Origin of the sequence: Rothia sp. HMSC064F07 (assembly GCF_001837265.1) — a bacterium.
Lineage (GTDB): Bacteria > Actinomycetota > Actinomycetes > Actinomycetales > Micrococcaceae > Rothia > Rothia mucilaginosa.
In genome coordinates this window covers 1-57,671 of record NZ_KV831918.1, presented here as the reverse complement: position 1 = coordinate 57,671, position 57,671 = coordinate 1, and the positions used below count along the sequence as shown (strand labels likewise).

Sequence of the window (57,671 nt, the reverse complement as noted above, 5' to 3'; positions counted from 1 at the left end):
CATCACGGGAGCCTTCGCAGCAATAGCGCCAGCACGCAGGTAGTCACCGTAGGAGAAACCGCCAGGAATAATGACGGCATCAACGTTCTTCAAATCAGCGTCGTCGTGCCACAGCTCAACGACGGTACCGCCAGCCAGACGGACAGCACGCGCAGCGTCACGGTCATCCAGGGTGCCGGGGAAAGTCACCACGCCAACGCGTGCATCAGCGAAAGCGGGGTTCGGGGAGTAAGTAGAAAAGTCGCCAACCAGGGGGACTTCAGTAGGTGCGAGGGACTCTGCCATAGGTATTAGTCCTCCAGAACCGAAACGTTCACAACGTCTTCGATGACAGGGTTCGACAGCAGCTCTTCAGCAGCCTTGCGGGCAGCTGCGAGGTGCTCCTCAGTAGCCTCACCCTCGACGGTCAGCTCGAAGCGCTTACCCTGGCGAACATCCACGAAGGAATCAACGCCGATACGGGGCAGCTCGTGAGAAATAGCCTTACCCTGCGGGTCAAGAATTTCGGGCTTGAGCATAACATCAACAACAATACGGGCCATGTGTGGGCACTCCTTGGGTGCGTGGGTTCTGTATGAGCCGTATCTCATCTTACCGTACTAACGACCGTAACGGGGGTATGCGTTCGGTTGGTGGATACTCTAAGAGGCTCGAATCACGTCTTTTACGCCTCGAGGGGCGGAAGATAGCGCTCGCACACCGCAAGCAGGCGCTCACGTAGCCCAATGGAACGCTCCGACAGCTCACGCTGAATGCGTACGTATTCAGCCTTGCCCTCGGTCGTCTCCACTGGAATCGGCTCGTACCCCCAGTCGCGAATATCGTAGGGGGCGGCGCGCATGTCCAGCTCGCGCGCATCCCACGCCAGGTCGAAACAATCCATGACCAGGGTTGAATCAACCAGAGGTAGCAGCTTGTACGCCCACTTGTACACGTCCATATTCGCGTGCAGGCACGCGGGCTGCTCCAGCACACGCTGCGTCTCGCGGGTCGGCTGCAGTTCGTTCATCGGTGCCGCCTGCGGCATGAAGAAACGGAACGCATCAAAGTGCGAGCAGCGGATGCGGTGCTCCTCCACCACGCGGTCCGTACCCTCCGCGCCCAGGCGCAGTTCCAGGTAGTCGTGGCGGATGTTGTTCTCCACTGACTTGTACGCCATCGCCCACTCGTGCATGCCGAAGCAACCGAACTGCCCCTTCTTCGCGGCGGTGTTGCGCAGGATCTCGTGGGTGAAGGCGAGGGCGGTAGCGCGGCGCTCCACAAAATCGGTGACGTCCACCGTGACGGCGGAGGCTGCATCCGCCTGGGCACGCGCCACCTGCGGGGTGCAGCCAGCGTCAAGGAGCTCCTGCTCGGTTGCATGCCGGTAGAAACGCCAGGAGGTGCGCTCGGGCGCATCCAGCAGAATGATGCCGGCGCCGGGGTGCCAGCGCTTGAACTGGCCGGGCTTGAGCGTGTAGTAGGTGAAGAGGAAATCTTCCACGGGGTGCACTTCGTGGCGGGCGCGACGCTGCGCAAACGGGTCGGCGTAGCGGCCGGCACGCGCCTCATGTGCTGCCTCTGCGGCACGCCATTGACGGGCATCCATCACCTGGGAAAACACAACACTACTCATGCTTCTAGCCTAAACGATGCCGCGACAAGGTAGGGCAGAAAGTAAAACTACTTTATTCAGTGAAGGTGTCAACAAGACCGTGTTCATCCTCGAGTTCCCAGAGCTCTTTGAGAGCTTGCTCCTTCTGAGCAACGGTCTTCTTGAGAAGTCCCTTACGGAAAGCATCGGCATCCTCGGTGCGGATACGGAAGTGGCTACCCACCTTATGCGCCGGGAGGTCACCAGAGCGAATAGCCTTCATGAGCGTGGGGCGGGAAATACCGATACGCTGCGCCGCAACGGTCGTCGTCAAATCTTGGGGGACAGGCTGAACATCAATACTCTGCCCGTTAGCCAAGGCATGGAAGACGTGCTGAATGACCTGGTTAAGGGCGTCGCCAAGCTGCTGGCTTTCTCGACCCGAAACGGTCAGCTCAATGGTGGTTTCTTCAGAATTCTTGAGAATCTCCCGCGCCTCTGCGCGAGCCTGATTGAGGGTATCTTCCTCCAGGGGGTTGGTTAGGGTGGTGGTCATTATCTTCTCCTTGGTGCTGTTGCCGGCAGAGTCAACGTCCGAAGATGCCACGTCGGTGGGGTGCATATCATTCGGTTGGAGGCTCATTGTGGTTGATACAACCCTACCCCTATCTGAAATAACTGTAAAGCGTTTCAGTTATTTCACCTATACACAGACAAAAGGGAGGGGCGGTGCCGGATCAAACCAGCACCGCCCCTCCCGAAGCGTACAGCCCACAAACGAGCTAAACCCTAGCGGCCAGTACCACCGTAAACAGTAGCCTCACCCTCAGCGTCCAGACCGAACGCAGTGTGCACCGCGCGAACAGCCTCATCCAGCTTGCTCAGCTCAGTAATCACCGAAATACGGATCTCAGACGTTGAAATCATGTCAATGTTCACGCCAGCAGCAGACAGAGCCTCAAAGAAAGTGAACGAAACACCCGTGTTAGTCTTCATGCCCGCGCCAACCAGCGACAGCTTACCAACCGACTCGTTGTAAATAACCTCCTGGAAACCCAACTCAGCCTGCGCAGCCTCCAGCGCCTTCAGCGCGGTGGGGCCCTGCTCCTGATCCAGGGTGAAGGAAATATCGGTCACGCCGGGGCGGTCGGTGGGAACGTTCTGAACGATCATGTCCAGGTTCACCTTCGCCTCGTTAATCAGGCCGAACACCTTAGCGGCCGAACCGGGAACGTCCGGAACGCCAACAACGGTAATCTTTGCGCGGGTGCGATCGTGCGCGACACCGGAAATCAGGGGCTGCTCCAAGGGAATCTCCTTCAGATGAATGGGGGTCAGTTCCGCGGACTCCTCCGGAACCACGATAGTGCCTTCAAGGTCCGAGAACGAAGAACGCACGTGAAGCTTCAAGTTAAAACGACGAGCATACTCGACGCTACGCAGGTGCAGAATCTTTGCACCGTTCGCCGCCATCTCCAGCATTTCCTCGCTGGTGATGGTATCCAGCTTGTGCGCGGTCGGCACGATGCGCGGGTCGGCGGTGAACACGCCGTCCACGTCCGAGTAAATCTCGCACACATCGGCGTTCAGCGCGGCGGCCAGCGCAACGGCGGTCGTATCGGAACCGCCGCGGCCCAGGGTCGTAATGTCGCCACTCTGACGGTTCATGCCCTGGAAACCGGCCACAATCGCGATATTTCCGGCCTCGACGGACTCACGGATGCGATCGGGGCGAACCTCCACGAGGCGCGCCGAACCGTGCACGCCGTCGGTAATCATGCCAGCCTGCGAACCGGTGAAGGACTGCGCCTTAGCGCCCAGGTCGTTAATGGCCATCGACAGGACGGCGGTCGAAATGCGTTCACCGGCGGTCAGCAGCATGTCCAGCTCACGCGAGGGAACGACATTGCTGGTGACCTCTGCGGCAAGGTCGAGCAACTCATCGGTGGTGTCGCCCATAGCGGACACCACGACGACCACATCGTTACCTGCCTTCTGAGTGTCCACGACGCGGCGGGCTACGCGCTTGACACCCTCCGCATCCGCTACGGAGGAACCGCCGAACTTTTGGACGATCAGGCTCATAGAATTCTCCAGGTCAGTTACTTGTGTGCCACCGGCAGACGCCGGCTCCTCATTTATAGTAGACGGCGTTCAGTGCAAGCGGCGAACTGTGCACCCGTATGTATTGCTCCGTGAAATATTACGTAGTGTTACACGGTGGCGATGCAGGGTATGGAGGCGAAGGCGCGGAGGCGGGTACAGCACGCCCGTGGAGGCTAGTTTTTAAGTCCACGGGTTCACGTACGTGACACCCGGCAGCGGCGGAACATCCGGCTTCGGGGTGCGCAACGGGGCGTTCTGAATAGTGCGGATCTTCTCCTCATAGTCCGGGGTGCGGAACACTTCCGGAGCATCCTCCGCCTGCTCAGCTACGGGTGCCTCAGTGGGGTCGGAAGCGGGTTCGGAGGCGGCGCTCGCCGGGGCCTCCTCGCCGGAGTCTTCGCCCAGGTCGGGGGTTGCTTCTGCCAATTCAGGTGTAGAGCCTGCACCAGAATCGGTGGGGGAGCCCTCAGCACCGGATTCCTTGTTGCCGGATTCCTCAGCCTCCTGCAGGACCCGCTCGATCAGCTGCTCATCCACCGTGCCCTGCACACCCTCAGCGGCGGGCGCCTCCGTGCGGGAAACGGCAGAATCCTCAGAGTCCAAGTCATCAAACATGCTCGAATTCCAGCGGCGACGACTCTGCTTCGCCTCCTGAGCCTGAACCTGAGCCGCCTGCTCACGCTCCTGCTCCTCCTCACGGGTCACGCGCTCAAAATCCTCGGCGGCAGTATGCGCCGCCGCGGTGCCCTCGCTAATGACGCGGCGACCCTCCAACGCGCGGCCCAGGGTAATCTCGTCCGCGTACTCCAGATCGCCACCGACCGGAAGACCCGACGCCAGGCGCGACAGACGCACACCCAGCGGCACGAGCATACGCGAGAGGTAGGTTGCGGTAGCCTCACCCTCAAGATTCGGGTCCATCGCCAGAATAATCTCCTGGATACGCTCATCCGCCAGGCGGGACACCAGCTCACGAATACGCAGCTGCTCCGGGCCCACACCCGCCAGCGGGTTAATGGCGCCGCCGAGCACATGGTAGCGGCCGGTAAAGGAACGGGTACGCTCAATCGCCACCACGTCCTTCGACTCTTCGACCACACACAGCACGGACGGGTCGCGGCGCTCATCACGGCAGATCGTGCACAGCTTCGTCTCGGAGACGTTACCGCACTCCTCACAGAAGCTGACGCTTGTCTTCACCGTGGAAATGGCGTTGGCTAGGCGCGCCATATCGGCAGCATCCGCATTCAGAATGTGAAAAGCGATGCGCTGAGCCGACTTGGGGCCCACACCCGGCAAGCGGCCGAGCTCGTCAATGAGGTTTTGAACTGCTCCCTCGTACATGGCTTCTCCTTCAGATGCGGTGCGTTGTGCTGGTGCGCTGTTCTTGGGCGACGTTATGAGTATGCACCCAACCCCTGACAGTTTAGGGGCGTTTCGCGTAGCGAGTATGCGGCTGGAATGAGTGCGCCCGCCATCGGTGCGATGGCGGGCGCGGCACCTACAACCCTGGATTAGGGCTGGTGCAGGGGGCGTTCGTCAATGACGGTGCCACCGATAACTTTTTCGATAGCGCGCAGACCGATAAAGGTGCTGTTTTCGACCTTCTCATCATCCTCAGAGACGTAGTCCTCATCGGATGCGGCGCGAGCCGGTGCCGCCGGTGCGCTGGGAGTCGGCGCGCTAGGAGTCGGTGTGGCAGGTGCGTTAGAAGCCTGCGCTGCGGGCTTCTCATCGCTTGCCGGAGCGTTATCAGCCGCAGCCGCCTGCGGTGCCTCTGCCAACGGACCCGCTGCCGCGAGAGGTCCCGCCGGCGCAACCGGAGCAGTGAGCGGACCAGCAGGCTCAACCGGAGCAGCGAGCGGGCCAGCCGGTGCTACAGGCTCAGCGGGCATTGCGGGTGCAGCGGGGATTGCGGGTGCAGTCGGCATTGCGGCCGCAGCAGGTGCCTCAACCGGTTCAGCGTAGGCAGGCTCATCCTCAAAAGGGGGCTCCTCCTCATACGGAGGTTCCTCCGCGTGAGGAGGCTCCTGCGCGAACTGGGAATCTGGGGCATGCTGGGGTTCCTGTGCTTGCTGGGGTTCAGTAGCGCTCTCCTGCTGCGGAACTCCACTACCGGAGGCGGCAAAGGAATCACGCTCACCAAAACCACCCGCCGGAGCAACCGGAACCTGCTGAGCTGCCGGAACTTGTTGACCCGTCGGAACCTGCGGAGCAACCGGGGGCTCAGGGGCAAGCGGACCCGCCGGTGCCTGCGGCGCAACCGGTACAGCCGGGGCAGCCTGCTGAGGTGCCTCCTCGGGGGCACTCTGCGGAATCGGGGCAACCTCCCACGCACCCAGGGGCGCATCCACGCTCGTAGACTCGGGGGTGTTCGCGCCGGTCAGCGGCTGACCATGGCGACGCCACGCATCCTCACCGCCGCGCGGACCATCAGCCAGAGGCGCCGGCTGAGCGGGCTGCGGGGGAGTCTGCTGAACGGGCTGCTGAGACGCCTGCGGGGCAACAGCCGCCGGAACTGCAGGCTGCGCTGCGGGCTGAGCAGCAGGCTGAGCTGCGGGCTTGACCTGCTCACCGGGCTTCGCCACCTGAGCGTGAATAGTCACCTGACGGCGCAGGAACTCACTCACGCGGGCGGTCAGCTCGGGCACAAAACCCTTGACCGCGCGCAGAGTCGCAATGTCGGCGCTCACGTACAGGGTTGCGCCGTCCATGCGGGCGGGGCGAACCTTCATCAGCTGCTCCGCCGCACCGGGAACGCTCATTCGGTTAAGGATGGCACGCCAATTACCCTGAACCGCAGCCAGCGGATCGTTCGGGTCAAGCTTCAGAGGCGCGGAGGGGGTACCCGCCGCAGCTGCTGCAGCAGAAGCCGGAGCATGAGGTGCCGCCGGGGTGTTACCCGCCAGGGGAGCACCAGCCGCAGACTCCTGCGCGGTCGGTGCCAGAGGTGCAACACTAAGGGGCGCACCCGCCAGCGGGGGAGCACCCGCGCTGGCATGCTGAGAACTGCCCTGCTGAGAGCCGCTCTGCTGAGGGGCTGACTGCGGGGCAGTCGCCTCCTGAACAGGGGCGCTAGGAGTCTGCGCATTAGGCACCTGGGTCTTAGGCGCCTGAGTCTTAGGAGTCAGGCCAGCCGCCGCCATACCCGCCGCACGAGCAGCAGACATGCCACCCTGCGCCGGACCAGAACCAGCAGGAGCCGAACCAGTAGCACCAGAAGCCATGCGACGCTCCAAAACCTGCAGGCGAGAAGCCAACGCCGTAACCTCAGCGCCACCGGCAGAACCCTCCACAGCAGGCAGAAGCAGACGAGCACACAGCAACTCCAGCTGAAGCTGCGGATTCGCCGCACCCGTCATACCATTCAGAGTCTCATTCGCCGTACCCGCAGCAACCGTCAGCTCACGCTCACCCAAAGCCTGAGCCTGCTGAGCCAAACGCTCCAACTGATCCTGCGGAACACCCTGCAAAATCTGGCCGGCAGCCTGCGGAACAGCCTTCACCACGATCAAATCACGCAGACGCTCCAGCAGATCCTCCACAAAACGGCGAGGATCCTGACCGGTCGCCACCACACGAGACACCGCACCAAAGAGAGTCGGCGCATCCTTCGCGCCCAACGCCTCAATGACCTCATCCAGAAGCTGCGCGTGGGTATAACCCAGCAGCGCCACCGCACGGTCATACTCAATACCGTTCTGCGACGACGCACCAGCCATCAGCTGATCAAGAATCGACAGCGAATCACGCACCGAACCGCCGCCAGCACGAATCACCAGCTGCAACACACCCGGCTCAACCGGCACCTGTTCCTGATCGCACAGACCCTGTAGGAACGGCAGAAGAACCTCCGGCGGAACCAGACGGAACGGGTAATGGTGAGTACGCGAACGAATCGTACCCAGCACCTTATTCGGCTCAGTCGTCGCGAAGATAAACTTCACGTGCTCCGGCGGTTCCTCCACAATCTTCAGCAGCGCATTGAAACCCTCACGGGTCACCATATGCGCCTCATCAATAATGAAAATCTTGTAACGGTCACGCACCGGCGCCAAAGTAGCGCGCTCACGCAAATCACGGGCATGATCCACACCGCCGTGGCTCGCCGCATCCATCTCAATCACGTCAAGAGAACCGCCACCATCACGTGACAGCTCACGGCACGAATCGCACACACCACACGGAGTAGGAGTCGGACCCTGCGCACAGTTCAAGCAGCGCGCCAAAATACGCGCCGACGTGGTCTTACCGCAACCACGCGGGCCCGAGAACAGATACGCGTGATTCACACGATTCTTCTCAAGAGCGACCATAAGAGGTTCGGTCACGTGCTCCTGCCCAATAACCTCAGCAAAGGTCTCGGGGCGATAACGACGATAAAGGGCAGTGCTCACAGCAACCTCTTCAACTCGGGGTGCGGATAGGACAATCCCTACCATTTTAGACGCTTTACCCTCGGTCCGAGCGGCTGACAGTCACCGGCGAACACGCCACCGCACCACCGCCACCATGACACCTACCATGGATGCTTGCCCGGGTGGCAAGTACGCCCACAGAAATACCGCGGACGCACCGAATTCCCAAGAACCCAAAAATCCGGTACACTGGTTCTTGCCTCTTACGTGGCGTTATCTTGGAAAACTCCCCCAGGACCGGAAGGTAGCAAGGGTATTCGAGCTATGACGGGTGCGTAGGAGGTCTTTTTTTACCCAAAATCGGCTACCTGATACTCGTGCACCCGTCATATGCACTGCGTGCCCGCTCCGCTGGCGCTCCGCGGCTTCGGATCCGGATTTGATTCTTCGCGCGCTCAGAATCCGGATCCTCAGCGGTTGCGTAGGAGGTTTTTCATGCCCAAAAACAGGGGCACAAGCATCCACAAATGTGCTTTCTGTTACTTTTCCCATTCGGGGCTTGCGTGCTTCGCAAAAGCGTAGTAAAGTTTTATTTGTTGCCTACGCAATGCGTAGAAAACATAGCTGGAGGATTCGCCTAGCGGCCTATGGCGCACGCCTGGAACGCGTGTTGGGTTAACAGCCCTCGGGGGTTCAAATCCCCCATCCTCCGCAACCGATCCCCGGTCTTAGATTCTAAGACCGGGGATTTTTTATGCCCCTTGGTACTATTTCTTCAGAACCCCACGGTTACACGTGCCGCCGAGGCGCCCCATACCTGCAGAAAGCACCACCATGATCTTCAAAAAAGTAGGCGACAGCCGCCCCTACCCCCAACACGGCATGACCCATGCCGACTGGGGAGGAATCCCGCCGCAGCAGGTACGCCTCGACACCCTCATCACCACCCAAAAAACCCTCAACCTCGAGACCCTACTCGCCGAAGACTCCACCTTCTACGGTGACCTCTTCCCGCACGTGGTCAAATGGGGCGGCGAACTCTACCTCGAAGACGGCGTGCACCGCGCGCTACGTAACGCCCTGCATCGCCGCGCCGTCATGTACGCGCGCGTACTGGACCTGGACTCCATCTCACCGGCGCTACTGCCCGGCGCGTAAAAACCCACCCGAATACAGAAAAAGCCGCGGACCGATGCGAAGAAGCATCAGGTCCGCGGCATTTTTGTGACGTATAACTGAGCTACGTTCCGCGGTTCAGGTTCCACGGTTCAGAGGTGCCACGCTTAGGATGCGACCTTCAGGCCCGCCTCCTGCACCGGGGATTGCTCCGGCAGGGACTCCTCGGAATCCAGGCGAACCGGGTTGCCCTCGGCGTCAAAACGCGCGCCCAGGCCCATCTGAATAAAACGGATAGTATTCAGAATCTGACGCTCGCGGGTCTCCTCATCCGGTGCATCCTCGGCGCGACCGGCGCTTGAGGAGAGGGAACCGTGTACGAGCATCGCCAGTTCGCGAATGTCGTTCTTCGGAATGTAGTTCTCGGCAATGGCGGCAGAAAGAATATGAGCCAGCACCATCTGTAGCTCGTGAACGTGCTTGCCGAGCTTCGCGTAGGACTCGGGGGAGAGCATGGAGCGCATCGCAGGGCCCGGAGGCAGGTGACGGCGCGCCAGGTCGTTGATCTGCAAGCGAATGTAGACCGCGAGCTGGTCAATCGGGTTTTCGATGCCCTCCAGGCCGACGCGCAACTCGTTGAGGAAGCGTTCGGTCTCGTCCAGGGCGTAGGCGACCAGTAGTTCGCCCATGTCGGCAAAGTAGTTGTAGACCGCGGTGCGACCGATGCCGGCGTTCTTGGCGACGTCGGTCATGGTCAGGCCGGAGAGGCCGCGGTTGTAGAGGATCTCGCCGAAGGAGTTGAGGATGGCGCGCTTGGTGTTTTCGCGCTGGGCGGCGTTGGTTGCTGCAGAAATACGAGGCATAGTGACACTCTACCCTAATACGTCAGCAAATGACGAATTTATCGAATGTGTCACCAAGAAATTTGCCCAATCCATGCAAATTTTCACAAATATGACAGAACGACCGGCACTATAAGAAGCCCAAACGCGTAGCAGTCGCCAAATCAGCACCCACCAACAAGGCAATCGGATACCCCGTATGGCCACGCCCAGGAGTCACCTGCAAAAGAGTTCGCGCACCCAACCCCTCATAGAACGCGCTACCCTCCTGCGCCGCAATCCGCGCCGACCAGCTACCCTCAGAACTCGTCGCCATCCGCCGACGACCCGACGGCGAACGCCCATCCAGCACACCCACATGCCAGCTCATCAACAGATGCGCATGCGAAGAAGGATTCAGCGCAGCCCGCTCACGCACCCGAGCCGGCACACCGTCGGCACCGCCGCCACCGATGAAGGTCGCGCCGCCTCCACGAATCCACTCAATATCGTGTGACAGCAGCTCGTAGCTGAGGAACTCGGCGCCACCCGAATAGCCCGCAAGCCAGATACGGCTCGTATCCACCCCGTACGCCAGGGCAATCTCCTCAATGAGGGCGCGAACCATCCTACCGTTTGAGCGGGCGCGAACCCACCAGTTGTAGGTCAGCGGAGGCGCATAAGAATCACCATCGGTCAGGCGCGGCTCCCGCAGACTACCCGGCGACAGCACCGGCACCGACAGCATATTGAACTCAGCCGCCACCTGCGCCAGCTCGGCACGCAGGGGGGAAGTTCGGCGCAACAGGCGGCTACCGGCACGCGAGAGATGATCACCATCAAAATAGAACAGCACACCGGGCGCAGACTCAGAATCGGTCAGAAGATACAGGTTATCGACCCGATAGTAGATATTGCGCCCGCGATGCGTAAACGATCGGTAACCGAGCAGCTCAGACGAAGCCAGAAGCACTGGCTCTAGCAGGGAAGCTCCGGTGCGCACGGCCTGCGCCGCATAGGTGAACAGCGGATGCAGACGCGGAATATGCGCGCTCAGCCGCCGCTGGTTACGGTGCCGCCGCCTCCGCACCTGCTGTGAAGAACCCCGTACCGACCGCCGAAGCGAGGCGCGTAGCGCACGCCCCGCCCCCAGCAGGGATACCACCTGCTCAGTGCGGTGAATTCCGTGGCCCAGATTCTTCATACATTTATTGTAAATGTGCGGTCAGGAAGGCTGGCGGGGTGGTCATGAGCGTCCACACTCTTGAACGAAGCCCGTAAACCTGCCGCCGCCACGGCATATAGGTACTATTAGATAGGCTCGGGTGGCAGACGAGCCGGTGAGTAGCGCCCTGCATAGTGCACTCACCCACCACACGTGAGGGCTCGTACCTTGCGTGAAGAAACACATCGCATGAAGAAAGACTTGGGGAAAGTAATGGCTAAACCCGTTAGCGAATCTAAGGCTCAGACGAGCACCGTCAAGGTGCCCTGGGCTGGTCGCCGCGGCTACTTTGATCTGCTGCTGGGCGCATCCTGCGTCATCCTGATCATTTCGAATATTGGTGCAACTAAGGGCGTGGAGTTCGGTCCGCTGCCCTTCGAACTGCCCCTCATTGGTAACACCATCGTCACCGACGGTGGTTTCTTCCTTTTCCCTCTCGCCTACGTTATTGGCGACCTTCTTTCTGAGGTGTACGGCTTCAAGCGTGCCCGCCGCGCGATTGTGTCGTCCTTCGCCGCGGCTGCTTTTGCCGCCCTGTGCTTCCTGCTGATCGTGCACCTGCCCGCTGCGAGCTTCTACACCGGCCAGGAGGCGTTCGCGCAGGTTCTCGGCCCGGTCTGGCAGATTTTTGCGGGTTCCCTGCTCGGTTACCTCTTCGGTCAGACCCTGAACGCATGGGTCATGGTGGCAATGAAGAAGGCAAGCAAGGGCCGTTTCCTGTGGCTGCGCATGATCGTCTCCACCCTGGTCGGTGAGCTGCTCGATACCGTCATCTTCTGCTCCATTGCGGCACCGGTGCTCGGCATCGACACCATGGAAGCATTCATCAACTACGTACTGATCGGCTATATCTACAAGTGCCTGGTCGAGGTGATCCTCATGCCGATCAGCTACCCGATCATCGGTTGGTTCAAGCGTCACGAACTCGAGTACGTGGCATAAGCTAACCTCCTGACAGCTGATGTGCAGAGCCGCCCGGCCTAATGACCGGGCGGCATTGCCATTTCAGCTTTATCCAATACACAGCATGTCTAAGAAAGAGATACGTTATGTCTAAACTGCAGGGGAACACCCCCGAGCAGTCGGAGAAGAACGACTCGTTGAATCGTTCCCTCTCCCACGGCCAGTTGACCATGATTGCGATGGGCTTGGCGCTGGGTACGGGCCTGTTCCTGGGCTCCTCCTCCGCCATTAAAATTGCGGGCCCCGGCGCAATCCTCTCTTACGCTATTGGTTCGATGATTGCGGCAACCATTGCTGCGTGTGCGGGCGAAATGTCCGTGCGTCACCCCGTCCAGGGCGGTTTCGGCACCATTGCGAGCCGATACCTGAACCCCTTTAGCGGCTATCTGACTCGCTGGGCGTATTGGGCATGCACCGTGCCGCTGGCTGGTGCTGAGCTGGTGGCGGTTGGCCACTACATGGCGTACTGGTTCCCGGATGTTCCCCTGGCTGTGTTTGTTGCTCTCTTCGGCGCGATTATTCTGGTGCTGAACCTGGTGAGCGTGAAGTCCTTCGGTGCCCTGGAGTTCATGCTCTCTTCGATTAAGGTTTCTGCCGTCATCGTGTTCATGGTGATTGGTCTACTGCTGGTGTTCGTGGGTCTGCCCGGTCACGCCGCGGCGGGTACCGCAAACCTCGTGAACGACGGTGGCTTCCTGCCCAACGGCCCGGCATCCATCTGGATTTCGATGGCTGTTGTCATGTTCTCCTTCGGCGGTGTGGAAATGATTTCCCTCTCCGCAGCGGAGGCGAAGGACCCGGCACGCTCGGTGGCAACCAGCGTGAAGGCAATGATTTGGCGCCTGTCCACCTTCTACGTGGTGTCCATGGCAATTATTCTGTGCCTGGTGCCCTGGCAGACCGCCGCACAGAACTCGGAGCTGACCGAGTCGCCGTTCGTGCTGGTCTTCTCCGAGCTGGGTATCCCCTTCGCGGCGGACATCATGAACTTTGTGGTGCTCGTTGCTGCGCTCTCTGGCGCTAACGCCTCCCTGTACGCGGCAACCCGCCTGCTGCATGCCCTGGGCTCCGACCGTATGGCTCCCGCAGTGGCTGCCCGCACCTCCTCGCGCGGCGTACCGGTCGTGGCTCTGCTCATCTCCTTCACCGGCGTTGTCGTGGCAACCGTGATGGCTGTTGCCAAGATTGGCGACATCTTTGCCCTGCTCATGGCACTGGTGACCCTGTGCATCCTGATCGTGTGGATCATGATTCTGCTGACCTACCAGGCGTACAAGAAGGACCAGAAGGACGCCTCCTCCTTCACCGTGCTGGGTGGCCGCGTCACCGCAGGTCTGGCTCTGGCGGGTGTTCTGGCGACCCTGGCGGCAATGTTCATGCTGCCCGGCTCGGGTGTCCAGGAATCCATCATGGTCGGTATCGTCTTCTTCGTGCTGATTTCTATTGGCTACGCCATCTCGTCGAAGGTTCAGGGCGGTTATGAGCGCCCCGACCTGGACGCTATGCACGCCGACGAGAACACCAGCGCGGCACAGCACTAAATAGCGTGAAAGCCTCGCGAGGCTAAAACATAAAAGGCACCGGATGGGTGAGCACCCCCGTTCGGTGCCTTTTCGCTTCTGTGTTCTAGACGGCGCCGTTCTGAGCGATGTGAGTGTGCCCGTAGAATAGTTAACTATTCGTACCCGTCAACGAGGCTAGAAGCCGCAGAAGCCGGGTGCGAGCACACATTGCACATCACGCCCCTAAGGCGTACTGACGGAAGGCACCTTCGTGTCCCACAACGACGATACCCGCAGCCACGCTGCAGCGGGGACCGCCGGATCGCGCACCCTGAAGCGTTCTCTGTCCCACGGACAGATGACCATGATTGTGATGGGTTCCGCGCTCGGTACGGGCCTCTTCTTGGGTTCGGGCACCGCCATTGCGATGGCTGGTCCCGCGGTCATTCTCACCTACGCTATTGGTTCTGCGCTCGCTTCGGTGATTGGCGCGGCAACCGGTGAAATGGCGGTTCGCTACCCTGTCCGTGGCGGTTTCGGTACTATTGCTACCCGCTACCTGGGCCCCTTCGCGGGCTTTTTGACTCGCATCGCATATTGGACGGCGACCGTTCTGATTGCTGGCGTTGAGCTGGTGTCGGTGGCGACTTACCTGAATTATTGGTGGCCGCAGCTTCCGCTGTGGGCGGGTATTGCCGCGTTTGGTGTGGCGCTGATTGTGCTGAACCTGACCAGCGTGAAGTCTTTCGGCATGCTGGAGTTCTTCCTGTCTTCGATTAAGGTCATTTCGATTATTGCCTTCCTGCTGGTGGGCCTGTGCCTGATTTTCTTCGGCCTGCCCGGTCACGCTGCGGTGGGTACCGCGAACCTCTTCAACGACGGCGGTTTCATGCCGAACGGCCTCCAGTCGGTGTGGCTGTCGCTGGCTGTGGTGATGTTCTCCTTCGGTGGTATTGAGATGATCTCGATCTCTGCTGCGGAGGCGAAGGACCCCTCCCGTTCGGTGCGTTCCTCGGCGAAGGCGATGATGGTTCGTTTGGCGACCTTCTACGTGCTGGCGGTCCTGATTGTTGTGGCTGTTATTCCATGGCGTTCGGCATCGGGTCTGGGCGACGCTGTGGAGGCATCCCCGTTCGTTCTGGTCTTTGAACAGCTTGGTGTTCACGGTGTGGCACACTTCGTGAACTTTGTGGTGCTGATTGCGGCACTGTCGAGTGCGAACGCGAACTTGTACGCGGGCGCGCGTCTGCTGCACTCGTTGGCGGCTGACGGTATGGCGCCTCGCCAGCTGGCTCAGGTGAACCGTGCCGGCGTTCCGGCTCGTGCGGTGTGGCTGTCGACCAGCGGCATGGTCATTGCTATTCTGCTGGCGCTGTACAGCCCGAAGGAAGCGTTCCTCTCCATGATTTTTGTGATTATGGTGTGCGCGCTGACCGTGTGGGTTCTGATTCTGTTTGCTTACATCGTGTACAAGCGTGTTGAGCCTGCAACCAATGGTTTCCGCCTGTGGGGTGGCCAGTTCACCGCGGCGGTTGGCGTTCTGCTGCTCTTCGCGGTGTGGGTTGCGCTCTTCATGGTGCGCGGTTCCATGGTTCCGGCAATTGTGGGTGTGGGCTACTTTGTGGTGCTGAGCCTGCTGTACTTTGCTCGTATCCGCCACACTCACGTGATTGATGAGCAGACCTTCGTGGAGGCTCAGCAGGCAACTGCCGAGTATGACGCCATGAAGTACGACGCTGATCATGCCCTGGAGACTGCGGCTAAGCTGGGCCGCTAGAAGCTGGGCTACTAGATTCTGTGGTTCTGGGCTCTGGGGATTTTGTTCCCTGAGACCTTGAGCGGGGTAGCCCGCGGCTATTGTGGGTAATAAACGAAAAATACGGAAAATTTCTGGAATTCCTCGTAATAAAACCGTAAAAATGCAGTTGGCCCTCAGAGTGGGGTATATCATAGACAGTGAACCGTATGATCTTGTATGCGTTCAAATGTCTGTGTGTTGGATGAGGCTCGAAAGCATCGTAGCTTTCGAGCCTCATCGCTTTAACTACCAAATATATTTCTAGCACCCGAATCATCATCAGCTGATTCATTTGCTGTACCTTGCGGATTCGTACGAATAGCCGCCTCACAGTGGTGGGGCGAGTAGAGTTAAAACCATGCAAAGCCACGAAAAGAACCGCGAAAACACCCCCGAAAAGACCCCCGCCTCTGAGGCCGGTACCACCGACGAACTGCTGGTGCACGTACCCGCACGCTGGGGCGATATGGACGCCTACGGTCACGTCAACAACGTTGCTATCCTCTCGGTCATGGAAGAAGCCCGTGTGGCGCTCTTCGGCCCGCCTCCGTCGTCTGGTGAGAAGCCTGCCGTGGCACCGCAGCCTCCGATTCCGCTTTTCGACCTGGTTGCCGAGGGCGTGCAGGCGCTTATTGCCGAGCACGGCATCCGCTACCTGGCTCAGCTGCCCTACACCGGTGAGCCCGTGCCGGTGCGCCTGAGCGTGGAGAAGGTCAGCGCCGCATCCGTGCGGATTGGCTACTCGATTCTCTCCCCGGTGGACGGCCGCGAATGTGTGCGTGCCTTCACCGTGCTGGCGTTCTGGGATTCCGTGGCGGGGCGTTTGACCCGTCTGAGCCCCGAGCAGCGTGAGCTGTTGAGCTCCTACTTGCCGCAGAAGTAGAGGCGCTCCGCTGTAATAAAACGGCATTGAACGGGGATAAGCGTATGCTTTAAATACCTTCTGCAAAGGGTGCAAAAGGTTCATTCCTGGGAGAGATAACGATGTCGTTCCACCACACTCAGGCAGACCCCACCGGTTGGGGTCGCCGCACGATGCGCGCCACCGGATGCGCCGCCGCCCTGCTCCTCGCTCTGACCGGCTGCTTCGGCGGTTCTCAGAGCGAAAACTCCTCGTCGACCCCCAGCGCCTCCAGTACGGCTAACCACTCGAAGTACCCGCTTCCTTCCTCCACCGCGTCCCCGACGCCGACGAAGAAGACCGAGCCGACCGTCACCGAGACTCAGGCACCCGCCCCCAGCGAGAGCGCCGAGGCGAAGGCGTCCGAGTCCTCCGCACCCGCTGAAGCGAAGGCAACCCCCGTCGCGGCAGCGACCCCCACCGGTGACACTCCCCGCGCGCCCGAAAAAGTGGAGGCCGAGCGCGCCTCCGCCGGTGAGCGCTGCGGACACATCGGACGCAAGGGTTATCTGAAGACCGGTGCGGAAATCATGGTGCTGCGCGGTACCGTGGACTGCGCCCATGCTCTGGATGTGCTGACCGAGTACGTCACCACCCCGCGTGCCGACGACAACACGACCCAGCACCAGGGAGCGAAGGTTCAGGACGCCACCTGCTACTGGAACCCGCAGCACATGCCTGAGGAACGCCTCGCAGACCGCGGCGCCCCCGAATGCACCATCGGTGAGGATGTCGCCTTTGTGGCTCGCCTGGACAATCCGGATGCACCCCAGATTCCCTTCCTCATGGAGCCCTCCTACTACGATTCTGGTGCCGGCTACTACCGTTTCAAGAGCGATGACGAGCGCACCCTCTGCGAGCTGAACCCCGCGGATGGAACCCTGGTGTGCGAGCGCCGCACCGGCGAGCAGACCGGTGACGGTAACGGTGCGGTCGGTCGTACTTTTGCCGGTCCGGTGGAGGTGACTCGCATGAACTTCCTGACCGGCGCCAGCGAGGTGAATACCGTGAATGAGTCCTCGGTTCTGCACGGGGAGACCACCACCGCAAACACAAAGATGATGCACACCTGGGATGTGGTGACTGTACCCGCTGCTGATGGTAATCAGCTGACCTGTTTCGGCGAGATTGAGAATAGCTCGATAAGCTGCCATGACGGAAACGGGCACACTATTCTGGTGCGTGGCAGGCACGAAGGCTAAGCGCCCGCGTCAGAATTATTGAGTTGTTAACGAGCTATCAATGAGTTGTGAATAGCTAAGGAGGGGCTCCCCGCACTGCCGGGGAGCCCCCTCTTACTCTGCCCCTCTTATTGCGTTCCTCGTCTTGCGTTCTTCCCGCTGCGCCCCCTACCCGCTGTGCCCTAGCGGGGGCACCCTGCGGGTTCCTAAGATGCCGTATAGCTAGCTCACAGGTAGCGTCTTTAGAATACTGATAGGAACCCGAACCGATGACGCAGAAAGGTCACCATGCATCCGGCACAGAAGCACCAGACTTCTATCCAGGCTCGTTCTACTACCCTCCGCACCGCTAAGCGCTACAGCCCCGTAGCACTCGGTGCCACGCTGCTGCTGGCGCTGTCGGCATGCTCCGGAGGCGCAACCACCGCCTCCCCGAGCGCTACCGTAGTCCCTAGCCCCAGCGCTACGAGCGCGAAAGCAACCGCCAGCCCCACCCGCACCGCAACGGTCACTGAAAGCACCCCGACTGCCGGTACCGTGCACACCCCCACCGTAGCGGCTACCGTGAGCCCCGGAACCATCACCACCGCAAGCCCCACGGCGACCGCACAGGCGAGCGCGGCGTCGAGCCCTTCCGCATCGGCTAAGGCGAATACTTCGGCGAGTGCAGTGGCGAAGGCGTCGAGCACCGCAAGCCTGTCCAGCTCGGATGTTCAGTCTGCGGGCGGTAGCTGCGGCAGCATGGACGCTACCGGCTACCTGAAGCACAACGCTACGGTTCAGGTGGCTTCCGGCGCGGTGGATTGCCTGTTTGCGCGTGAGTTGATCCGCCAGTTTGTGGTGCAGAACCCCGCCGAGGTGACCGATAAGGCGAATGGTGAGCGTACCGTCATGTCGGCGCGTTGCTACTGGAAGCCGGGCGACGGTGCGAATCGTGCGACCCCCGAGTGCGTGTCCCTGGATGGTGGCAGCACCGTCATTACCGTGAAGCTGACCAACTAGTTTACGACTCCCACCCGGCAGGGCACACCCCAGAAGGAACACCCCCGCAAGGCACGGGTGTTAAACACAAGCGCCGCGTTGACGAATGATTCGTCAACGCGGCGCTTTCTGTCTCGAAGCTATCTCAAGCAGCTGGCGCGGCGGGTTTTAGAGCTCTCCGCGGGCACGGGCGGCGAGCACGTCATCCAGGCGGGCGAAGGTCGAACGCCAGGTGGTGCGCACCTCCTCGTGGACCGAGGCGGGCATGGGACCGATCTCAATGACGATGCGGGTACCGGAACCCACGCCGTCGGCGGTAATCACGGTTTCGGGGAAGAAACGGTGACGCTGGTACACCAGCACGCTACCGGGGTTGCCCAGGTGGTCGGGCAGCTGCTCGGCGTACTCAAGCTCCTTGAACGGTTCAATGCTCAAAAAGCGGCTCTGCAGAATACAGGACACCGAGGGGTCAACCTCGTTGATCATGGACAGGCGCTGCATGCCGCCGACGACGGGCTCCACGACAACGTCGGTGGGGCGCACGTGCCAGCCGGCGGGGCCGTACCAGCGGACCAGCAGTTCGGGGTCCAGGTAGGCGCCGAAGACGTCCTCGACCGGTGCGGCGATCTCGTGGTCGAAGACGAGAAGCTCCTCATCGGGAACATGAGTGATGCTCATAGGGTTCTCCTTACGCGGGTTGAAGAGCGGGATTAGGGCTTCTTGCCGGAGTAGTAGTTGCCGAGGAATTCGTCACGGTACTCGAAGTAGGTGCCGTCCTTGATGGCCTCGCGGGCGTCGTCCACCATGCGCACGATGAAACGCTCATTATGGATGGAGGCGAGGGTCGCCGCCAGACGTTCGTCTGCCTTGAAGAGGTGACGCAGGTAGGCGCGGGTGTAGTGGGTGCAGGTGTAGCAGTCGCAGCCCTCGTAGATGGGCGAGAAGTCCGCCTTGAAGCGTGCGTTGGTGATGTTGTAGCGGCCGGTGGGGGAGTAGACGGCGGCGTTGCGTGCCACGCGGGTGGGGGAGACGCAGTCGAAGGTGTCCACACCGTTCTCGATGCCGACGAAGATGTCGTCGGGTTCGGAGATGCCGAGCAGGTGGCGGGGCTTGGATTCGGGCAGCTCTTCGGCGCACCAGCGCACGATGGTGCCGAGGTTTTCCTTCTCGAGCGCGCCACCGATGCCGAAACCGTCAAAGGGCATGGAGCCGAGGTCCTGGCATGCCTTGCGGCGCAGGTCCTCGTACTGGGCGCCCTGAATCACGCCGAACAGCGCCTGGTAGGGCTTGCCCACGCGCTCTGCGGTCAGTCGCTGGTGCTCAGCGATGCAGCGCAGCGCCCACAGGCGGGTGCGTTCGAGAGCCTCCTCCTGGTAGCCGCGGGAGTTGTAGAGGGTGGTCAGCTCGTCGAAGGCGAACATGACGTCGGCACCAATCTGGTGCTGAACCTGCATGGACACCTCGGGGGTGAAGCGGTGAATCGAGCCGTCAATATGCGACTTGAAGTTTACGCCGTCGTCGTCAATGTGAGCGAGGCGTTCCTTGCCCTTCGCCACGTCGTCGTCGCCGAGGGGGCGGCCGTCGGCGCCCTTAGCGCCCGCGACGGTACCCATGTCGATAACCTTTTTGAATCCGGAACCCAAGCTCATGACCTGGAAGCCGCCGGAGTCGGTGAAGGTGGGGCCGTCCCAGTTCATGAACGCACCCAGGCCGCCTGCCGCGTCGAGGATTTCGGGGCCGGGCTGCAGGTACAGGTGGTAGGCGTTGGAGAGCAGAGCCTGAGCGCCGAGTTCCTTCATGGATTCGGGTAGGACCGCCTTGACGGTTGCCTTGGTGCCCACGGGGGTGAAAGCGGGGGTCTGGATCTGTCCGTGCGGGGTGGTGATGACACCGGCGCGTCCGCGGAACTGTCCGCCGTTGGCTTCTACACGTTCAGCGCTGGGGGAGGCGGTGTCCGCCAGGCGGCTGGTGATGGTGAAGCCAAAGTCCTCGGTAGGGAAAGAATTATCTAGAACGCTCATTCTTCTCTCGATTGTTTGCTTTCCGTCTGAATGTCTACACCCTAGCCTACCGGAAAACCCCGCCTCTCTTGCCGGAGGCGGGGTTCACGAGAATTTAGCTGAGGGTAGCTGGGTTTAGCTCGCCTTAGCCGGCGAAGTCGCCGAGCATATCCACAGTCGGCACGAAGAAGAGGGTGCCGGTCACCGCAGTGCTGAAATCCAGCAGACGGTCGTAGTTGGCGCCATCCACGCCGGTGAACATGTTCATGAGCATCTTCCGGACGGTCGAGAAGGTGCTGGCGTAGCAGATGAAGTAGGTGCCCAGCTCGTTGTTACCCACGGTGCCGAAGGGCATGTTGTCGCGAATAACCTTGAAATCGTCACCGATATTGGCAATAGCGGAGTGCGAGTTGGCGGGCTTCTCGTCCTCGCTCATCTCGATGTCGTCGTGCTTGGAGCGGCCAATGACCTTCTCCTGCTCGGAGACGGGCAGGGCGTTCCACGCGGTCATGTCGTGGATGTACTTCTGCACGAACTGGTAGCTGCCGCCCCTGTACATGGGGTCGCTGTCACCGATGATGCCGAAGTATTCGCGTGCCGCGGGGGTCTGCGGGTTTTCGGTGCCGTCGACAAAACCGATGATGGAGCGGCCGTCCCAGTAGCGGAAGCCGTGTACCTCATCCAGTACCTCGGCAATATCGCGCAGAGCCGCGGTAATAGCGGACGCCATATCGTAGGCGACGGACGGCTGGGTCGCACGGATGTGGAAGTGCAGATCGCCGGGAGTGGACACCGCGGTGTGCTTATGGCCCCTAATCTCCTCGAACTCCACGAGCTCCTGAGGCAGTGGCTTGGGCAAATCCAGGGTCAGCCACGCGCTGTGGCTGATACCCAGCACAATGCTGGCGTTCTCGGGTGAGTAGCGGTTCGCGGCGGTGTGGTTGAGGTTAATGACGAGCCCGCAGAGGTTCCGGAACCCCTCAATGAGCGCGTCCTGGGAGACGCCGTCCTTGAACTTCCACACCATGAAAATGGTGTTAGCGTTCGGGCTGGCAGTGACCTGTTGTGATTCTGAAGCAAGCATAAAATTCACCGTACGCCTGTGCGCACACCCCTGCAATGAATCCAGCCCTAACCTTCTGCGCTGCTGGGAGAACGCACCGCTGGGAGAAGATTAGGGCTGGGGATAAAGAACAGCAGGGTTTTAGAAGCCGTACTTTAGAAACTGTGGGAGGCGAGGTACCGCGCATGCGCCAGACGCGCCGCCGTCTCAAAAATAGTCCACGCCTGCACCTGAGCGGACAGCTCCACCGGCGCGCCGGGCTTCACAACCTTGCTCATCGGCTCGGTGAACCGCGGGGAGAACTGCACGAGCGCCTTACCGCGAATCTCATTCGGGTCAATGCCGTACTCATTCATCGGCAGGTCGGGGTCAAACTCGCGGCGACCCTCCCACAGGGCGCGTGCGGTCGAGTACACCAGGGTCGAGGCGAGCGCTCGCGCCTCATCACTGAGCAACGGCGAGGACGCCGCCATGCCCAGGTAGCGCACGAGAATGCCGGTGAACAGGCCGCCGTCGCCGTCACCGTGAGAGATGAGGATGCGGCGGCGAGCACCGGAGAGGAACTCCACCTCTTCGGTCATGTGCTTGACGATGCCGACGATGAGGCGCTCGGCGCGTTCTGCGGGGTCCACCTCGCAGGGCACACCGGATGCGGCGAGGCTCAGCAGGGCGCCCAGGGCGGTTCCCTGGTTGTAGGTGAATTCGCCGCGCTCGTACTCGTACTCGTCGCCGCGCACGTTCACGCCATCAATATAGAGCGAACGTTCTGCATCCCAGAGGGTTTCGTTCATCCAATCCATGAGCGCGGCGGCAGTCTTCGGGTCGCCCGCACGCACATACGCCAGAGCAGTCGGCGCGGTCGCCGCAGCATTCACAAAATCACGCTTGGACTTGCGCCAACTCATGCCACCCACCGGGGAGAAACCCTTCGCCAACTGCTCAAAGAGGGCCGCGCCAGCATCCTGGGCGGCAACATCATTCGCGCCGGTCAGCTCAATGCAGAAGGAGTTCATGCGGCCCACCGCGAGGGTCAGCCACGCCATATCGTCAAAGTAGTCGTTCGCGAAGCGGCCATAGTTGCGCACGTTAATGCCGCGCAACAGCGCGCGGGCACGGTGCAGCTCCTCCTGGGCGGCAGTAATATCGCCTTCGCGCAGGTGACGCTGACCGGCATCAATCACACAGTCCAGCAGGTGCGCCTGCCACCAGTAGTGCCAAGCGTTCAGGCGCTGGCTCAGCGGGCGCGGGTCGGGCACTTGCACCGAACCAATGAGGGCGCCGGGAACGCCAAGAATACGGTGCATGAAGGTGTCGGTGACGCTGGCGGCTGCGGCAGCGGCATGCGAGGAGGTGCGCTCGGCGTACTCGCTAATCGACTCCAGAGACTGCGCGTTGTGGGAAGACGGCTGGGAATTCATGGGCCCTCTGTAGTTGCGGTGAAGTATTACGTCTGAATTATCCCACTTTTTGCCCTCTGAGCGCCCGGATGCTGTGGGCGGGCTCTCGGGTGTGATTCCTTTTCGAGAGACCGCCGAGAAGATGCACTGCAGGGAACGGGGTGAACGCCATTCAAAAACCGGTTATGAGGCGGCAGTGAGTGAGCGGCCACTGTACAAATCCACTCGCTCGCCGGTGATGGGATGCTCAAAATGCAGACTGTACGCCAGCAACTGCAGCGGGTACTCCGGGCGGTCTGGCGCGTCGGGTAGCACCTGCGGGTAGAGCACATCGCCCAGAATGGGGGCGCTGAGCATATTCAGGTGCGCCCGCAGCTGGTGCGTTTTGCCGGTGTGAGGCGCCAAATCATAGAGCGCCCATTCTCTATTCGGTTCCGCGCGCCAACCAGCAACCGCCTGCGCGCTCGGAGTGAAAGTCCGCAGAATCTTCGCGGTCGTCAGCGTATTCGGCTCCACACCCTGCGCCGCGCACTCTTGCTCAGAAAGCTGCTGAACCTGCAGCTGATCGCGAATCTTCTGAATATGCGAACGCACCTGCAGTCCCTCCGCACTCAACGCCTGCTCGGCGGCGGCAGCATCGGCGGGAACCGGCGCCACGGCACGGTAAGTCTTCGACACCTGACGGTGCTGAAACATCATCTGGAAGGGGCGGCGCGCCTCCACGGTCTTGGCAAAAAGCAGCACGCCCGCGGTTGGGCGATCCAGGCGGTGAATCGGAATCAGCAACGGGTTCTGCTCGCGCACCCGCAGCTTGGTCAGCGCGGTCTGCGCAATATAGGAACCGCGCGGGGTGGTCGGCAGAAAATGCGGCTTATCAATCGCCAGCACGTGCTCATCCTCGTAGAGCACCGGCATGTCGGAGGGTAGCTGCGGCTCATCCACAAGCTCGCGGAAATACCAGATGCGCTCACCCGGCATATAGGGGCTATCGCCGGTCAGGATCGTGCCGTCGTCCAGGCGCACCTCACCGGTATTAAAGCGGGCGTAAATAATCTGCGGGTCGTTCGGGTAGAAGCGCGCAATCAGATAGTCCGCAATGGTTGCCGGAGCCGTGCCATTCGGGGTGAGTTCAGCCGGGAGCTCCTTGGGCAGTGGCAGGATCAGCTGAATCGGGTCAATGCCGTTCTTCTGAGCTAGCGGAGGGGTCAGCAGACGGCGATGCATGCGGCGTGCCGGTTTCGACTGATAGGCGGTGCCGGGCTGCGTGTGGGCGGTGTTCTGTGCGGGCATGGCTCTACTCTACCGCCTGCGCGGGATTGGCTCGGCGGCGGTACGGATGAGTCAGACTGAGCTGCATGCAGGCGGAAATATTACCGTGGGTTTGGGTGTGGGGTTGCGGAAATCAGATTTGTCTGACACTCATGAATGTTTGTGTGAACGTGTGGTTGAGAAAACGAAAACTTCACAAATTTTTGAAATTATTGGATATTTAATTTAAAAAAACTGCATTAATTTTACAAAAAACAGCGTTTAAGTGCGATATTTTCGAAAATGCTGTCAAATCAGAAACTAATAACCCTCAATTTAGACCCTGTAGTTTTTCTAATTATAAAAGATGTAAAGCAAATAAAGACCTGCTAACCTGGGCATCCTACGTCATAAAGGCCGTAATAAAGGCTGGAAACCGCCTTAAAGCGGTACGATTAAGACACAGAAGTTCGATATTTCGAACGAAGGGGTCGAAATGGGACAGAAACAGCGCAAGGATGCAGAGGTTAAAGGAACACCCCCAAATACAGCGGTGCAATCGGACAATTCCAAAGCACCGGAAAATGCGATAGGAGAGGTTATGGAACATTCACAAAAGAATGCGGAGCCTCGCACCGGTGCCCTGCGTATGGAGCCGCACGAACGCGAAGAGCAAATTCTGAAAATCGCTGCAGAACATTTCGCTCGCCGCGGCGTGCTCGGTGCCTCCATGAGCGCTATCGCCCGCGACGCAGGCATCACCCGCGCCCTGCTCTACCACTACTTCCCCGGCAAGGACTCCCTGGCGGCAGCCGTCACCCGACGCGAAGCCAATGCAGTCCTTGAGGCTCTCGGCGAGCACCACGAAAACCCCGAGGAGGCCCTGCGCAATGCACTGCGCACCTACTTCCTCGTTGTAGCCGGTGTCCCCACCCCCGGTGGGGAGGACTTCCCGAACAACCCCACCGACTACCTCGAATGGATGCTTGAACGCACCGGCATGCCGATTAATGACCGCACCCGCGTCATCCTCGGAGGTTGGTTGCAACTCGTCGACTACTTCGCCCTGCACGTCGTGCAGCTCAACCCCCGCGATCAGCGCACCGTTCGCTCCCGCGGGCTCGGGCTCGAAGAAGCTATCGACCTGTGCCTGGGTGCCGTTGACACCCTCACCGGCGGCTACTAGCCACCTGTCACCCTAAGAGGTAACAGGTCAGCGTAGGACTTCCCGCTCCGATGTTTGGTTATGTGCTCCAGGGCGAAGGTGCCGTGGACATCCGGGCGGTTATTCCTCCACCGCGCCGCTTGCGACGTGGTGGACTCCGGGAACACCACCCGGTTCGTGAGTAGGGAAACATAATGCCCCGTACCCCCTTCCATGAGGGTGCGGGGCATTATGATGCTCAGGTTGAGGTTAAAGGAATTGATTTAATCTGAGGTTGAGCTTGAAGCTCTTTCTGGAGAGGGCTAAATGGAACGGCGCAGCGACAGTCCGCGAACCGTCGCGTAGAACCCCTGCGCCTGCAGTGCCGCACGCAGAGCCTCCACCGGATGCTCCACAATTTCGCTACCGGAGGCGCTCAAAGTATGGGTGCCCAAAAGCTCCACATCGTTGACCTTCTCCACCGAAATCTTCTCCGCACCACCGGCAGAGACCAGGCGCGCCAGGGCGGGGGCTGCCGCCTCCAGAAGTATCGGGTCGGTTGTGAACGCCAGCAGGGTCTTCGCGCCACGCTCCACATACAGCACCGGGGCGCCATCCACCAGCACCACGCAGGCGCCCGCCTTGCGTGCCGGACGGTGCTTCACAGTCCCCTCGTGTGCAAAGGAGGGAATCGCGGGCCAGCTCAGCGCCGCACCGTACGGGTTCGCCGGGTCGGTCGCCGCCAACAGGGTCACCGTGAATGTGCCGTACACCTGCTCGGTATCGGTACGCTGCGGGGTGTAGGCGCTCGCACCAAAACCCTGTGTTGCACCAAAACCCTGTGGACCTGCGGGAACACTGAGGCTATCAGCGGTAGAACGTAGCAGGTCCACCGTCGCGGGGGCGGCAAACTGCGCCGCGCCCAAACCCTCAATAAAGTAGCCGCGACGCACCAGCGCACGATCTTCAGCCGCCGAATAAATCCGGTACAGTTGCGAGAACCCGCCAGCAGAATCCTCCACCTGCAGGCACCCTCGAGTCAGCACACCGTAGCGGTCCAGTAGCAGGTCGGCGCGTGCGAGCGCCGCAACCGTCGCCTCCACCGGCTCCTGTAGTAGTGTGTCTACGCGCGAGAAGCGGCCGCTATCCTGCGGGGCAACGGCGGGAGCGACGGCATGGAGCCCGCCGCGGAGGGAACGTAGACCGCGCCCGGCGGCAGGCACAGAGTAGCCGCTGGAGCTATAGCTATCAGCGCCGTAACCGCCCGCCAAGCCGTTACCCATGGAGGCTCGCGCCGCCGCAATACGACCCGCACCGCGGCGACCCACCCGCGTCAGACGCGCAGGGGCTGCCGGAGTCGGATGTGCACTGCGCATGCCCGCAAGCATCGCCCGAACCGGCGCGAAACTATCGTTCGTCACCGCACCAGCCCACACCAGACGCCACAGAGCCGCCGAAATCTCCGCCGCATCCGGGAAAGTCACCACCTGACCGGCAGGTACCGCAGCGCTCATCAGCTGCGCCACCCGCTCACGCAGCGCCGGCACGAACAGGCCGCCGTGAGCCAGCGCCTCATAGATGGCGTGCTCCAGCGTGCCCGGAGCCTGCAGTGCCTCCCAAAGCTCAGGGTTCTCCGCGCGCAACAGCTGCTCCGGGTAGTCCTCACCCAGGGTCAGCGAGGAACTCTCGCTCAAGTGCAGGCGAATCCAGCCGTCAGACTTCTGCGCGCTACCGCCGCCGAGCTGCCCGGCGCCGGTGAAGAACACCCTGCCGCTTGCCATAAGCTCGTCCAGCATGTGCGGCTGGTAGCCGGGCACGCGCGCCGGAAGAATCAGCGTCTCCAGCGCGGAAGCCGGTACGCGCACACCCGCCAGCTGGTCGATGGCGGTGAGCAGATCCTCCGTGGCGGAGGCGGAATCTTGTCCCGTATGTTCTGCGCCATTCTCTGCCGCCGAGCCGAGGGGTGCCACCCTCTCGCCCACCACCGTGGCGGCGCGGCGGGAGGGCATGAACGCACCGTAGGCGCTCGCCTCCGGCAGGGTCTGAGCAACCCGCACGGATAAAGAACGAACGTTCTGCCAGGAAGGTAGGAAAACGCCATAGACCTGTGCCGATACCGGCTCAATCTCCTCACGCAACGCCGCCAGAGAGCGGGCACGAATCGTACGCAAAACCTGAGCATCCACCCACTCAACACCGGCAGACCCCAAAGCACGCAGCACCTCGGGCAGGAACTCGCCGGAGCTCAGGCGGCGCTGCTGCTGAAGACGCTGCAACACCGGAGTCAGCACGCCCACACCCACCGGGGTCAGGCGCGAAAAATACTCCGCCGCCTGCTGCGCCGTGAAGGGAATGTGGGTGCGCGCATAGCGAGAAACCAGATCCTCTAAAGGCTCCGCGACCGGCTCCAGAAGGGCTACAGGAAGCGCCGCGGCAGGCATAATGCCCAGCCCATCGCGCAGACGCGCGGCATCCTCAACCACCGCATAGTACAGCTGCGGCTCGGCGGAACCGTCGGCAGCTCCCATATCGGCAGCTCCCATGAACGAGAATGCGCGGCGCGAGCGCACCAGCTCCTCCGCCAGGGTGCGCGCCTGATCCGTGCTGGCGTGCGCGCCGTACTCCTCGCCGTACTCTTCGCCGTAGTTTTCAGAGTCCTCGGACTCGCCGAAATCTTGAGAACCGTGTGCCGCAGATTGAGCCCGCGGGTTGTCAGCCTGCAAGCGCAGACTCAACTCCCGCGCGCTCAACGGACCCAGCTGACGCAAAAGATCCGCCACACCCTCCACGCCGCAGGCGCGGTAACGCTCACCCGTGCGCTGCAGACGCTGCTGAGTCTGCACCAGCACCGCCGGGTCCAGCAGGTCGCGCAGACCGCTCGAACCCAGCAACTCAGCCAGCAGAGCCGGGTCCAGCGACAGCGCGGCGGCGCGACGTTCGGCGGCGGGCGCATCGCCGTCGTAGAGGTGCTCGGCAACGTACTCAAAGAGCAGAGTGCGCGCAAAAGGCGAAGGGTCGTTCGTCTCAACCTCCAGCATGGACACCGCCCGAGACTGCAACGAACGGTGCACTTGAACCAGTGCCGGAACATCGTACACATCCTGCAGACACTCGCGCGCCGTCTCCAAAAGCACCGGAAAATCAGGGTACTTACGCGCCACATCCAGCAGCTGCGCCGCACGCTGACGCTGCTGCCACAGAGGGGTGCGCTTACCCGGATCACGGCGCGGCAACAGCAGGGCACGCGCCGCATTCTCACGGAACCGAGACGCAAAAAGCGCCGAATCACCCACGCGTTCGGTGACAATCGCCTCCAGCTCGTCCGGGTCGAAAAGGAACAGGTCAGCGCCGGGCGGCACATCCTCCATAGCGGGCAGACGCAGAATCAAGCCGTCATCACTCGCCATGACGGAGGCATCCACCCCGTACCGCTCCTCAATGCGGGCGCGCACCGCCAGCGCCCAGGGCGCGTGCACCCCGTAGCCGAGCGGCGAGTGCAGGACCACGCGCCAATCACCCAGCTCGTCGCGGTGCCGCTCCACAATCATGCGGGTGTCGGAGGGGACCGCCCCGGTGGATTCGCGCTGCTCACGCAGGTAGGCGAGCAGGTTGTCGACCGCCCAGGTGTCCAGTCCGAGCTGTTCGAGTTGCTGGCGGGCGGCGGCGCTATCGGTGGCGTCCAGGCTGGAGAGGGCACGCGTGAACGCCCCCGTCTGCACGCCCAGGGCGTAGGGGCGGCCCATACGGTCGCCGTGCCAGAAGGGCAGGCGCGCGGGCTGACCGGGTGCGGGGGAGACCCGCACCGCGTCGTGCGTAATCTCCTCAATGCGCCAACTGCTCGCGCCGAGGGTGATGACCTCGCCGGCACGGGATTCGTACACCATTTCCTCATCGAGCTCGCCCACACGTTTGGGGCCGCGTTCCTCATCGCCGGTGACCAGGTAGACGGGGAAGAGCCCGCGGTCGGGAATCGTGCCGCCACTGGTGACGGCGAGGCGTTGCGCACCCGGGCGGCCCTCAATACTGCCGGAGGGTGCCTGTTCGGTGGGGGTGCGATCCCAGATGATGCGCGGGCGCAGTTCGGCGAATTCGTCGGAGGGGTAGCGTCCGGTGAGCATTTCGAGTACGGAGTCGAAGAGGGCGCGCGGCAGCTCGGCGTAGGGTGCGCTGCGGCGTAGCGCCTCGTACCAGGAGTCCACGCTGATGGGGCCTAACGCGCAGGCGGCGACGGTCTGCTGCGCGAGTACGTCCAGGGGGTTGGTGGGGATGGCAAGCGGCTCGAGGGTTCCGCTGCGCATGCCGGCGAGGGTGACGGTTGCGCCGAGCAGGTCGCCGCGGTGCTTGGGGTAGAAGAATCCGCGCGAAATTTCGCCCACGCGGTGTCCTGCGCGGCCCACGCGCTGAAGTGCGGAAGCAACCGAGGGAGGGGCAGCCACCTGGATTACGAGGTCCACGTGGCCCATGTCGATGCCCAGCTCCAGGGAGCTGGTGGCGACCACGCAGCGCAGGGTTCCGCCCTTGAGTGCCTCCTCGATGAGGGTGCGCTGTTCCTTGGATACGGAGCCGTGGTGCGCGCGGGCGAGCGGTGGCACCTCGGCGATGTCGCAGATGCCTGCCGCATAGTCTTCGGGGCTGATGCCCTGCTTTGCGAGCACGCGGCGTAGGTGAATATCGTTGAGTGCCGCGGTGAGCTTTTCTGCTAGTCCGCGCGAGTTAACGAAAACAATCGTAGAACGGTTGTTCTCGATATGGTCTACGATGCGCTCCTGCACGCGCGGCCAGATGGAGGTCTCGGGGCGCTCGCTATCGGGGGTGTCTCGCAGCGCCTTTTCGTGCAGTGCCCCTTCTCGCAATGCCTCTTCCGAGATGGTGAGCGTATTTTTGGGCGCGGCGGTATCGCCCTGTCGCGCCGGGTTTGTCTGCCCGGTTTCTTGCGCGGGTTCCTGCACTGGGTTTGCTTGCTCGATTTCCTGCCCGGGGAACACGCCAATGGCGTCTTCGAGCGTGTAGGGAGCGCTCGCCGGGGTATTCGCTGCGCTGGGGGCAGGCTGTGCCGCGCCCTGCGCCGAGCCGGCAGAAGTTGAGCCCCCGCCGCCCGGCACCTCCGAGGGCGCATATTCTGATGGGGCGTAGAGCCCCTGCCCGTAGTCGTTGGCGCCTCCGAGCGCCGCCATATTGGGTACGGGCACGCTCAGACGCAGGTCCCATTCTTTGGCGACCGGGCGGCTCATGATGGTTACCGGCTGAATGCCGCCGAGGAACCGGGCGACCGCCTCCGGGTTTTCGACGGTTGCCGAGAGCCCAATGCGCTGCGCGGGCTTTTCGAGGAGCGCGTCGAGGCGTTCTAGGGAGACCGCCAGGTGTGCGCCGCGTTTGGTGGCGGCGAGGTTGTGGATCTCGTCCACGATCACGGTGGTGACGCCCGCGAGGGTGTTGCGGGCGGCGCTGGTGAGCATGAGGTAGAGGGATTCGGGGGTGGTGATGAGAATGTCGGGCGGGTTGCTGATGAGTTGGCGGCGTTCGCGTGCGGGGGTGTCGCCGCTGCGCACACCCACGCTGATGTTCGGTTCGCCCGTGTTGTTTCCGCTCAGGCGCGTGATTCCAGTCAGTGGTGCGCGTAGGTTGCGTTCGACGTCGGCGCCGAGTGCTTTGAGGGGTGAGATGTAGAGGATGCGCGTGCCGCCTGCGGTTCCGGCTTCGTGTTCGCGGTGCAGGGCGTCGAGTGCCCAGAGGAAGGCGGCGAGGGTTTTGCCGGAGCCGGTGGGGGCGATGATGAGGGTGTTGTTGCCGTTGCGGATGCTCTCCCAGGCGCCTTCTTGGGCGGCGGTGGGTGCGCTGAAGGTAGCGCGGAACCAGTCGCGTACGGGGGTGGAGAAGTGGGAGAGTGCGTCGGTCATGTATCTATTATGGCGGGGTTTATGGTGTGCGCCTCTTGAATTGTTGGGGGTTGGGGGAGGAAGATGTGCTTGACAGTGTCTCTACAGAGTATGTAATGTTTTACCCGTAAAGTAATCGACTGAGAGAACAACACAAAGGAGCACCACCATGACCCGCCTGACTGAAGAACAGCTCATCAGCCTCTTCCACGAGCCGCGCACCGTCTCCTCCTTCACCGAGGAACCCGTCACCGACGAGCAGCTGCGCCGCATCCAGGAACTGACCTACTACGGCCCCACCGCCTTCAACAGCCAGCCCCTGCGCATCACCTGGGTCAAGAGCCCTGAGGCACGCGAGCGCCTCGTCGCACACCTGGCAGACGGCAACAAGGCAAAGACCCAGGCGGCACCGGTGACCGCAATCCTCTCCGCAGACGCAAACTGGGTAGAGCACGCCGACACCTTCAACCCCAACGCTGCCGGCTTCATCAAGGGCTTCTACACCACCGAGGAGCTCGCCACCCCCGCCGCTGAGCTGAGCGCTCACCTGCAGGCAGGCTACTTCATTACCGCAATCCGCGCCCTCGGCCTGGATGCCGGCCCCATGACCGGCGCAGACTTCGCCGGCATCAAAAAGGAATTCTTCGCGGACAACGCAGAGATCCCCTTCCTGATCGTCAACCTCGGCCACGGCGAGGCTCCCGCATACCCGCGCGGTGCACGCTTCAGCCACGATGAGGTTACTCGCTCCCTCTAAGAGCGCGCAGCTATGGTATGACTAAAGCTAAACCCTAGATTCAGACTTATAGACAGCTCAAGGGCGGTTCCCCATCACGGGGAACCGCCCTTGAACTATATGTGCGTTATACGCGCCGGTTTCTTAACCCTGAAATGCCGCGTTAGCGGGCACCAAACTGACCCACCGACAGCTGCGGAACAGACGAGGAACACGCGGTCGTATCCAGCGGAACAATCACGCCACCGGAACCGGAGGGAAGACCCACCAGGAAGCCCTGAACCGGGCGGCTACCACATGCGTCACCGAAGCGTGCCGGGTACACCGAACGCAACACCGCGGTGGTGCTATCGCCGGGGTTGAGGGTCACGCCCGCAGAGTTCATGTACTCATCAGAGGTGGAAGCCTCACGACCGATCCAGGTGCCCGAAGGACCCGCATGCACCACGCGCGGGTAGCCGCGCAGGGTGCAGGAAGAATCCGAAGAATTCTGGAAGTACAGGGTGTAGTTTCGGGCGCCGGGGGAGCCATCTCCAATGGACACCGAAATGTTCAGGTCGTCCAGATCGCACTGGCCGGGGCCTTCAGCAGTGTTGTTGGAGGAGTTCGAAGAACGATCCGAGGAATTCGACGAGTTTGACGAATTCGATGAGCTCGACGAACGTGAAGACTCCGAAGAATGGGAGGATCCGTTCGACGAATGAGAACCCGACTGTGAAGACGAGTTTGAGCTCTTCTGGGAATCCTGCTGAGAATCTGCAGAGTCGTCTGACTTGTTCTGCTCGGAACCCTCGTGGGAGGACCCAGAAGAGTGAGAGTCCGAGTTCTGCTTCGACTCGTGAGTCTCAGCATGGGAAGAAGACTCGGAGTGCTCAGAGGAAGAGCCGTGGTTCTCCGCATCGGGAGAGTTCACCACGGTAATAGAGCCCGGGGTCACCGAAGAGGTAGCCCCGTCAGAAGCTACTCGAATCGTGCCGGGCTTGACCGAAGCCGAAGCACTCGGCTGCGCCGAGGTGCCTTCAGCTTCCTGACCGGCCTGGGACGCGCCGCATCCGCTGAGCGCTAGCACGCCGCAGAGGAGGGTGGTTGATGCGAGTACCTGAGCCGATTTAAACATGATTACATCGCCGCCTGCATTTGGATTTCTGCTCCGTCCATACCGGGGGCGTACTCGACCTGGCAGCACAGGCGGGAGTACTCGTTGGCGACGTCATCGACCATGTCGAGCAGGTCCTGCTCAGCTTCGGTGCGCTCACCGGAAGCTTCGAAGTGCTCGGGGTCGATGAAGCCGTGGCAGGTAGCGCAGGATGCGTTACCACCGCAGGTTGCGAGGACCGGCACACCGTTAGCCTGGAGGGTTTCCAGGAGGGTGTGGTGGTCTTCCCACTGAATGTCGTAGTTTACGCCTGCTTCGTCAGTGACCTTAATCGTTACGCCCATGCGTTCTCCTTCTTCTGTAGTGATGCGTTTCTATTGTAGAGGTAGGGGCTGTTAATCACCGTACTTTGTGGCGCATCCCCAACCCTACCGTCACGCATATCACGGGAACGCATATTAATTTTTATGCTGAATAGCATGTATGTATTGCCCCCAGTCTACCGCGTATTGCCCTGACAATGCGGGATATCAGCGCCAACGAATACTGCCCCCAGATGCAAAGACATGCTGGGGGCAGTATAAAGAACCGGCACGCAGGGGCGCTTTAACGGTGACGAAGACCTACTTTGATTCCTTCTCCGCAGTCTTCTCGGTGTCCTGCTTTTCTGCGCTGTGGTTATCGGCGTTCTGGACGCTTCCTCCGGGGCCGCGCACAATACCGCGTACACTATCGCGCGGATCGGCGTAGCGCAGGTCGATACCGAAGGTATTGCGGATTTGGCGTGCCGAGTTCAGGTGCCAACGCTGCGAATCCGACGGAGTCACCGAGGTGACCGCCTTCTGACCCGGAGCCAGCTTCTCGTGGCGAATATCGTAGTGCTTACCGCCCATGGTGATGGTGAAGCCGTGCTCCTGCAACAGCTGCACGAACGCATCCACATCGTGCGGGATCTTGCGGCCGCGCTGCCTCTTTGTGCCGCTCATCCTCGGCTGCGACTCGAAGGGGTTGCGGCTGGGCGCGGTGCCGCGGCTAATACGGATTACCTGCTGGTCGGAGTGCGAGAACTCCACCTGGTAGCCGTTGAGCGAGTACACGGTGCGGCTACTGCCGGGAATCGGGCGGCGGTCCTCGGCCTCATCCAGGATGCGGGCAATGTACTCGCCGGTCAGGCCGAGCGCCTTCAGCTGTGCCTGAGCATCGGGGGAGAGCTGGTAGCCTCCAGCGAGAGCCTGCAGCGGGCGTAGCGCGAGAACTTCGGCGGTCAGGGGGTTGAGCACCACCTGGTAGCCTTCCTCTTCATGCGTGTAGAGGGTGACTTCGCGGCCGTAACGGTTCTCCTGCGCGCTTTCTTGAACCACCGTGCTTACAGGGGATTCGATGATGTCCAGCAGCAGCTCGTAGGTGAGCCCGTGGCGCATCATGTAATCCATGACGCCGGGGAGCACGCCGTAGATGCGGCGGCGCGGCGGCACGTCACCGTAGAATTCCTTCTCGATGCGCGCGGCAATACGCTGGTTCTCCAGCGGCACCTCGGTCAGCGGAATGAGGCGCTGATTGGAGGGGCGAATCTTGGCGCGTGCGGCGGCGGGCTTGGGCGCCTGACGGTATGCGTCCACGAGTGCCTGCTGCTGCTCCATGAATTCCTGGGCAATGAGCGGTAGGAGGGTGAAGTAGAGCTCTGCCGCTTCGGGCTTGAGCGCGCCGTTCTCATCGAGTAGGGAGGCGCCATCCTTGGAGAGCAAATCCCACGGCTTATCGCTTGCAGTGTTCTCTTCGGAGCCCTGCTCATCGCGGTAGCTATAGGCGGCGAGGGAGGCAAGCTCCTGCAGACGAACGTACACCTCGAGAGGAATAGTGATCTGCTTAGCGGACATTATTTCTCCTCCTCGGTGGTGTTTTCTGCCTGGGCTGCCTTATCTTCTGCCTGTTTCGCCAGGGTGTTGCTGAGCTCTTCGAGCTGTGCCTTGCGCAGGTTCTCCGCGTGCAGAACATGGAAATCCGGGGTCTTCGCCAGGGCAAGAACGGTCCGCTCATCGGGCGAAACCGCAATTTCCAGACCCTGCGCCGCGTAGATGCGGGTCCAGCCTTCAGCCATGCGCACGCTCTCGGGGCTGCTCAGTGCCTGAAGCATCAGGTCGAAAACGAACGGCGGGTTCTTCTTCAGGAAGGTCCGGGCGCGCTCGCTGAATTCGAGCTCCAAGGCGTTGAGCGAGGTGTATTCGCCCTGAGCCAGGGATGCCTGTACCGCTTCGTTGTATTCGGCGTCGTATTCGTCAATGACGGTGATAACTTCGGCGGAGGCGGTGTTTACGTCCACTCGGTAGTCGTCGTGGGTGAAGCGAATCGTCCAGTCGTTGAGGCGTTCTGCCGCGCCTTCACGCAGGATGGTGCGCACGAGCTCTTCGCTGATATTTTCTCGTTCGAGGCGGGCGCGTAGGCTCGGGCGCAGACGGTAGCTGCGTTCGCGGTCCTCGGCGGTAATGGCGCGAGGTACGGCGGCTACCGGTTCTGCTGCCGGAGTGCTCGGGGTGGGTGCGGCAGGCATCGGTGCACCCGGTTCCGGTGCAACGGGTTTCAGCGCAGCGGGCTTCGGCGCGCTCGGCTTGGGAGTTGCGGGTGCGCCCGGTAGGGACTGGCTGAGTACGGGCGACTCTTCAACAGGTGCCTGCTCGCTAGATACTGCCGTATGGGTAGCTTCTGCGGCTTCGGCAGCTTGTTGGCGGGCACGCAGACCCTCCAGGTACTCTTCGATGCGCGGCGGTCGGTAGGTTAGCGTGGACTTGCGGAACATACCGGGGGAGGGAGCACCGGGAGTCGGGGCCGCAGGCTTCGGCACAGCGGGCTTGGGTGCTGCAGGTTTCGGCACAGCGGGCTTGGGCGCTACGGGAGCAACCGTGGTGGGCGTCGGAACCGTCTCTTCTGTAGTCGCCTCTGCGGGTGCCTCCACGGGCGCTTCTTCCGGCACGCTGGGAGCCGATGCGGGAGCCGGGGCGGGAGCCGGGGCGGGTGCCTGTGCCGCGCGGGCGGCAAAGAGCGCGGGGGAAGGCGCGGGCTTCGGGGCTGCAGGCTTGGGCGCAACAGAAGCACTCACTTCCGTACCCTCAACTACTGCAGGTTTGGCGGGGCTAGTTTCAACATCAGCCGTAGGCTCTACAGTATTTTCAGCTGACTGCTCTTGCAACTCGCCCTGTTCCTCATCAACAGGCTCTTCCTCACCGCGGCGTAGGGCGGCAACGAGTTCCTGACGGGAAGTATAAGGAATGATTTCCTCGGGAGAGTCGATATATCGGGGGAAATTCTCGTAGAGAATCTTCGCCGCGGCCTCAAAGAGCTTCTCCGCGGTGGTGTTGGTGGCGGGTGCGCAGGGGCAGAGGATCTCCTGGCGCTGCGCGTCGTAGAGGGACCAGTGGGCGCATCGTTCGGTGGGCGGGAAGTAGTCGAGTGTTCCCAGGTCGGCTATATCGATGAGCGCACCTATCAGGGACTGCGGAATGGATAGCTGTGCCATAGTGCTCCTTCGCGTTGTATGCTCTCCAGCCTATGTGTGGAGGGTCTTCTTTCCATCCTAGGCGTTTTTTTGGCGGGTGTGCCCCGGAGCACGTCATCTGGGAGCGTAAATCTGTGGATTCACAGGTTGAGGCGCACTTTTGGGCGCGGCGTTAGTCGGTGGAGCGTCCTTGCTCCACCTTTATACAGGTATCACTGCGTGCTGTAGCTTCTATACGTCGTAGTTTCTAGATAACGTCTGCCGTGTGCGTGGTCGCCTGTGCTGGGTCCGGCGCTTTCGGCGGGGCATTTTCTGATTTATGGGGATACAAAAAATCCCCGGTTCCGAAGAACCGGGGATTGTTGGTGCGCCCGAAGGGATTCGAACCCCCAACCTTCTGATCCGTAGTCAGATGCTCTATCCGTTGAGCTACAGGCGCATGTTCCTCGCTTCGGATTTCTTCAACCCGTCGCGGCAACAGGTACTACTATACGGATGTCCTTGGATGTGTGCAAGCCGAAAAACTCGAAATTTACCCAAAATCCCCTCCGCAGGGATCGAAAGCACCCCGTTTTACCGCATGATTCCGGGGTTTTTGTGCTCGCAAAATTTTTTCAAAATATTTTTGTTCCGACCCAAAACTGGCGCTGCAGGTCCCTGAAATCCCCGAAGGATTCCGCCGTGCGCCCTAAAAATCCTTTACAGAAATCCTCTCGTACTCTAAGAATGTGATGCGCAGAACGTAAGAAATGGCGTCATAGAAAGCTCTGCAGACCATTAATGCGTTATTCTGTAAGCATCACGAGGAAGTGGAGACTGTCCAAGCGTGCATATTTACCATTATTTGCACGCTTGTAGTGTTTAACTGCTTCTTTGTTACCGCAGACCTATCCGGATCAACGTAGTATCCGGGCCACCAATCGAAGGGGAAAACGTCAATGGCTGACACCTCAACTCGTACTCTCTCTGCTGAGCTCGAAAAGGAGCTGCAGAGCGCACCCACTACCCACCAGGGCCTTCTGGACTGGGTTCGCGAAGTTGCGGCCCTGACCCAGCCCGCACACATCTACTGGGTCGATGGCACCCAGGAAGAATACGACCGCCTCGCTCAGGAACTGGTCGACGCTGGCACCTTTGTTCGCCTGAGCGATCACGAATTCCCGAACTCTTACGCAGCTTTCTCCGATCCTGACGACGTTGCACGTGTCGAGGAGCGCACCTTCATCTGCTCCGAGACTGAAGAAGGCGCAGGCCCGACCAACAACTGGCGCGACCCCGTCGAAATGAAGCAGACCCTGACCGGTCTGTTCGAGGGCTCCATGCGCGGTCGTACCATGTACGTCATTCCCTTCGTCATGGGCTCCCTGAAGGCTAAGAACCCCAAGATTGCTGTTGAGCTCAGCGACTCCGCATACGTTGTCTGCTCCATGCGCATCATGGCAACCATCGGTAAGGACGTTCTTGCCAAGCTGAACGAGACCAACGGCTTCTTCGTCAAGGCTCTGCACTCTGTCGGTGCACCCCTGGAGCCCGGTCAGGAAGATGTTCCCTGGCCTTGCAACCCCGAGAAGTACATCGTCCAGTTCCCCGAGACCCGCGAAATCTGGTCCTTCGGCTCCGGTTACGGCGGTAACGCACTGCTCGGTAAGAAGTGCTACGCACTGCGTATCGCATCCGTCATCGGCCGCGACGAGGGCTGGATGGCAGAGCACATGCTCATCCTGAAGGTCACCAACCCCGAGGGCAAGGTTCGCTACATCTCCGCAGCGTTCCCCTCCGCATGTGGCAAGACCAACTTCGCAATGATGGAGCCCACCATCGACGGCTGGAAGGCTGAGATGGTCGGCGACGACATCGCATGGATTGAGTTCGACGAGAACCACCAGGCACGCGTGGTCAACCCCGAGGCTGGCCTGTTCGGTGTGGCACCGGGTACCGGTTACTCCACCAACCCGAATGCTATGAAGGCTATTGCTAAGGGCAACACCATCTTCACCAACGTTGCACTGACTGACGACGGCTCCGTCTGGTGGGAGGGCAAGACCGACGAGGCTCCCGCTCACCTGATTGACTGGACCGGTAAGGACTGGACCCCCGAGTCTGGCCGCCCGGCAGCTCACCCGAACTCCCGCTTCTGCACCCCCGCATCCCAGGTCGACATGCTCGCTCCCGAGTACTACGACCCCGAGGGTGTGCCGTTGAGCGCTATCGTTCTGGGTGGTCGCCGCAAGACCACCATCCCGCTGGTTTCTGAGTCTGAGAGCTGGGAGCAGGGCGTGTTCCGCGCTGTCACTCTGTCCTCTGAGACCACTGCGGCTGCTAAGGGTGCCGTCGGCGTGATTCGCCGCGACCCGATGGCTATGCTGCCCTTCATCGGTTACAACGCTGGTGACTACTTCAAGCACTGGATTGACCTGGGCAAGAAGCACGGCGCTGAGAACATGCCGAAGGTCTACTACGTCAACTGGTTCCGCCGCACCCCCGACGGTGGCTTCGCATGGCCCGGCTTCGGCGAGAACTCTCGCGTTGTGAAGTGGATCTTCGACCGCCTGGACGGCAAGGCTGGCGGCGAGGAGACCTTCCTGGGCACCGTTCCCGCCAAGGAAGACCTGGACCTGACCGGTCTGGAGATCTCCGAGGAGGAGCTGAAGGCTGCTCTGGCTGTCTCGAAGGACGAGTGGGCTGCTGAGCTGCCCGGCATCGACGAGTGGCTGGCTAAGTTCGGCGACAAGCTTCCCGCCGAGGTTCGCGAGCAGCGCGATGCTCTGGCAAAGGCCCTGGAGGACTAATCCTTCGAAGGAACTAAAACTCTTCGCTGAGCCGTATGGTTGAGCGTTTGGAAGGGGTGGAATCTCACTGTGAGGTTCCGCTCCTTCCTTCCTTTTATGGGAAGGTTTTGAATCCCCGTCAGATGGGAACCGCCGAGTTTCTCTTGGAGCTATGAGTGTAAGGCTATGCAGTCTACTTGTTCTTGAGAAATACTCTAAAGACATTGGGAGGGTGGCGAGAATACGATAGTGGGTAATCCTGATTTCTTGCACTCTCACTGCACCGATACAATGCCAATGTAAGATTTTGAGCGCTCTGTGCCTTGGCTGGTTCGGAGCATTTGTTGCCGTTGATGTAGAAGCGGCGGTATCACGAGAAAGATAGAAGGAGTATCCATGCGTTTGACAGCATTCTCGGATGTCTCGCTCCGCGTTCTGATGCTCCTGTCTGCCCTGGAGCCCGGTCAGAAGCTTTCTACCCAGAAGATTGCTGAGGGAGTGGATACCCCCTACAACCATGTGGCGAAGGCTGTGGCCTTCCTCGTGAACATGGGTTATTTGGATTCGACCCGCGGTCGTTCCGGCGGCGTTATGCTCTCGGATGCGGGCCGCTCTGCGACCGTCGGCACTGTTCTTCGTGCTACTGAGGGCGATATCCCCATGATTGAGTGCGAGGATGAGAACGGTCACTGTCCCCTCGATAAGTTCTGCCGCCTGCGCAATGTTTTGGCGAAGGCTCGTGAGGCGTTCTACGCATCGGTTGATTCGGTCATCATTAGCGAGTTGACCGCTGGTGCGCGCCCTGTTGGTCCGGTATTTGTGGAGCTAGGCTTCGCGCCTCCGGAGAATGCGCTGACTGTGCGCTAAATCGTTGACCCGATAACTTTTTAGTATGTGTGGAGCTTTCTAATAGGAGGCTCCACCCTATTTTTTATGGCGCTTTATCTGCCGGTATGGGGGTGGATTGCTGTGTGCGGTGTGCTTGCGGGGTCCTTTTGGGAGGGTCTTTTTACCTCTTGACGTACAGCGAGCAGTGTTCGGTTGAATCTAAAATTTGTGCAGTAAATGCAGAATATTGCAAATTTGCTTTTCAAATGCAGAAAATGTGACCATATTCATTTTTGCACCACACTGCATACTTTCCTGGGTAAATATATTTTCACTCCGGTATTTTTATACATGTTTCCAGGCTGGTCACTCGCCGATTGTAGAAGTGCGGCTGAAAATATATAGTGTGACGCGCAACTCTATCTTTGAGTCAGGGTGAACCATAAGTCGCATCCACAGTGCCAAATAACCCTCAGAGCATGACCTGCACACAGCGCAAGCACCCCGCAAAATGCTACGGTAAGGGTGCTTTATAAACACTTCGTCACCAACTGAGCTGTCCGAGTGAACGCCCCAGCATCACACATATCAAGGGCATCATCACAACGACCAGGTGACCACACAGGAAGAAGGCAAGACATGCTCTCCGAGAAGTCCCGCCCCATTATTGAGGCAACGCTGCCCATCATTGCTGAGCGCATCAACGACATCACCCCCGACTTCTACCGTCGAATGTTCGCCGCTCGCCCCGACCTGATGGACGGCATGTTCTCCCGCTCCTCCCAGCTCGAAGGCACCCAGCCCCGCGCACTTGCAGGCTCCATCGCTGTGTTCGCTTCCTACATCGTTGAGCACCCGGACTCCTACCCCGACGAAGTCCTCTCCCGCGTTGCTCACAAGCACGCCTCCCTGGGCCTGAAGGAAGAAGAGTACCCCACCGTCTACAAGTACCTCTTCGAGGCAATCGCCGCTAACCTCGGCGATCTGGCAACCCCCGAAATCGTTGAGGCATGGACCGAGGTCTACTGGCTCATGGGCAACGCCCTCATCAAGCTGGAGAAGGGCCTGTACGCTTCCCAGGCAAACGACGTCATGTTCGCGCCCTTCAAGCTCGTTGACCGCAAGGAGACCGGCGAGAACGTCGTCGTGCTGACCTTCGAGCCCGCCGACGAAACCCCCATGACCGAGTCCAAGGGCGGCCAGTACATCTCCATCGTAGTTCCCGCACGTGACGGTCTGCGCCAGGCACGCCAGTACACCCTGCTGCCCAGCGAAAAGAACCAGCGCCGCATCGGTGTGAAGCTCGACCCCAACGGCGAGATGACCTCCATCCTGCACGAACTGAAGATCGGCGACATCGTCGAGATCTCCAACCCCTACGGTGACCTGACCCTGGAAGGCTTCGGCAACCCCGAGGCACCCCTGTACCTCTTCTCCGCAGGTATCGGCACCACCCCCATGCTCAGCTTCCTCTCCGAGCTGATTGAGAAGGGCTCCCAGCGCCCCGTAACCGTAGTTCACGCGGACCGTAGCCTGGACACCTGGCCCCTGCGCGAAGAGCTCACCGAGCTCGTCAACAAGCTGCCCAACGCACGCCTCATCTCGTTCATCGAGGGTGAGGGCGGCGACTTCGCCGGCCGTGTCGACGTGTCCAAGCTGGACGTGCCCTCCGACGCTAACGTTTACCTCTGCGGCCCGCTGCCCTTCATGCAGGGCGTACGCTCCGCACTGGTGGAGGCAGGCGTCCCCGGCAAGAACATCAACTACGAGATCTTCGGCCCCGACCAGTGGATGCTCCACGACCAGGCTCGCGAAGCGTAAAAACCCCGTAAGCCGGCTCGTCCGCTAGGTTCCTTAAACCCGGCTAGGTTCTCCTCTTAGACAGAAGAACCTAGCCGGGTTTTTAGAACTCAAACTAAAAAGTCCCGCCCCGCAGACGAATCTGCGGGGCGGGACTTTTTAGTAGCTAGCTAGCGCTTAGCCCTGGCGAACCAGAGCCAGAACCTCGTCACGGACGCGCTCCATAGTCGCAACATCCGGTGCCTCAAGGTTCAGGCGCAGGAAAGGCTCGGTGTTCGAAGGACGCAGGTTAACCCACCAACCCTCTTCGGTGTTGGTGAAGGTGGTGCCGTCAGAGTCCTCAACAACCACGGGAGCGTTAGCGTAGTGTGCACGAACGCGGTCCACAGCTGCAGCCTTGTCTTCCAGCTCGGAGTTAATCTCACCGGAAGCAACGTACGGGGAGTACTTCGCGCTGATCTCGGAGAGGGGCTTGTCGCCGCCACCCAGAGCAGCCAGCACGTGCATTGCAGCGAGCATGCCGGTGTCTGCGTTGAAGAAGTCCTTGAAGTAGTAGTGAGCGGAGTGCTCGCCACCGAAAACGCCGTTCTCCTCAGCCATGACAGCCTTGATGAAGGAGTGGCCCACGCGGGTCTTCACTGCGCGGCCGCCCAGCTTCTCAACCAGCTCAGGAACAGCCTTCGAAGTAATCAGGTTGTAAATGATGACGGGCTCTTCATTGCCCTCAGCCTTCGCACGAGCAATCTCGCGCTCAGCAACCAGAGCGGTCACAGCCGAAGGAGTAACGGGCTCGCCCTTCTCGTCGATGACGAAGCAGCGGTCAGCGTCGCCGTCGAATGCCAGACCAATGTCGGCACCGTGCTCAACAACAGCCTTCTGCAGGTCAACCAGGTTAGCCGGCTCCAGCGGGTTAGCCGGGTGGTTCGGGAAGGTACCGTCCAGCTCGAAGTACAGGGGAACAATTTCCAGGGGCAGGCCCGGCAGGATGGTGTCGCCCAGAACAGCGGGAGTGGTCATACCACCCATGCCGTTACCAGCGTCAACAACAACCTTCAGGGGGCGGATGGAAGACAGATCAACCAGCTTGCGCAGGTACTCTGCGTAAGGCTTGAGAATGTCCTTCTCAGAAACGGTGCCGACCTTCTCCACCGAAGGAATCTCGCCCGAATCCAGGTACTTCTGAGCCAGATCGCGAATATCGAACAGACCGGACTCGGAAGACAGGGGAACAGCGCCAGCCTTAGCCATCTTCATGCCGTTGTACTCTGCGGGGTTGTGGCTAGCGGTGAAGGTAACACCGGCAGCGTTCTCAACGCCACATGCGAAGTACAGAACGTCAGTGGAGATCAGGCCGATCTTCTCAACATTTGCACCGCGAGCGGTTGCACCCTGGGCGAATGCATCCATGAATTCGGGGGAGGAGGGGCGCATGTCGCCACCGACCAGGATGGTCTGGCCCTCCAGGCCCAGAATATCTACGAAAGCCGCGCCAGTGGCACGAACAGTCTCTGCGGTAATGGTCTCGCCGACAATGCCACGCACGTCGTACGCTTTGAATGAGTCATGTAGATTAATAGTAGTCACGCCTTTTATTTTAGCGGTAAAGAAGTGTAATTAGCCTCTATAATGGGCAGGTAAAACCTTATAAATTCTGCTGAATGTATGGGTTTTTTATCACGTCACTTGCTTCAAACAACTCACGTCGAGAGGTATTTTCCCCCATGGGTGAGATTTTTTCCCTAAAAAACCAGATTCAGAATTATGCGTGGGGCTCCCGCGAAATTCTCGGACGCATGCGTGGCGTGCCTGTCCCCACCGAACAGCCTGAGGCTGAGGTGTGGGTTGGCGCGCATCCGGCTGCACCTTCCCGTGCCACCGTTGATGGCACTGAATCCCCGCTCAACGAGCTGATTGTGGAGAACCCCTCCCGTTTCCTGCGCCCGGACCGTACCTCCGACTGGTTCCCCTTCCTCTTTAAGATTCTTGCGATTGATGCGCCGCTGTCCATTCAGGTGCACCCCACCCCCGAGCAGGCTATTGCCGGCTTCGAGGATGAGCAGGCACGCGGCATCGCGATTGACGCGCCGCACCGCAACTACAAGGACCGCTACTCCAAGCCTGAAACCGTCATCGCCCTGACCCAGATGCGCGTGCTCACCGGTGTGCGCACCTCCGAGCAGCTGGCAGAACTTGCCGAGGCGTTCAAAGCGGACTGGCTGGCAGAGCGTGTGGAGCTAACCCCCAAGCAGCTGCTGACTGAGATTATTCGCATGCCCGAAGAGACCGCCACCGCGGCTGTTGAGCAGCTCGTTGAGGCGGCGGCACAGCTGACCGGCTCCGACAACGCACGCATCGCTGACGCAGCTGAGCTCGTGCAGATCGTTGCCGGCAAGTACCCCGGTGACCGCGGTCTGCTCGTCGCCTTCGTCATGAACCTGGTTCACCTGGCACCGGGCGAATCCGCCTTCACCCCCGACGGTCAGGTGCACGCCTACGTCTCCGGTACCGCCATTGAGCTGATGAACCCATCCGATAACGTGATGCGCGCGGGCCTGACCGCAAAGCACATCGACACCGAGGAGCTCATCAAGGTGCTCGGCGAGGGCCAGGATGCACCCGTTATTCAGCGTCCCACCCCCGAGAATGCACCCGTCGGCACCTACGCCATGTGGGACGAGCGCATGAGCGTGACCCGCATCCGCGTTGAAGAGGGCAAGCCGCAGGAATACACCTTCGAGGGCATTAGCGCCGCGCTGAGCGTATCCGGCAAAATCACTATTCACGCAGCAGATGGCAACGGCACCGAAGAGTTCGTTCTGGGCGCCACCGAGTCGGTACTGCACGTGGGTGAGCCCTCGGCGGCAACTCTGAGCGGTAATGGCGAGCTGTACATCGCTTCTTATGTTTAGGAAATAATCCTCGATAACTAAAACTTCTAGACAGTTATAACTAGCCAGATATAAGGAGTGTCGAAAGATACTTCAAGACTGGCACATAATAAAGAATCCACGTTCTTCCCTGTATCTATTCAGGCCGGGGGAGACGTGGATTTTTTATGCCCCGAATATGGGATGCAGGGGATATTTTTGTGTCTACCCTGCACAGTGTGTTCTGGGTAACCTATAATTGCTCTTATAAATATGCGTGTACCTGTGCCTTTATGCACCTCTTCATTGGGTGCGCAGCCCCAAACCACTAGGAGAACACCGTGAAGATCATCCTCACCGTCACAGGCATCGACCACGAAGGCATTATTGCCGCCGTGACCGCAACCCTCGCCGAGCGCAAGGTCAACGTCCTCGACGTCTCCCAGACCATCATGGGCGAATACTTCACCATGATTATGCACTGCTCCTTCGACGAAGAGCAGCAGAACCTCATCGACCTGCAGGAAGCCATGGTTGGTGTCGAACACGAACAGAAGGTCCAGATTCGCATCCAGGCAGAATCCATCTTCAAGGCAATGCACACCATCTAGGTGGCCACCATGATGAATGACAATATTCTTGAAACCATCCGAATGATCGAGGAGCAGAAGCTCGACATTCGCACCGTCACCATGGGCATCTCCCTGCTCGACTGCGCCGACTCCGACGGCGAGGTAGCCCGCCGCAAGATTTACGACAAGATCACCAGCCGCGCGGCAAACCTCGTCAGCGTTTGCGAAGGTATCGAAGCCGAACTCGGCATCCCGATTGTCAACAAGCGCATCGCCGTCACCCCCATCGCACTGGTGGCAGGCGCCTCCAACGATGAGGACTACGTGGAGTTCGCCCGCACCCTCGACGCAGCTGCTAAGGCAGTCGGCGTGAACTTCGTCGGTGGCTTCAGCGCTCTCGTCGACAAGGGCATGACCCCCGCCGATGAAAAGCTGATTCGCTCCATCCCGCGAGCGCTCGCAGAAACCGATGTGGTCTGCTCCTCCGTAGACATTGGATCTTCCCGCGCCGGCATTAACATGAGCGCCGTCAAGCTCATGGGTGAAACCATCCGCGCCACCGCAGACCTGACCGCGGACGCACACGGCTTCGGCTGCGCCAAGCTCGTCGTCTTCGCGAACGCCGTCAGCGACAACCCCTTCATGGCGGGCGCATTCCACGGCGTGCAGGAGGCAGACACCACCATCTCCGTAGGTGTCTCTGGCCCCGGCGTGGTACACCGCGCCCTGCTGAAGGTCCGCGGCGAATCCTTTGACACCTGCGCCGAAGAAATCAAGAAGGCAGCCTTCAAGATTACCCGCGTCGGTCAACTGGTCGGTACCCTCGCCGCTGAACGCCTTGGCGTGCAGTTCAACATTATCGACCTCTCTCTGGCACCCACCGCAGAGATTGGCGACTCGGTCGCACACATCCTCGAAGAGATGGGTCTGGAAACCGTCGGTACCCACGGCACTGTTGCGGCCCTCGCGTTGCTCAACGACGCGGTGAAGAAGGGCGGCCTCATGGCGTGCTCGAACGTCGGTGGCCTCTCCGGGTCCTTCATCCCGATCTCTGAGGACATCGGCATGATTGAATCCGCAGCCGCCGGACACATCAGCCTCGACAAGCTTGAAGCGATGACCGCCATCTGCTCGGTGGGTCTGGACATGGTCGCGGTTCCCGGCGATACCCCCGCCGCCACCCTCGCAGCAATGATTGCCGACGAAGCAGCAATCGGTGTGATGAACCACAAGACCACCGCGGTCCGCGTCATCCCGGCGGTTGGTCTGGGCGTAGGCGACATGGTTGAGTTCGGCGGCCTGCTCGGTCGAGCACCCGTCATGCCCACCCACACCCCCAGCGCGGAGGCGTTCATCGCCCGCTGCGGTCGTATTCCGTCGCCGGTTCACGGTTTCCGCAACTAACCTCTAAGGGCACTGCGAACCAATAGAAATGGGGAGGAACCGAAGATCATCTCTTCGGTGCCTCCCCATTTTGTGTTGTATTGAAGATCCAAAGACGCTTGTTCGAGCGTTTCTAGTACACGAAGCGGCTCATCAACGCCTCAAGCGCCAGACGCGCATTCGCATTTGTCTTCAGGCGACGCAGAGTCAGCTCGACCGCCTGCACATCCTCCAGCAGTTGCTGGGCGGAACGGCGGGTGCAGAACGCCTCCAGAGGCTCTCGCAAATGCTCATTGACCAGCGGAGCCTGCGCAGACAGAGCCACCGTCAACGCATCACGCAGAACCGTCTGAACCTGAGCCACAGAACGCAACAGCGTATCGGAGGAAACACGCTTAGCGCGGCGCTTCTGTTGCTCCTCCAGGCGGCGAACCTGCGCTCGCAAGGACGGAGAAACACGCTCACCCTCGCGAATACCCAGCAGAGCCAGAAGCTCCTGGCGTTCCTGCTCATCCTTGAGAGCAGAGACAGCCTGTGCGTCCTGGTCGGCAAGGTCGGTGAGCTTCTCTGCTGCGTTGAAAGCCGAAGAAATAGAACGAACATTCAGAATCAGGGAGGTAATCAATTCCCGACGAGCCATCGCCTGCTCATCGGTCGCCAAACGGTACCCCTCCTGCGCATCACCCAGAGCCAGACGCGCCGCACGCTGCGCCAAAGGATCCACCACACCGTGCGCCAACAAATACTCGTGCACCTGCGCATCGGTAGGAACCGGCAACTGCACCGGACGGCACCGCGAACGAATCGTCACCAGCACATCGGTGGGGGAGGGCGCCGTCAACAACCAAATCGTATGCGGCGGCGGCTCCTCAATCGCCTTCAACAACACATTGGAGGTACGCTCCGGCATGCGCTCGGTGTCCTCCACCAGAATCACGCGCCAGCGACCCACGGTCGGGCGGTCCTGAGCCTTCATGACCAGCTCGCGCGCCTCATCAATGCTGATGTACGTCGCCTCGGTACTAAAGTGCGTAAAATCTGCGTGCGAACCGTTCATGACGGTCACGCAGCCCTTGCACTGGCCGCATCCGCGGTTCTGCGGGTCGGGCTGCTCGCACAGTAGCGCGGCAGCGAAAATTTTTGCAGCCTCACGGTGAGGCGCACCGGTCGCGCCCGTGAAAAGCCAAGCGTGCGTGGGGCGGGCGGCGGCGGCATCCGTGTGTAGTTGCTGGAGCTTATCGGCGGGAATCAGCAGGGTATCCCAGAGGCTCATGAGTCCTCCTTACCGGTGCGGACCAGCTCGCGAGCGGCAAGTAGAGGCTCAATCACCTCGAGCACGCGCGCGTGTACCTGCTCAATCGTTCCCACACCATCAATAAGGCGGTGTGAACCGTTAGCGTCCTCGCGGGCAATCTGCTCGAAGGCACCGTGGATACGTGCCTTGAACGCGGCGCCTTCAGCCTCAATACGGTCGACGGTGCCGCGCTGGTCCATGCGTTCCTGCTCGGCGCTCAGCGGCACGCTCAGCAATAGGGTTGCATCGGGTACCAGATCGGCGGTAGCCCAGCGGCTCAAATCGACGATGGTTTCAATACCCAGATCACGGCCAACACCCTGGTACGCGGCGGAAGAATCAATATAGCGGTCACTGAGCACGATGGCGCCCTCAGCGAGCGCCGGGCGAATCAGCTGGGAGGCGTGAGCCGCGCGGGATGCCGCAAAGATTAGCGCCTCGGTGCGGTCGTCAATGGTGCCCTGACCTGCTTCCAGGACGAGGGCTCGCAGCTTCTCGCCGATCTCGGTGCCGCCGGGTTCGCGGGTGGTGATGACACGGTATCCGCGGGCGCTGAGTGCTTCATTCAGCAGGGCGAGCTGGGTGGTTTTGCCGGCGCCGTCGCCTCCTTCGACCACGATAAAAAGCCCGCGGCGACCGGTCGGGTCGTCGGGAAGATTCTGTGCATCGGGGGTGTAGCTGAGAGTATCCATCACCTTTAAGGGTACCGGGTCTCTTAGCAGCACCGGTGCGGTTTTGGTGATACCTCCGCGTGGGATTGAGCGCGTATCAAGGTAAAAAACATGTAAATCCTGCGTACCGTCACCCGTGCGGGCGTGCGTTCTGGGCGCGGGTGTGCCAGGCTTAAAGACATGAGTGCAGATAACCACGACATGAATTACTCCGCAGAGACTTTCGTCGTCTCTGGCGGCCGCCCGGCACACGAGCATGACGCGCCGGTGAACCCTCCGATTGTTCTTTCTTCCACCTACCGCGGCGTGGACGCCGTGAACATTGAGCAGGACCGCGTGTACGCCCGCTTCTCGAACCCCACTTGGGAGGGCATGGAAGAGGTTGTTGCCAAGCTGGAGAACGCTACCCAGCCGGGTCTGCTGTTCCCCTCCGGCATGGCTGCCGTTGCTGCCGTCATCGACCTGGTGCCGGTTGGTTCCATTGTGCTGATTCCGAAGCACGCATACATGGCATCGGTGACCCTGTGCAAGGATTTGGAACGCCGCGGCATCATTGAGCTCGTTCGTGTGGACATTGAAGACACCGAGAGCGTTATCGTCGCTATGGAGGATGCCGCATCCCGCGCCGGCGTGACTCCCGAGAACGTGAACTACTCGGCACCGAAGGTCCTGGCGTGGCTGGAAAGCCCCACGAACCCGATGCTTGAGGTCGCTGACCTGCCTGCCCTGCTTTCTGCTGCTCGCCGCCTGGGCATTGTGACCGCGGTGGACAACACCTTCGCGACCCCGATTCTGCAGCGTCCCCTGGATTTGGGTGCTGACGTTGTGGTTCACTCTGCAACGAAGTTCCTGGCGGGTCACTCTGATGTTCTGCTGGGCATGACCCTCACCTCGAATGAGGAACTGTACAAGGCGATGCTGCACCACCGCATCACCAACGGCGCAATCCCCGGCCCCGTGGAGGCATGGCTTGGTCTGCGCGGCCTGCGCACCCTGGCACTGCGCGTGGAACGTGCTGTGCAGAACGCACAGGTGCTGGCGGAGCGTCTGAGCGAGCACCCCTTCGTGACTGAGGTGCGTTACCCGGGTCTGGAGAGCGACCGCGGCCACGAGGTTGCGAAGAAGCAGATGGACGGTTTCGGTGCGATTTTGTGCGTCACCCTGGATACCGATGCGGCTGGTGCCCGTAACGTCGTGGAGGCGTTGAAGCTGTGGACCCCGGCAACCTCTCTGGGCGGCGTGGAGTCTCTCGTGGAGCGTCGTCGTCGCCACGGTAACGAGCCGGATTCGATTCCCGAATCCCTGCTGCGCCTGTCGGTAGGTATTGAGAACGTGGATGACCTTTACAATGACTTGGTTGAGGCCTTTAAGGTTGTCCGCTAGGCACTTTGCTAGGGTTGTCTAGAGAAGCTGCTGATTCTAAGGAATACTATGTCTCCTATTCTGTTGGTCATCTATGTGACCACTCTTATCGATGTGCTACTGGCTGTTGCCGGCGCTGTGGTTGGTGTGCTGGCTTTTGTGCGTGCGTGGATGTCTCCGGCGAACGCGTACGATTTTGCCGGTAAGCGCCCGAAGAACACGTGGCTGGCTTTGACCGGTGGTTCTGCTGCGGTGTCGCTGTTTAGCGTTTTTGCTGCGGTGACTGGCGGCGGTAATACTGTACTGATTCTTCAGCTGATTGCTGCTGTGATTAGCTGTGTGTTCTTGGCTGGTGTGTGGCCTTCGGTGGGTCGCCGCCGTTTCTAGCGTTAGCTTGTGCGCTCGCTTTGTGCGATAGATGGTGAAGCCTCGTGCGCTGTCTGACGGGTTTGTCCCGGTCGGATGGTGTGCGGGGCTTTTCCCTATTTCTGGCGGGGTTTTTGAGCCTTTCGTTCTGGTAGAAAAGACCCTTATAAATTTTTGGGAGAATGCATATTTTCTAGGCTCTAAGGCATGACAAACCGGCGGGTAAATGAAAAAATAGAGGTATGACTTACAAACTAGTACTCCTGCGCCACGGCCAGTCCGAGTGGAACGAGAAGAACCTGTTCACCGGCTGGGTGGACGTTAACCTGACCGATAAGGGCCGCGCTGAGGCTAAGCGCGGCGGCGAGCTGCTGGCAGAGCGCAACATCCTCCCCGATGTTGTTCACACCTCCCTGCAGCGTCGCGCAATCAACACCGCAAACCTTGCACTGGATGCAGCAGACCGTCTGTGGATTCCTGTCAAGCGCACCTGGCGCCTGAACGAGCGTCACTACGGCGCTCTGCAGGGTAAGAACAAGTCCGAGATTCGCGAGGAATACGGCGACGAGAAGTTCATGACTTGGCGTCGTTCCTACGACGTTCCGCCGCCCCCGCTGGATGACAACGACCCCTACTCGCAGGCACACGACCCCCGCTACGCGGATGTCGAGAACGCTCCTCGCACCGAGTGCCTGAAGGACGTTCTGGGCCGTATGCTTCCCTACTGGGAGTCGGACATCAAGCCCGACCTCGCAGCAGGCAAGACCGTTCTGGTTGCTGCACACGGTAACTCCCTGCGTTCGCTGGTCAAGCACCTCGAGGGCATTTCCGACGAGGACATTGCTGGCCTGAACATCCCCACCGGTATTCCGCTGTACTACGAACTGGATGAGAACTTCCAGCCCGTCAAGCCCGGCGAGTACCTGGACCCCGAGGCTGCTAAGGACGCTATTGCTGCCGTAGCAAACCAGGGTAAGTAATACCTCCGGCAGGGTTTCACCCCTGTCATTGTGATGAGCCGTTCACCGGTAAGGTGGGCGGCTCATTGCGTTGTCTGCAAGGTTTCTGTACGGGGAGCGTGCCTGAGAAGAAGAGCATTCGCCTGAGTGCTGGGTATCGGCCACATTTATACTTATGGGGTACCCGAATGGAAGGGAAGTACATGGATGCCGGTCTGATCGCCTTTATTGCGGGCATGATAGGTCTGCTGGTGGGCGTCCTGAGCATGAATGCGGTGGCGCGTAGTGAGCGGGAGCAGGAGCGTAGTTTGGTGTCGGCGCCGGCGCTGCGTGATGGTGCCGCTCAGGTACTTGCTGTGATTGGTCGCGCCTACCTGGTGATTGATGAGGTGGGCGGCGTGGTTCAGGCTTCTCCGGGTGCGTACGCGATGGGTCTGGTGCGTGGTCATACGGTGGCGTCTGATGAGTTGGCGGATATGATTCGCACGGTGCGTCATCGCGGTATTTTTGCGGAGCGTACTTTTGAGATTGACCGCGGTGAGGGTGAGGCGCTGGTCTTGGATGTGCGTGTTGCTTCGCTGGGGGACGAGTACATTTTGGTGCTCGCGGATGACCGCACTGAGATTTCTCGTGTGCAGCGTATGCGTAATGATTTTGTGGCGAATGTGTCGCATGAGTTGAAGACTCCGGTGGGTGCGGTGAGTCTGTTGGCTGAGGCTATTGAGCAGGCGAGTGATGACCCGGAGGCGATTGAGTATTTTGTGGGGCGTCTTTATAAGGAGACGCGCCGCCTGTCTGCGCTGGTGCGTGACATTATTGAGCTTTCGCGTCTGCAGTCGACCGATGTGATTGCGCGTGGTGGTCCGGTGTCGGTGCCTTCTTTGGTTACTGATGCGGTGGACCGTTCGCATATTGTGGCGGAGGAGAAGGACATTCAGATTTCTACCCGCATCGAGGAGGTGCCCGAGGTGTACGGTGACGCCGAGCTGCTCGGTATTGCTGTGCAGAACCTGGTGGAGAACGCGGTGCGTTATTCGCCGGAGCATACGAAGGTGGATATTTGGGTGCACCGTGTGGCTGATCAGCTGCTGGTTGAGGTTGCTGATCAGGGCGTGGGTATTCCGGAGGACGAGCAGAAGCGTATTTTTGAGCGTTTTTACCGGGTTGATCCGGCTCGTTCGCGTCAGACGGGCGGCACTGGTTTGGGCTTGAGCATTGTGAAGCATGTGATGACTCAGCACGGTGGTAGCGTGACGGTTCGGTCGATGCCGCAGGAAGGTTCGACGTTTACGTTGGCGTTGCCGCTGAATGAGCCTCCGGCCGCAGTGTAGTGTTAGCGGTATAGGTTTTATGGAATCGAAGGAAGTTATTGATGTCTAAAATTCTGATTGTTGAGGACGAAGAGGCCCTCTCGGATCCCCTTGCGTTTTTGCTGGGTCGTGAGGGTTTCCAGACGATTGTTGTGGACAACGGTCTGGACGCTCTGCCGGTGTTTGACCGCGAGGGCGCGGATTTGGTGCTTCTGGATGTGATGCTTCCGGGCATGTCCGGTATGGAGGTGTGCCGTAAGCTGCGTGAGGTGTCTTCGGTCCCGATTATCATGTTGACCGCTAAGGACTCTGAGCTGGATAAGGTGCTGTGTCTGGAGCTGGGCGCTGATGACTATGTGACGAAGCCGTATTCTGCGCGTGAGCTGATTGCTCGTATCCGCGCGGTGTTGCGTCGTCGTTCGGCGGAGACTGATTCTGCTACTGAGTCGGTGCTGCAGGGCGGCCCGGTGCGTATGGATATTGACCGCCATGTGGTGACGGTTAATGGTGAAGAGATTTCTATGCCGCTGAAGGAGTTTGAGCTCCTGGAGATTCTGCTGCGCAATGTGGGTCGTGTGATGACTCGTGGCCAGCTGATTGAGCGTGTGTGGGGCGCCGACTATGTGGGTGATACGAAGACCCTGGATGTGCATATTAAGCGTCTGCGTTCGAAGATTGAGCCGGATTCTTCTGCCCCGCAGTATGTGGTGACGGTTCGCGGCTTGGGCTATAAGTTCGAGGCGTAGGCGGGCTTGAGACTGATGAGTTCTGCTTCTGCGGCGAATACTGCTGTGATTGTTTTGGCGGCTGGTTCGGGTACTCGCCTGGGTGAGCCGATCCCGAAGGCCGCTGTGCGTGTGCATGGTCGTACCCTGCTGGATTATGCGTTGGAGGGTGCGCTCGCTTCGGGTGTTGCTGAGCATGTGGTGGTGACTGTTCCTGCTGATTGTTCGGCGAGTTGCCCGGAGCTTTTGGAGGATGCCCGCCGTGCCGGTGCGTTGATTACTGCCGGTGGTGATACGCGTACTGCTTCGGTGGTTGCGGCGTTGGATGCTTTGAAGGATGCGCAGGTTCCGGTGGATTATGTGCTGATTCATGATTGCGCTCGTGCTTTTACTCCGCCGCAGGTGTATCACCGCGTGCTTGAGGGTTTGGGTTCTGCGAGCCCGCAGGGTGTTGTGCGTGCGGTGATTCCTGTGTTGCCGGTGGTGGATACGGTGAAGACTGTGGATTCTGCTGGTTTGGTGACGGGTACTCCTTCGCGTGCGCAGATGCGTGCGGTGCAGACTCCTCAGGGTTTTGAGGTGGCTGCCCTGTTGGCGGCACATGAGCGTAGCCGTTCCCTGCCTGCTGAGGAGGCTGAGCTGCTCACTGATGATGCGATGGCGATGGAGGCTGCGGGCGAGCCGGTATTGACGGTTGCCGGTGCTGCGGATGCGTTTAAGGTGACGACTCCGATGGATTTGCGGGTTGCTCGCGCGCTGTTTGGTGATTCTGCTACCTAACCTTGCCGCCTAATGCCTCTTTTGCCGAGGCATTGCTGCTGAGAAGATGTTTGATCGATTGAAGGGTCCTGTGATGACTGTTATTCCTCGTGTTGGTACCGGTGTTGATGTCCACGCTTTTGGCGAAGAGGGCACTCCCCTGTATATTGCTGGTCTGCATTGGCCGGGTGAGCGTGGTTTGAGCGGCCATTCTGATGGTGATGTGGTGGCTCATGCTGCCGCGGATGCTCTTTTTGCCGCCTCCGGCACGGGGGATTTGGGCTCTAATTTTGGTGTGGACCGCCCGGATATGAAGGGCGCTTCTGGTGTTCGTATTCTTTCTGAGGCTGCGGCGATTGTGCGTGCTGCTGGTTTTGAGATTGGTAATGTGAGTGTTCAGCTGGTGGGTAACCGCCCGAAGTTCTCTCCGCGCCGTGATGAGGCGAACCGTGTGCTGAGCGAGGCGGCGGGTGCTCCGGTGACGGTGATTGCGACGACTACTGATGGTCTGGGGTTGACGGGCCGCGGCGAGGGTGTGGCTGCTATTGCGACGGCGCTGGTGTATCCGCGTTTGTAGGTGCTTAGTTGCTTGAGCCATTCTGTAACCTATCGCTGATTTACCGACCCGGCGTCTGAGCCGACCCCGTAGAATGAGAGTGTGACTATGCGTTTTTATGATTCAGCTTCCGCGACTATTCGCGAGTTTGAGCCCGTCGTGCCCGGTGAGGCGCGTATCTATTATTGCGGTGCTACGGTGCAGGGTGAACCGCACCTGGGCCATATCCGTTCGGCGTTGGTTTTTGACCAGTTGAGCCGTTGGATGCGTTACCGTGGCTTGAAGGTGACGACGGTCCGCAATGTCACTGATATTGATGACAAGATTTTGGCGAAGTCTGCTGATTCTATGGAGCCCGGTTTTGAGGGTGAGTTCCCGAATGAGCAGTGGTGGGCGCTCGCGTACCGTTTTGAGAAGGTTTTTGCTCAGGCGTATGCGGCGTTGGGTATTGACCCGCCGACGTATGAGCCGCGCGCGACCGGTCATATTCCGGAGATGTTTGCTCTGATTCAGCGTCTGATTGATCGTGGCCACGCGTATCCTGCACTGGATGATTCTGGTGACGTGTATTTTGATGTGCGTTCGTGGGATAAGTATGGTGCGCTGACGAATCAGAGCGTTGAGGATATGCAGGATTCTGCGGATGCTGATCCGCGCGGTAAGCGTGACCCTCGCGATTTTGCCCTGTGGAAGGGCTATAAGGAGGGTGAGCCGCTGACTGCTTCGTGGGAGTCTCCGTGGGGTCGCGGCCGTCCGGGCTGGCACCTGGAGTGCTCGGCGATGGCTGGTAAGTATTTGGGTTCGCGTTTCGATATTCACGGTGGCGGTTTGGATTTGCGTTTCCCGCACCATGAGAATGAGCTGGCGCAGTCGACTGCAGCTGGCGATGATTTCGCGAATTTCTGGATGCATAACGGCATGGTCACCTATGAGGGTGAGAAGATGTCGAAGTCTATCGGTAATACGATTTCGCCGGCGCAGATGCTGCAGATGGCCCGTCCGCTGGTGGTTCGTTATTACCTGGGTAGTGCGCATTATCGTTCGATTCTTGATTACCGTCCGTCGTCTCTGCAGGAGGCGGCAACCGCTATTGAGCGTGTTGAGGCGTTCCTTGCTGCAACTCAGGATGTGCTGAAGCCGGGTCGTGAGGTTCCGGAGGCTTTTGCAGAGGCTATGGATGATGACGTGAATATTCCGCGTGCTCTGGCGGTTCTGCATGAGCAGACTCGTGCCGGTAATGCGGCGCTTGCTGCCGGTGAGGATGCTTCGGAGGCGGCGAATGCTGTGATGGCTATGGCTGAGGTTCTGGGCCTGGCGCAGCTGATGAGCTTTAATGCTGAGGGCACTTCGGGTGCTGAGCATGAGGCTCTGGATGCGCTGATTCAGGCTGTGTTGGCGGAGCGTGCGGATGCTCGTGCTCAGAAGGATTGGGCGAAGGCTGATGCGATGCGCGACTTGTTGGCGTCTGCTGGTGTGCAGGTGAAGGACGGCGCGAATGGTTCGACTTGGAGTGTCGGCTAGAGGGTGATGTGCCCCGCGTTTGTGCGCAAGGCTTAGGTCGCGCGGGTTCTCTCGCGTAGACTCGTATTCAAAACTTTGACGAAGGAAGAGAAGAATGGCTAAGGCAGGTTCGCGCCCGGGCGCTACCAGCAAGAAGAAGGGTGCTACTAAGGGCACCGGCGGTCACGGCCGTAAGGCGCTTGAGGGTAAGGGCCCTACTCCGAAGGCTGAGGACCGCGTTTATCACAAGGCGTATAAGATGAAGCGCGCGGCTGAGCGCCGTGCTGCAACCGGTACGAACCGTAAGTTCCAGACTCGTCTGGGCGGTAAGCGTGCTAGCGATGAGCTGGTCACTGGTCGTAACGCGGTGCTGGAGGCTCTGCGTACTGAGATTCCCTCGAAGCACCTGTACATTATGAGCCGCATTGAGGTGGATGACCGCGTCCGCGAGATTATGACTATTGCGAATAAGCGCAATATCCCGATGCTGGAGATTCCGCGTAGCGAGCTGGATCGCCTGACTGATGGTGCGGTGCACCAGGGTGTGGCGATGCAGATTCCTCCGTACAAGTACCCGGATGCTACTGACCTGGTGCTGGATACTATGGAGCGTTGGCACTCGGGTAAGCTGTCGACTCCGCCGCTGTTTGTTGCGCTGGACGGTATTACTGATCCGCGTAACCTGGGTGCGATTATTCGTAGTGTGTCCGCGTTCAGCGGTGATGGCGTGATTATTCCTGAGCGTCGTTCGGCTGCTGTGACTGCTGGTGCGTGGAAGACTAGTGCCGGTGCGGCTGCTCGTATTCCCGTTGCGATGGCGACTAACCTGACTCGTGTGATTCAGCAGGCTAAGGAACAGGGTATTTTCGTGATTGGCCTGGATGGCGGTGGCGATATTGAGTTGCCGGCTCTGGAGCTTGCGAATGAGCCGCTGTGCGTGGTGGTTGGTTCTGAGGGTAAGGGTCTGTCCCGCCTGGTGACTGAGAACTGCGATCAGATTGTGTCGATTCCGATTGATTCGGCGATGGAGTCTTTGAACGCGGCAATGGCTGTGGGCATCACTCTGTACGATGTGTCCCGTCGTCGTGCTGCAGCAAAGTAGAGACTGACTGTGAAGAGGGAGGGCGCCCCCGTGAGGGGGTGCCCTCCCTTTCTATGTGTTTCTTCCTGTCTTTATCTGATGTTTCGGGGGGAGTTTTAGGGGCTTTTGGGCCTCTTATGATGCTTTTTAAACTTTTTTTGAAGAAATTTTGAAGGGCTTACCCTGCGTTGACTAGGGGTTTTAGTGCCCTGTTCAGGTCAGATTGAACCTAAAGATCCATATTTGTGCCCTACTTCACCCTATTTCGGGTTGCAGACCCATTTCGGCATCTGTA

47 protein-coding genes, 2 tRNA genes and 1 other RNA gene (1 of these 50 running past the window's edge) are annotated in these 57,671 nt (G+C 60.2%); 27 read left to right on the top strand and 23 right to left on the bottom strand.

Annotated elements, in window-relative coordinates; genetic code table 11:
• From purQ to HMPREF2712_RS00225, 7 genes are all read right to left on the bottom strand, one after another.
• Window positions 1-285 carry the 5' end (the start) of a phosphoribosylformylglycinamidine synthase subunit PurQ gene (purQ, locus tag HMPREF2712_RS00255; RefSeq protein ID WP_012904196.1) on the bottom strand. It extends 528 nt beyond the left edge of the window, so only the first 285 of its 813 coding nucleotides appear in the window; it begins with the start codon at window positions 283-285; its stop codon lies beyond the left edge, outside the window.
• 5 nt (window positions 286-290) lie between these two features.
• Window positions 291-542, bottom strand: a complete 252-nt coding sequence (purS, locus tag HMPREF2712_RS00250) for a phosphoribosylformylglycinamidine synthase subunit PurS (protein WP_005507194.1) — start codon at window positions 540-542, stop codon at window positions 291-293.
• Window positions 543-664: 122 nt separating this feature from the next.
• On the bottom strand, window positions 665-1,615 hold the full coding sequence (locus HMPREF2712_RS00245) for a 3-methyladenine DNA glycosylase (protein WP_070688113.1): 951 nt from the start codon (window positions 1,613-1,615) through the stop codon (window positions 665-667).
• Between the two features lie 52 nt (window positions 1,616-1,667).
• Complete coding sequence (locus HMPREF2712_RS00240; protein WP_070593554.1) at window positions 1,668-2,129, bottom strand: excisionase family DNA-binding protein; 462 nt, start codon at window positions 2,127-2,129, stop codon at window positions 1,668-1,670.
• 233 nt (window positions 2,130-2,362) lie between these two features.
• Window positions 2,363-3,658 (bottom strand): aspartate kinase, encoded by a 1,296-nt coding sequence (locus HMPREF2712_RS00235; protein WP_070818961.1) that lies wholly within the window; start codon window positions 3,656-3,658, stop codon window positions 2,363-2,365.
• Window positions 3,659-3,859: 201 nt separating this feature from the next.
• Window positions 3,860-5,023, bottom strand: a complete 1,164-nt coding sequence (recR, locus tag HMPREF2712_RS00230; RefSeq protein WP_070818960.1) for a recombination mediator RecR — start codon at window positions 5,021-5,023, stop codon at window positions 3,860-3,862.
• 170 nt (window positions 5,024-5,193) lie between these two features.
• Entirely contained in the window at window positions 5,194-8,076 is a 2,883-nt protein-coding gene (locus HMPREF2712_RS00225) for a DNA polymerase III subunit gamma and tau (RefSeq protein WP_070818959.1), read from the bottom strand.
• Window positions 8,077-8,291: 215 nt separating this feature from the next.
• On the opposite strand from HMPREF2712_RS00225, the gene ffs reads away from it, so the two are divergent.
• From ffs to HMPREF2712_RS00210, 3 genes are all read left to right on the top strand, one after another.
• Window positions 8,292-8,388, top strand: an RNA gene (ffs, locus tag HMPREF2712_RS00220) — signal recognition particle sRNA small type.
• Window positions 8,389-8,663: 275 nt separating this feature from the next.
• A tRNA-Ser gene (locus tag HMPREF2712_RS00215) sits at window positions 8,664-8,749 on the top strand.
• 122 nt (window positions 8,750-8,871) lie between these two features.
• Window positions 8,872-9,195, top strand: coding sequence for a type II toxin-antitoxin system VapB family antitoxin (locus tag HMPREF2712_RS00210; RefSeq protein WP_005507186.1), 324 nt, complete (start codon window positions 8,872-8,874; stop codon window positions 9,193-9,195).
• A 125-nt stretch (window positions 9,196-9,320) separates the two neighbouring features.
• On the opposite strand, the gene HMPREF2712_RS00205 is transcribed toward HMPREF2712_RS00210, so the two are convergent.
• Window positions 9,321-10,016: a TetR/AcrR family transcriptional regulator gene (locus HMPREF2712_RS00205; RefSeq protein WP_005509262.1), complete on the bottom strand. Its 696-nt coding sequence runs from the start codon at window positions 10,014-10,016 to the stop codon at window positions 9,321-9,323.
• A gap of 109 nt (window positions 10,017-10,125) precedes the next feature.
• Entirely contained in the window at window positions 10,126-11,178 is a 1,053-nt protein-coding gene (locus HMPREF2712_RS00200; protein WP_070818958.1) for an alpha/beta hydrolase family protein, read from the bottom strand.
• A gap of 234 nt (window positions 11,179-11,412) precedes the next feature.
• On the opposite strand from HMPREF2712_RS00200, the gene HMPREF2712_RS00195 reads away from it, so the two are divergent.
• From HMPREF2712_RS00195 to HMPREF2712_RS00170, 6 genes are all read left to right on the top strand, one after another.
• A complete protein-coding gene (locus HMPREF2712_RS00195) occupies window positions 11,413-12,141 on the top strand; it encodes a queuosine precursor transporter (RefSeq protein WP_070818957.1) in 729 nt (242 codons plus the stop codon).
• Window positions 12,142-12,248: 107 nt separating this feature from the next.
• Window positions 12,249-13,703, top strand: coding sequence for an amino acid permease (locus HMPREF2712_RS00190; RefSeq protein ID WP_070818956.1), 1,455 nt, complete (start codon window positions 12,249-12,251; stop codon window positions 13,701-13,703).
• 232 nt (window positions 13,704-13,935) lie between these two features.
• The gene (locus HMPREF2712_RS00185) at window positions 13,936-15,441 is read left to right on the top strand and encodes an amino acid permease (RefSeq protein WP_049353410.1); all 1,506 of its coding nucleotides are present in this window, start codon (window positions 13,936-13,938) and stop codon (window positions 15,439-15,441) included.
• A 379-nt stretch (window positions 15,442-15,820) separates the two neighbouring features.
• On the top strand, window positions 15,821-16,345 hold the full coding sequence (locus tag HMPREF2712_RS00180) for an acyl-CoA thioesterase (RefSeq protein WP_070818955.1): 525 nt from the start codon (window positions 15,821-15,823) through the stop codon (window positions 16,343-16,345).
• A 101-nt stretch (window positions 16,346-16,446) separates the two neighbouring features.
• Window positions 16,447-17,565 carry a phosphoglycerol transferase gene (locus HMPREF2712_RS00175; RefSeq protein ID WP_070818954.1) on the top strand — a complete coding sequence of 373 codons (1,119 nt, stop codon included), beginning with the start codon at window positions 16,447-16,449 and terminating at the stop codon, window positions 17,563-17,565.
• A 267-nt stretch (window positions 17,566-17,832) separates the two neighbouring features.
• Window positions 17,833-18,546 (top strand): hypothetical protein, encoded by a 714-nt coding sequence (locus tag HMPREF2712_RS00170; RefSeq protein WP_070629179.1) that lies wholly within the window; start codon window positions 17,833-17,835, stop codon window positions 18,544-18,546.
• Between the two features lie 147 nt (window positions 18,547-18,693).
• Here the strand turns inward: HMPREF2712_RS00170 and HMPREF2712_RS00165 are convergent, their stop codons facing one another.
• From HMPREF2712_RS00165 to HMPREF2712_RS00145, 5 genes are all read right to left on the bottom strand, one after another.
• Window positions 18,694-19,203, bottom strand: coding sequence for an SRPBCC family protein (locus tag HMPREF2712_RS00165; protein WP_005507177.1), 510 nt, complete (start codon window positions 19,201-19,203; stop codon window positions 18,694-18,696).
• Between the two features lie 32 nt (window positions 19,204-19,235).
• Window positions 19,236-20,546 carry a tRNA guanosine(34) transglycosylase Tgt gene (gene tgt / locus HMPREF2712_RS00160; RefSeq protein ID WP_070818953.1) on the bottom strand — a complete coding sequence of 437 codons (1,311 nt, stop codon included), beginning with the start codon at window positions 20,544-20,546 and terminating at the stop codon, window positions 19,236-19,238.
• A 124-nt stretch (window positions 20,547-20,670) separates the two neighbouring features.
• Entirely contained in the window at window positions 20,671-21,609 is a 939-nt protein-coding gene (locus HMPREF2712_RS00155; protein ID WP_070818952.1) for a Dyp-type peroxidase, read from the bottom strand.
• Between the two features lie 134 nt (window positions 21,610-21,743).
• Entirely contained in the window at window positions 21,744-23,006 is a 1,263-nt protein-coding gene (locus HMPREF2712_RS00150; RefSeq protein WP_049346667.1) for a glycoside hydrolase family 76 protein, read from the bottom strand.
• Between the two features lie 162 nt (window positions 23,007-23,168).
• Window positions 23,169-24,275 carry a pseudouridine synthase gene (locus tag HMPREF2712_RS00145; protein ID WP_070629172.1) on the bottom strand — a complete coding sequence of 369 codons (1,107 nt, stop codon included), beginning with the start codon at window positions 24,273-24,275 and terminating at the stop codon, window positions 23,169-23,171.
• On the opposite strand from HMPREF2712_RS00145, the gene HMPREF2712_RS08985 reads away from it, so the two are divergent.
• Both HMPREF2712_RS08985 and HMPREF2712_RS00140 read left to right on the top strand, forming a co-directional pair.
• Window positions 24,274-24,483: a hypothetical protein gene (locus HMPREF2712_RS08985; protein ID WP_141752089.1), complete on the top strand. Its 210-nt coding sequence runs from the start codon at window positions 24,274-24,276 to the stop codon at window positions 24,481-24,483. The two genes, HMPREF2712_RS00145 and HMPREF2712_RS08985, sit on opposite strands and share 2 nt — an antisense overlap.
• Before the next feature lie 351 nt (window positions 24,484-24,834).
• Window positions 24,835-25,419 carry a TetR/AcrR family transcriptional regulator gene (locus HMPREF2712_RS00140; protein WP_049327335.1) on the top strand — a complete coding sequence of 195 codons (585 nt, stop codon included), beginning with the start codon at window positions 24,835-24,837 and terminating at the stop codon, window positions 25,417-25,419.
• A gap of 281 nt (window positions 25,420-25,700) precedes the next feature.
• Here the strand turns inward: HMPREF2712_RS00140 and HMPREF2712_RS00135 are convergent, their stop codons facing one another.
• Window positions 25,701-31,274: a DEAD/DEAH box helicase gene (locus tag HMPREF2712_RS00135; protein WP_070818951.1), complete on the bottom strand. Its 5,574-nt coding sequence runs from the start codon at window positions 31,272-31,274 to the stop codon at window positions 25,701-25,703.
• Window positions 31,275-31,422: 148 nt separating this feature from the next.
• Here HMPREF2712_RS00135 and HMPREF2712_RS00130 point away from each other — a divergent pair, with 148 nt between their 5' ends.
• Window positions 31,423-32,010 carry a malonic semialdehyde reductase gene (locus tag HMPREF2712_RS00130; protein WP_070615643.1) on the top strand — a complete coding sequence of 196 codons (588 nt, stop codon included), beginning with the start codon at window positions 31,423-31,425 and terminating at the stop codon, window positions 32,008-32,010.
• Between the two features lie 142 nt (window positions 32,011-32,152).
• On the opposite strand, the gene HMPREF2712_RS00125 is transcribed toward HMPREF2712_RS00130, so the two are convergent.
• From HMPREF2712_RS00125 to HMPREF2712_RS00105, 5 genes are all read right to left on the bottom strand, one after another.
• A complete protein-coding gene (locus tag HMPREF2712_RS00125) occupies window positions 32,153-33,106 on the bottom strand; it encodes a DUF4232 domain-containing protein (protein WP_070615646.1) in 954 nt (317 codons plus the stop codon).
• Between the two features lie 2 nt (window positions 33,107-33,108).
• Entirely contained in the window at window positions 33,109-33,429 is a 321-nt protein-coding gene (locus tag HMPREF2712_RS00120) for a 2Fe-2S iron-sulfur cluster-binding protein (RefSeq protein ID WP_005509285.1), read from the bottom strand.
• A 279-nt stretch (window positions 33,430-33,708) separates the two neighbouring features.
• Window positions 33,709-34,962: a cell wall biosynthesis glycosyltransferase gene (locus HMPREF2712_RS00115; protein WP_070615651.1), complete on the bottom strand. Its 1,254-nt coding sequence runs from the start codon at window positions 34,960-34,962 to the stop codon at window positions 33,709-33,711.
• Window positions 34,962-36,596, bottom strand: a complete 1,635-nt coding sequence (locus HMPREF2712_RS00110; RefSeq protein ID WP_070615653.1) for a DNA repair protein — start codon at window positions 36,594-36,596, stop codon at window positions 34,962-34,964. The genes HMPREF2712_RS00115 and HMPREF2712_RS00110 overlap by 1 nt, the downstream gene beginning before the upstream one ends.
• Before the next feature lie 342 nt (window positions 36,597-36,938).
• Window positions 36,939-37,014, bottom strand: a tRNA-Arg gene (locus tag HMPREF2712_RS00105).
• 499 nt (window positions 37,015-37,513) lie between these two features.
• Here HMPREF2712_RS00105 and HMPREF2712_RS00100 point away from each other — a divergent pair.
• The 3 genes from HMPREF2712_RS00100 to HMPREF2712_RS00090 all read left to right on the top strand — a co-directional run bounded on the left by HMPREF2712_RS00100 (window position 37,514) and on the right by HMPREF2712_RS00090 (window position 41,992).
• Window positions 37,514-39,364 (top strand): phosphoenolpyruvate carboxykinase (GTP), encoded by a 1,851-nt coding sequence (locus HMPREF2712_RS00100; protein WP_070615657.1) that lies wholly within the window; start codon window positions 37,514-37,516, stop codon window positions 39,362-39,364.
• Window positions 39,365-39,739: 375 nt separating this feature from the next.
• Window positions 39,740-40,210, top strand: coding sequence for an RrF2 family transcriptional regulator (locus HMPREF2712_RS00095; RefSeq protein ID WP_005509289.1), 471 nt, complete (start codon window positions 39,740-39,742; stop codon window positions 40,208-40,210).
• A gap of 600 nt (window positions 40,211-40,810) precedes the next feature.
• On the top strand, window positions 40,811-41,992 hold the full coding sequence (locus HMPREF2712_RS00090) for an FAD-binding oxidoreductase (protein ID WP_070818950.1): 1,182 nt from the start codon (window positions 40,811-40,813) through the stop codon (window positions 41,990-41,992).
• Window positions 41,993-42,148: 156 nt separating this feature from the next.
• On the opposite strand, the gene HMPREF2712_RS00085 is transcribed toward HMPREF2712_RS00090, so the two are convergent.
• Window positions 42,149-43,555, bottom strand: coding sequence for a phosphomannomutase/phosphoglucomutase (locus tag HMPREF2712_RS00085; protein ID WP_049357755.1), 1,407 nt, complete (start codon window positions 43,553-43,555; stop codon window positions 42,149-42,151).
• Between the two features lie 137 nt (window positions 43,556-43,692).
• Here HMPREF2712_RS00085 and manA point away from each other — a divergent pair, with 137 nt between their 5' ends.
• The 3 genes from manA (at window position 43,693) to HMPREF2712_RS00070 (ending at window position 46,814) form a co-directional block, all read left to right on the top strand.
• A complete protein-coding gene (gene manA / locus HMPREF2712_RS00080; protein WP_070615664.1) occupies window positions 43,693-44,880 on the top strand; it encodes a mannose-6-phosphate isomerase, class I in 1,188 nt (395 codons plus the stop codon).
• A gap of 299 nt (window positions 44,881-45,179) precedes the next feature.
• Window positions 45,180-45,449 carry an ACT domain-containing protein gene (locus HMPREF2712_RS00075; protein ID WP_012904166.1) on the top strand — a complete coding sequence of 90 codons (270 nt, stop codon included), beginning with the start codon at window positions 45,180-45,182 and terminating at the stop codon, window positions 45,447-45,449.
• Window positions 45,450-45,458: 9 nt separating this feature from the next.
• Window positions 45,459-46,814 carry a PFL family protein gene (locus HMPREF2712_RS00070; RefSeq protein ID WP_049357748.1) on the top strand — a complete coding sequence of 452 codons (1,356 nt, stop codon included), beginning with the start codon at window positions 45,459-45,461 and terminating at the stop codon, window positions 46,812-46,814.
• A gap of 112 nt (window positions 46,815-46,926) precedes the next feature.
• Here HMPREF2712_RS00070 and HMPREF2712_RS00065 read toward each other — a convergent pair whose 3' ends face one another.
• Window positions 46,927-48,066, bottom strand: a complete 1,140-nt coding sequence (locus HMPREF2712_RS00065) for a DNA polymerase III subunit delta' (RefSeq protein ID WP_070615667.1) — start codon at window positions 48,064-48,066, stop codon at window positions 46,927-46,929.
• The gene (gene tmk, locus HMPREF2712_RS00060; protein WP_083309141.1) at window positions 48,063-48,779 is read right to left on the bottom strand and encodes a dTMP kinase; all 717 of its coding nucleotides are present in this window, start codon (window positions 48,777-48,779) and stop codon (window positions 48,063-48,065) included. Before tmk ends, HMPREF2712_RS00065 begins: the two co-directional genes overlap by 4 nt.
• A gap of 159 nt (window positions 48,780-48,938) precedes the next feature.
• Here tmk and HMPREF2712_RS00055 point away from each other — a divergent pair, with 159 nt between their 5' ends.
• From HMPREF2712_RS00055 to rlmB, 9 genes are all read left to right on the top strand, one after another.
• Entirely contained in the window at window positions 48,939-50,141 is a 1,203-nt protein-coding gene (locus HMPREF2712_RS00055) for a trans-sulfuration enzyme family protein (protein ID WP_070615670.1), read from the top strand.
• A 48-nt stretch (window positions 50,142-50,189) separates the two neighbouring features.
• Window positions 50,190-50,507 carry a DUF2516 family protein gene (locus tag HMPREF2712_RS00050; RefSeq protein WP_005509299.1) on the top strand — a complete coding sequence of 106 codons (318 nt, stop codon included), beginning with the start codon at window positions 50,190-50,192 and terminating at the stop codon, window positions 50,505-50,507.
• 221 nt (window positions 50,508-50,728) lie between these two features.
• Complete coding sequence (locus HMPREF2712_RS00045; RefSeq protein ID WP_005507152.1) at window positions 50,729-51,466, top strand: phosphoglyceromutase; 738 nt, start codon at window positions 50,729-50,731, stop codon at window positions 51,464-51,466.
• Window positions 51,467-51,633: 167 nt separating this feature from the next.
• Complete coding sequence (locus HMPREF2712_RS00040) at window positions 51,634-52,776, top strand: sensor histidine kinase (protein WP_246828639.1); 1,143 nt, start codon at window positions 51,634-51,636, stop codon at window positions 52,774-52,776.
• Window positions 52,777-52,817: 41 nt separating this feature from the next.
• Window positions 52,818-53,501: a response regulator transcription factor gene (locus HMPREF2712_RS00035; protein ID WP_070818948.1), complete on the top strand. Its 684-nt coding sequence runs from the start codon at window positions 52,818-52,820 to the stop codon at window positions 53,499-53,501.
• Between the two features lie 15 nt (window positions 53,502-53,516).
• Window positions 53,517-54,260 (top strand): 2-C-methyl-D-erythritol 4-phosphate cytidylyltransferase, encoded by a 744-nt coding sequence (gene ispD / locus HMPREF2712_RS00030; RefSeq protein ID WP_070818947.1) that lies wholly within the window; start codon window positions 53,517-53,519, stop codon window positions 54,258-54,260.
• 73 nt (window positions 54,261-54,333) lie between these two features.
• A complete protein-coding gene (ispF, locus tag HMPREF2712_RS00025) occupies window positions 54,334-54,816 on the top strand; it encodes a 2-C-methyl-D-erythritol 2,4-cyclodiphosphate synthase (RefSeq protein ID WP_005507148.1) in 483 nt (160 codons plus the stop codon).
• Between the two features lie 81 nt (window positions 54,817-54,897).
• Window positions 54,898-56,316, top strand: a complete 1,419-nt coding sequence (gene cysS, locus HMPREF2712_RS00020; protein WP_070818946.1) for a cysteine--tRNA ligase — start codon at window positions 54,898-54,900, stop codon at window positions 56,314-56,316.
• A gap of 94 nt (window positions 56,317-56,410) precedes the next feature.
• Window positions 56,411-57,397 (top strand): 23S rRNA (guanosine(2251)-2'-O)-methyltransferase RlmB, encoded by a 987-nt coding sequence (gene rlmB, locus HMPREF2712_RS00015; RefSeq protein WP_070818945.1) that lies wholly within the window; start codon window positions 56,411-56,413, stop codon window positions 57,395-57,397.
• Window positions 57,398-57,671 lie beyond the last annotated feature (274 nt).

Bases quoted from the DNA above. Each gene is read 5' to 3' on its own strand.
- purS (WP_005507194.1), bottom strand. From the start codon at position 542: ATGGCCCGTATTGTTGTTGATGTTATGCTCAAGCCCGAAATTCTTGAC.
- HMPREF2712_RS00245 (WP_070688113.1), bottom strand. From the start codon at position 1,615: ATGAGTAGTGTTGTGTTTTCCCAGGTGATGGATGCCCGTCAATGGCGT.
- HMPREF2712_RS00240 (WP_070593554.1), bottom strand. From the start codon at position 2,129: ATGACCACCACCCTAACCAACCCCCTGGAGGAAGATACCCTCAATCAG.
- HMPREF2712_RS00235 (WP_070818961.1), bottom strand. From the start codon at position 3,658: ATGAGCCTGATCGTCCAAAAGTTCGGCGGTTCCTCCGTAGCGGATGCG.
- recR (WP_070818960.1), bottom strand. From the start codon at position 5,023: ATGTACGAGGGAGCAGTTCAAAACCTCATTGACGAGCTCGGCCGCTTG.
- HMPREF2712_RS00210 (WP_005507186.1), top strand. From the start codon at position 8,872: ATGATCTTCAAAAAAGTAGGCGACAGCCGCCCCTACCCCCAACACGGC.
- HMPREF2712_RS00205 (WP_005509262.1), bottom strand. From the start codon at position 10,016: ATGCCTCGTATTTCTGCAGCAACCAACGCCGCCCAGCGCGAAAACACC.
- HMPREF2712_RS00200 (WP_070818958.1), bottom strand. From the start codon at position 11,178: ATGAAGAATCTGGGCCACGGAATTCACCGCACTGAGCAGGTGGTATCC.
- HMPREF2712_RS00195 (WP_070818957.1), top strand. From the start codon at position 11,413: ATGGCTAAACCCGTTAGCGAATCTAAGGCTCAGACGAGCACCGTCAAG.
- HMPREF2712_RS00190 (WP_070818956.1), top strand. From the start codon at position 12,249: ATGTCTAAACTGCAGGGGAACACCCCCGAGCAGTCGGAGAAGAACGAC.
- HMPREF2712_RS00180 (WP_070818955.1), top strand. From the start codon at position 15,821: ATGCAAAGCCACGAAAAGAACCGCGAAAACACCCCCGAAAAGACCCCC.
- HMPREF2712_RS00175 (WP_070818954.1), top strand. From the start codon at position 16,447: ATGTCGTTCCACCACACTCAGGCAGACCCCACCGGTTGGGGTCGCCGC.
- HMPREF2712_RS00170 (WP_070629179.1), top strand. From the start codon at position 17,833: ATGCATCCGGCACAGAAGCACCAGACTTCTATCCAGGCTCGTTCTACT.
- HMPREF2712_RS00165 (WP_005507177.1), bottom strand. From the start codon at position 19,203: ATGAGCATCACTCATGTTCCCGATGAGGAGCTTCTCGTCTTCGACCAC.
- tgt (WP_070818953.1), bottom strand. From the start codon at position 20,546: ATGAGCGTTCTAGATAATTCTTTCCCTACCGAGGACTTTGGCTTCACC.
- HMPREF2712_RS00155 (WP_070818952.1), bottom strand. From the start codon at position 21,609: ATGCTTGCTTCAGAATCACAACAGGTCACTGCCAGCCCGAACGCTAAC.
- HMPREF2712_RS00150 (WP_049346667.1), bottom strand. From the start codon at position 23,006: ATGAATTCCCAGCCGTCTTCCCACAACGCGCAGTCTCTGGAGTCGATT.
- HMPREF2712_RS08985 (WP_141752089.1), top strand. From the start codon at position 24,274: ATGGCTCTACTCTACCGCCTGCGCGGGATTGGCTCGGCGGCGGTACGG.
- HMPREF2712_RS00145 (WP_070629172.1), bottom strand. From the start codon at position 24,275: ATGCCCGCACAGAACACCGCCCACACGCAGCCCGGCACCGCCTATCAG.
- HMPREF2712_RS00140 (WP_049327335.1), top strand. From the start codon at position 24,835: ATGGAACATTCACAAAAGAATGCGGAGCCTCGCACCGGTGCCCTGCGT.
- HMPREF2712_RS00135 (WP_070818951.1), bottom strand. From the start codon at position 31,274: ATGACCGACGCACTCTCCCACTTCTCCACCCCCGTACGCGACTGGTTC.
- HMPREF2712_RS00130 (WP_070615643.1), top strand. From the start codon at position 31,423: ATGACCCGCCTGACTGAAGAACAGCTCATCAGCCTCTTCCACGAGCCG.
- HMPREF2712_RS00125 (WP_070615646.1), bottom strand. From the start codon at position 33,106: ATGTTTAAATCGGCTCAGGTACTCGCATCAACCACCCTCCTCTGCGGC.
- HMPREF2712_RS00120 (WP_005509285.1), bottom strand. From the start codon at position 33,429: ATGGGCGTAACGATTAAGGTCACTGACGAAGCAGGCGTAAACTACGAC.
- HMPREF2712_RS00115 (WP_070615651.1), bottom strand. From the start codon at position 34,962: ATGTCCGCTAAGCAGATCACTATTCCTCTCGAGGTGTACGTTCGTCTG.
- HMPREF2712_RS00110 (WP_070615653.1), bottom strand. From the start codon at position 36,596: ATGGCACAGCTATCCATTCCGCAGTCCCTGATAGGTGCGCTCATCGAT.
- HMPREF2712_RS00100 (WP_070615657.1), top strand. From the start codon at position 37,514: ATGGCTGACACCTCAACTCGTACTCTCTCTGCTGAGCTCGAAAAGGAG.
- HMPREF2712_RS00095 (WP_005509289.1), top strand. From the start codon at position 39,740: ATGCGTTTGACAGCATTCTCGGATGTCTCGCTCCGCGTTCTGATGCTC.
- HMPREF2712_RS00090 (WP_070818950.1), top strand. From the start codon at position 40,811: ATGCTCTCCGAGAAGTCCCGCCCCATTATTGAGGCAACGCTGCCCATC.
- manA (WP_070615664.1), top strand. From the start codon at position 43,693: ATGGGTGAGATTTTTTCCCTAAAAAACCAGATTCAGAATTATGCGTGG.
- HMPREF2712_RS00070 (WP_049357748.1), top strand. From the start codon at position 45,459: ATGATGAATGACAATATTCTTGAAACCATCCGAATGATCGAGGAGCAG.
- HMPREF2712_RS00065 (WP_070615667.1), bottom strand. From the start codon at position 48,066: ATGAGCCTCTGGGATACCCTGCTGATTCCCGCCGATAAGCTCCAGCAA.
- tmk (WP_083309141.1), bottom strand. From the start codon at position 48,779: ATGGATACTCTCAGCTACACCCCCGATGCACAGAATCTTCCCGACGAC.
- HMPREF2712_RS00055 (WP_070615670.1), top strand. From the start codon at position 48,939: ATGAGTGCAGATAACCACGACATGAATTACTCCGCAGAGACTTTCGTC.
- HMPREF2712_RS00050 (WP_005509299.1), top strand. From the start codon at position 50,190: ATGTCTCCTATTCTGTTGGTCATCTATGTGACCACTCTTATCGATGTG.
- HMPREF2712_RS00045 (WP_005507152.1), top strand. From the start codon at position 50,729: ATGACTTACAAACTAGTACTCCTGCGCCACGGCCAGTCCGAGTGGAAC.
- HMPREF2712_RS00040 (WP_246828639.1), top strand. From the start codon at position 51,634: ATGGAAGGGAAGTACATGGATGCCGGTCTGATCGCCTTTATTGCGGGC.
- HMPREF2712_RS00035 (WP_070818948.1), top strand. From the start codon at position 52,818: ATGTCTAAAATTCTGATTGTTGAGGACGAAGAGGCCCTCTCGGATCCC.
- ispD (WP_070818947.1), top strand. From the start codon at position 53,517: ATGAGTTCTGCTTCTGCGGCGAATACTGCTGTGATTGTTTTGGCGGCT.
- ispF (WP_005507148.1), top strand. From the start codon at position 54,334: ATGACTGTTATTCCTCGTGTTGGTACCGGTGTTGATGTCCACGCTTTT.
- rlmB (WP_070818945.1), top strand. From the start codon at position 56,411: ATGGCTAAGGCAGGTTCGCGCCCGGGCGCTACCAGCAAGAAGAAGGGT.